At 69.5% G+C, this 57671-nt stretch carries 47 protein-coding genes and 4 pseudogenes; 24 read left to right on the top strand and 27 right to left on the bottom strand.

The window, feature by feature from the left end:
- Positions 1-15: 15 nt before the first annotated feature.
- From ACFVYL_RS14660 to ACFVYL_RS14640, 5 genes and pseudogenes are all read right to left on the bottom strand, one after another.
- On the bottom strand, positions 16-543 hold the full coding sequence (locus tag ACFVYL_RS14660; protein WP_389715521.1) for a hypothetical protein: 528 nt from the start codon (positions 541-543) through the stop codon (positions 16-18).
- A 184-nt stretch (positions 544-727) separates the two neighbouring features.
- Positions 728-1132 (bottom strand): hypothetical protein, encoded by a 405-nt coding sequence (locus ACFVYL_RS14655; RefSeq protein ID WP_389715519.1) that lies wholly within the window; start codon positions 1130-1132, stop codon positions 728-730.
- A gap of 101 nt (positions 1133-1233) precedes the next feature.
- Positions 1234-4632 carry a hypothetical protein gene (locus ACFVYL_RS14650; RefSeq protein WP_389715518.1) on the bottom strand — a complete coding sequence of 1133 codons (3399 nt, stop codon included), beginning with the start codon at positions 4630-4632 and terminating at the stop codon, positions 1234-1236.
- Positions 4633-5616: 984 nt separating this feature from the next.
- Positions 5617-5788: pseudogene (locus tag ACFVYL_RS14645) on the bottom strand (DDE endonuclease); the annotation flags it as partial.
- Positions 5789-5828: 40 nt separating this feature from the next.
- The gene (locus ACFVYL_RS14640; RefSeq protein ID WP_389715516.1) at positions 5829-6245 is read right to left on the bottom strand and encodes a hypothetical protein; all 417 of its coding nucleotides are present in this window, start codon (positions 6243-6245) and stop codon (positions 5829-5831) included.
- A gap of 253 nt (positions 6246-6498) precedes the next feature.
- On the opposite strand from ACFVYL_RS14640, the gene ACFVYL_RS14635 reads away from it, so the two are divergent.
- Positions 6499-7554 (top strand): type II toxin-antitoxin system Phd/YefM family antitoxin, encoded by a 1056-nt coding sequence (locus ACFVYL_RS14635; protein ID WP_389715515.1) that lies wholly within the window; start codon positions 6499-6501, stop codon positions 7552-7554.
- 314 nt (positions 7555-7868) lie between these two features.
- Here the strand turns inward: ACFVYL_RS14635 and ACFVYL_RS14630 are convergent.
- A pseudogene (locus tag ACFVYL_RS14630) lies at positions 7869-8120 on the bottom strand (transposase); the annotation flags it as partial.
- A gap of 122 nt (positions 8121-8242) precedes the next feature.
- Here ACFVYL_RS14630 and ACFVYL_RS14625 point away from each other — a divergent pair.
- Positions 8243-8425, top strand: a pseudogene (locus tag ACFVYL_RS14625) (SRPBCC family protein); the annotation flags it as partial.
- A 144-nt stretch (positions 8426-8569) separates the two neighbouring features.
- On the opposite strand, the gene ACFVYL_RS14620 reads toward ACFVYL_RS14625, so the two are convergent.
- Complete coding sequence (locus tag ACFVYL_RS14620) at positions 8570-8998, bottom strand: hypothetical protein (protein ID WP_389715514.1); 429 nt, start codon at positions 8996-8998, stop codon at positions 8570-8572.
- Between the two features lie 483 nt (positions 8999-9481).
- Here ACFVYL_RS14620 and ACFVYL_RS14615 point away from each other — a divergent pair, with 483 nt between their 5' ends.
- A complete protein-coding gene (locus tag ACFVYL_RS14615; RefSeq protein ID WP_389715513.1) occupies positions 9482-9757 on the top strand; it encodes a hypothetical protein in 276 nt (91 codons plus the stop codon).
- 167 nt (positions 9758-9924) lie between these two features.
- Here the strand turns inward: ACFVYL_RS14615 and ACFVYL_RS14610 are convergent, their stop codons facing one another.
- On the bottom strand, positions 9925-10041 hold the full coding sequence (locus ACFVYL_RS14610; RefSeq protein ID WP_389715512.1) for an HNH endonuclease: 117 nt from the start codon (positions 10039-10041) through the stop codon (positions 9925-9927).
- Between ACFVYL_RS14610 and ACFVYL_RS14605 the strand changes: the two genes are divergently transcribed.
- Entirely contained in the window at positions 10042-10317 is a 276-nt protein-coding gene (locus ACFVYL_RS14605; protein WP_389715511.1) for a hypothetical protein, read from the top strand.
- A gap of 593 nt (positions 10318-10910) precedes the next feature.
- On the opposite strand, the gene ACFVYL_RS14600 is transcribed toward ACFVYL_RS14605, so the two are convergent.
- Both ACFVYL_RS14600 and ACFVYL_RS14595 read right to left on the bottom strand, forming a co-directional pair.
- The gene (locus ACFVYL_RS14600) at positions 10911-12008 is read right to left on the bottom strand and encodes a glycosyltransferase family 2 protein (protein ID WP_389715510.1); all 1098 of its coding nucleotides are present in this window, start codon (positions 12006-12008) and stop codon (positions 10911-10913) included.
- Between the two features lie 7 nt (positions 12009-12015).
- Positions 12016-13131, bottom strand: coding sequence for a hypothetical protein (locus ACFVYL_RS14595; RefSeq protein ID WP_389715509.1), 1116 nt, complete (start codon positions 13129-13131; stop codon positions 12016-12018).
- A 624-nt stretch (positions 13132-13755) separates the two neighbouring features.
- Between ACFVYL_RS14595 and ACFVYL_RS14590 the strand changes: the two genes are divergently transcribed.
- Complete coding sequence (locus ACFVYL_RS14590) at positions 13756-16059, top strand: hypothetical protein (RefSeq protein WP_389715507.1); 2304 nt, start codon at positions 13756-13758, stop codon at positions 16057-16059.
- A gap of 530 nt (positions 16060-16589) precedes the next feature.
- Here ACFVYL_RS14590 and ACFVYL_RS14585 read toward each other — a convergent pair.
- Positions 16590-16994, bottom strand: a complete 405-nt coding sequence (locus ACFVYL_RS14585) for an arsenate reductase ArsC (RefSeq protein ID WP_389715506.1) — start codon at positions 16992-16994, stop codon at positions 16590-16592.
- 89 nt (positions 16995-17083) lie between these two features.
- On the opposite strand from ACFVYL_RS14585, the gene ACFVYL_RS14580 reads away from it, so the two are divergent.
- From ACFVYL_RS14580 to ACFVYL_RS14560, 5 genes are all read left to right on the top strand, one after another.
- Positions 17084-17389 (top strand): ArsR/SmtB family transcription factor, encoded by a 306-nt coding sequence (locus ACFVYL_RS14580; RefSeq protein ID WP_389715504.1) that lies wholly within the window; start codon positions 17084-17086, stop codon positions 17387-17389.
- A gap of 19 nt (positions 17390-17408) precedes the next feature.
- Positions 17409-18539: an ACR3 family arsenite efflux transporter gene (gene arsB, locus ACFVYL_RS14575; RefSeq protein ID WP_389715502.1), complete on the top strand. Its 1131-nt coding sequence runs from the start codon at positions 17409-17411 to the stop codon at positions 18537-18539.
- 186 nt (positions 18540-18725) lie between these two features.
- Positions 18726-19223, top strand: coding sequence for a winged helix-turn-helix transcriptional regulator (locus ACFVYL_RS14570; RefSeq protein WP_389715501.1), 498 nt, complete (start codon positions 18726-18728; stop codon positions 19221-19223).
- Between the two features lie 95 nt (positions 19224-19318).
- Positions 19319-20167, top strand: a complete 849-nt coding sequence (locus ACFVYL_RS14565; protein ID WP_389715499.1) for an alpha/beta fold hydrolase — start codon at positions 19319-19321, stop codon at positions 20165-20167.
- A gap of 16 nt (positions 20168-20183) precedes the next feature.
- A complete protein-coding gene (locus ACFVYL_RS14560) occupies positions 20184-20582 on the top strand; it encodes a nuclear transport factor 2 family protein (protein ID WP_389715497.1) in 399 nt (132 codons plus the stop codon).
- A 53-nt stretch (positions 20583-20635) separates the two neighbouring features.
- On the opposite strand, the gene ACFVYL_RS14555 is transcribed toward ACFVYL_RS14560, so the two are convergent.
- The 3 genes from ACFVYL_RS14555 to ACFVYL_RS14545 form a co-directional block, all read right to left on the bottom strand.
- Positions 20636-21604, bottom strand: coding sequence for a MerR family transcriptional regulator (locus ACFVYL_RS14555; RefSeq protein ID WP_389715496.1), 969 nt, complete (start codon positions 21602-21604; stop codon positions 20636-20638).
- A gap of 153 nt (positions 21605-21757) precedes the next feature.
- On the bottom strand, positions 21758-22702 hold the full coding sequence (locus ACFVYL_RS14550; protein ID WP_389715494.1) for a threonine/serine dehydratase: 945 nt from the start codon (positions 22700-22702) through the stop codon (positions 21758-21760).
- Positions 22703-22837: 135 nt separating this feature from the next.
- Positions 22838-23350: a DUF2199 domain-containing protein gene (locus tag ACFVYL_RS14545; RefSeq protein WP_389715493.1), complete on the bottom strand. Its 513-nt coding sequence runs from the start codon at positions 23348-23350 to the stop codon at positions 22838-22840.
- Positions 23351-23580: 230 nt separating this feature from the next.
- Between ACFVYL_RS14545 and ACFVYL_RS14540 the strand changes: the two are divergent.
- Positions 23581-24403, top strand: a pseudogene (locus ACFVYL_RS14540) (transposase); the annotation flags it as partial.
- 232 nt (positions 24404-24635) lie between these two features.
- On the top strand, positions 24636-25886 hold the full coding sequence (locus ACFVYL_RS14535) for a neprosin family prolyl endopeptidase (RefSeq protein WP_389715492.1): 1251 nt from the start codon (positions 24636-24638) through the stop codon (positions 25884-25886).
- A gap of 88 nt (positions 25887-25974) precedes the next feature.
- Here the strand turns inward: ACFVYL_RS14535 and ACFVYL_RS14530 are convergent, their stop codons facing one another.
- Positions 25975-29592, bottom strand: coding sequence for a hypothetical protein (locus ACFVYL_RS14530; protein ID WP_389715491.1), 3618 nt, complete (start codon positions 29590-29592; stop codon positions 25975-25977).
- Between the two features lie 138 nt (positions 29593-29730).
- On the opposite strand from ACFVYL_RS14530, the gene ACFVYL_RS14525 reads away from it, so the two are divergent.
- On the top strand, positions 29731-30006 hold the full coding sequence (locus ACFVYL_RS14525) for a hypothetical protein (RefSeq protein WP_389715490.1): 276 nt from the start codon (positions 29731-29733) through the stop codon (positions 30004-30006).
- 97 nt (positions 30007-30103) lie between these two features.
- On the opposite strand, the gene ACFVYL_RS14520 is transcribed toward ACFVYL_RS14525, so the two are convergent.
- The 4 genes from ACFVYL_RS14520 to ACFVYL_RS14505 all read right to left on the bottom strand — a co-directional run bounded on the left by ACFVYL_RS14520 (position 30104) and on the right by ACFVYL_RS14505 (position 32065).
- Positions 30104-30550: a DMT family transporter gene (locus ACFVYL_RS14520; RefSeq protein ID WP_389715489.1), complete on the bottom strand. Its 447-nt coding sequence runs from the start codon at positions 30548-30550 to the stop codon at positions 30104-30106.
- 80 nt (positions 30551-30630) lie between these two features.
- Complete coding sequence (locus ACFVYL_RS14515; protein WP_389715488.1) at positions 30631-30951, bottom strand: DMT family transporter; 321 nt, start codon at positions 30949-30951, stop codon at positions 30631-30633.
- A gap of 11 nt (positions 30952-30962) precedes the next feature.
- Positions 30963-31472, bottom strand: coding sequence for a deaminase (locus tag ACFVYL_RS14510; RefSeq protein ID WP_389715486.1), 510 nt, complete (start codon positions 31470-31472; stop codon positions 30963-30965).
- Positions 31469-32065, bottom strand: coding sequence for a DsbA family protein (locus tag ACFVYL_RS14505; RefSeq protein WP_389715485.1), 597 nt, complete (start codon positions 32063-32065; stop codon positions 31469-31471). The genes ACFVYL_RS14510 and ACFVYL_RS14505 overlap by 4 nt, the downstream gene beginning before the upstream one ends.
- A 115-nt stretch (positions 32066-32180) precedes the next feature.
- On the opposite strand from ACFVYL_RS14505, the gene ACFVYL_RS14500 reads away from it, so the two are divergent.
- Entirely contained in the window at positions 32181-32540 is a 360-nt protein-coding gene (locus tag ACFVYL_RS14500; protein WP_389715484.1) for a MerR family transcriptional regulator, read from the top strand.
- Positions 32541-32817: 277 nt separating this feature from the next.
- Positions 32818-33138: a hypothetical protein gene (locus tag ACFVYL_RS14495; protein WP_389715483.1), complete on the top strand. Its 321-nt coding sequence runs from the start codon at positions 32818-32820 to the stop codon at positions 33136-33138.
- Positions 33139-33336: 198 nt separating this feature from the next.
- Here the strand turns inward: ACFVYL_RS14495 and ACFVYL_RS14490 are convergent, their stop codons facing one another.
- A complete protein-coding gene (locus tag ACFVYL_RS14490) occupies positions 33337-33720 on the bottom strand; it encodes an ArsR/SmtB family transcription factor (RefSeq protein ID WP_389715482.1) in 384 nt (127 codons plus the stop codon).
- Between the two features lie 119 nt (positions 33721-33839).
- Between ACFVYL_RS14490 and arsM the strand changes: the two genes are divergently transcribed.
- From arsM to ACFVYL_RS14475, 3 genes are all read left to right on the top strand, one after another.
- A complete protein-coding gene (gene arsM, locus ACFVYL_RS14485) occupies positions 33840-34583 on the top strand; it encodes an arsenite methyltransferase (RefSeq protein WP_389715480.1) in 744 nt (247 codons plus the stop codon).
- 363 nt (positions 34584-34946) lie between these two features.
- Positions 34947-36326 (top strand): MATE family efflux transporter, encoded by a 1380-nt coding sequence (locus ACFVYL_RS14480; protein ID WP_389715478.1) that lies wholly within the window; start codon positions 34947-34949, stop codon positions 36324-36326.
- A 151-nt stretch (positions 36327-36477) separates the two neighbouring features.
- Positions 36478-37230 carry a phosphotransferase family protein gene (locus ACFVYL_RS14475; RefSeq protein ID WP_389715476.1) on the top strand — a complete coding sequence of 251 codons (753 nt, stop codon included), beginning with the start codon at positions 36478-36480 and terminating at the stop codon, positions 37228-37230.
- A gap of 344 nt (positions 37231-37574) precedes the next feature.
- Here ACFVYL_RS14475 and ACFVYL_RS14470 read toward each other — a convergent pair whose 3' ends face one another.
- Positions 37575-38042: a MarR family winged helix-turn-helix transcriptional regulator gene (locus ACFVYL_RS14470; RefSeq protein ID WP_389715475.1), complete on the bottom strand. Its 468-nt coding sequence runs from the start codon at positions 38040-38042 to the stop codon at positions 37575-37577.
- 102 nt (positions 38043-38144) lie between these two features.
- Here ACFVYL_RS14470 and ACFVYL_RS14465 point away from each other — a divergent pair, with 102 nt between their 5' ends.
- Complete coding sequence (locus tag ACFVYL_RS14465; RefSeq protein ID WP_389715473.1) at positions 38145-39359, top strand: amidohydrolase family protein; 1215 nt, start codon at positions 38145-38147, stop codon at positions 39357-39359.
- Between the two features lie 190 nt (positions 39360-39549).
- The gene (locus ACFVYL_RS14460) at positions 39550-39990 is read left to right on the top strand and encodes a VOC family protein (protein ID WP_389715472.1); all 441 of its coding nucleotides are present in this window, start codon (positions 39550-39552) and stop codon (positions 39988-39990) included.
- Between the two features lie 110 nt (positions 39991-40100).
- Here ACFVYL_RS14460 and ACFVYL_RS14455 read toward each other — a convergent pair whose 3' ends face one another.
- Positions 40101-40841 (bottom strand): trypsin-like serine peptidase, encoded by a 741-nt coding sequence (locus ACFVYL_RS14455; protein WP_389715471.1) that lies wholly within the window; start codon positions 40839-40841, stop codon positions 40101-40103.
- 379 nt (positions 40842-41220) lie between these two features.
- Between ACFVYL_RS14455 and ACFVYL_RS14450 the strand changes: the two genes are divergently transcribed.
- Positions 41221-46902 carry a WD40 repeat domain-containing protein gene (locus ACFVYL_RS14450; RefSeq protein ID WP_389715470.1) on the top strand — a complete coding sequence of 1894 codons (5682 nt, stop codon included), beginning with the start codon at positions 41221-41223 and terminating at the stop codon, positions 46900-46902.
- Between the two features lie 337 nt (positions 46903-47239).
- On the top strand, positions 47240-49555 hold the full coding sequence (locus ACFVYL_RS14445) for a glycosyl hydrolase family 18 protein (RefSeq protein WP_389715469.1): 2316 nt from the start codon (positions 47240-47242) through the stop codon (positions 49553-49555).
- 124 nt (positions 49556-49679) lie between these two features.
- On the opposite strand, the gene ACFVYL_RS14440 is transcribed toward ACFVYL_RS14445, so the two are convergent.
- The gene (locus ACFVYL_RS14440; protein WP_389715468.1) at positions 49680-50609 is read right to left on the bottom strand and encodes an endo-beta-N-acetylglucosaminidase H; all 930 of its coding nucleotides are present in this window, start codon (positions 50607-50609) and stop codon (positions 49680-49682) included.
- A gap of 213 nt (positions 50610-50822) precedes the next feature.
- On the opposite strand from ACFVYL_RS14440, the gene ACFVYL_RS14435 reads away from it, so the two are divergent.
- Positions 50823-51170 carry a tetratricopeptide repeat protein gene (locus tag ACFVYL_RS14435; protein ID WP_389715467.1) on the top strand — a complete coding sequence of 116 codons (348 nt, stop codon included), beginning with the start codon at positions 50823-50825 and terminating at the stop codon, positions 51168-51170.
- 52 nt (positions 51171-51222) lie between these two features.
- On the opposite strand, the gene crcB (ACFVYL_RS14430) is transcribed toward ACFVYL_RS14435, so the two are convergent.
- The 4 genes from crcB (ACFVYL_RS14430) to ACFVYL_RS14415 form a co-directional block, all read right to left on the bottom strand.
- Complete coding sequence (gene crcB, locus ACFVYL_RS14430; protein ID WP_389715466.1) at positions 51223-51597, bottom strand: fluoride efflux transporter CrcB; 375 nt, start codon at positions 51595-51597, stop codon at positions 51223-51225.
- Positions 51594-52088 (bottom strand): fluoride efflux transporter CrcB, encoded by a 495-nt coding sequence (gene crcB / locus ACFVYL_RS14425; protein ID WP_389715465.1) that lies wholly within the window; start codon positions 52086-52088, stop codon positions 51594-51596. The genes crcB (ACFVYL_RS14430) and crcB (ACFVYL_RS14425) overlap by 4 nt, the downstream gene beginning before the upstream one ends.
- A gap of 26 nt (positions 52089-52114) precedes the next feature.
- Entirely contained in the window at positions 52115-53269 is a 1155-nt protein-coding gene (locus ACFVYL_RS14420; RefSeq protein WP_389715871.1) for a M20 family metallopeptidase, read from the bottom strand.
- A 70-nt stretch (positions 53270-53339) separates the two neighbouring features.
- A complete protein-coding gene (locus tag ACFVYL_RS14415) occupies positions 53340-54083 on the bottom strand; it encodes a PAS domain-containing protein (RefSeq protein WP_389715464.1) in 744 nt (247 codons plus the stop codon).
- Between the two features lie 199 nt (positions 54084-54282).
- On the opposite strand from ACFVYL_RS14415, the gene ACFVYL_RS14410 reads away from it, so the two are divergent.
- On the top strand, positions 54283-57555 hold the full coding sequence (locus ACFVYL_RS14410; protein WP_389715463.1) for a cytochrome P450: 3273 nt from the start codon (positions 54283-54285) through the stop codon (positions 57553-57555).
- Positions 57556-57671: the final 116 nt, after the last annotated feature.

The following is a 57671-nucleotide window of genomic DNA, read 5'->3' as shown; positions in this document are numbered from 1 at the left end:
GATGTCGGGCGGGGGCTACTTGGACGTGCGGATCTCCAGGAGGACGTGCTCACGCCCGCCCGGGTCGACGGTCTCGCCGACCGGCTTGAAGGTGTTCTTGTCGACCGCGACCGTCGACTGCTTGCCTTCGGCGCTCAACTTGAGATCGGCGTCCATGGCACTGGTCTTCACGCCGTAGACGGCGGGGATCTCCATGGTGAGATAGCCGGACGTGCCGGTGGTGCGGAAGCAGATGCTGTCGTTCCGCCGCGAGTAGACCTCCATCAGGCCGCTGGCGGAGCCGCACTCGGCGAGGGTGATGTGTCCGTCGCCGCGCTTGAGGACGATGCCCTTGTCCTTCAGGATCCGGTCGGCGTCGGGGTAGTTGAAGTCCTCGACCGCGTAGCCGGGCTGGCTGTCGGCGGCCGCGGCCGCCTTGCTGCCGTCCGCCCGGGGCTGAGCCACGGCGTCGCCCGAGCCGGTCGAGGGGAACAGGGCGACGATCGCGACCGCCCCGGCTGCCGCAGCAGCGCCGATGACACAGATCCGCCGTATGGGATTCATCAAGTGATGTCCTTTTCACGAAATAGAAAGGGAATGAAAAGCAGAGAGGGGAAATTCATACGCATTCCCCACCGGAAGCGATGTCAACACAATCACCCCCCTCACGGAAAGTCCAGCCGGAGATGGCAGTGAAAGGCATGGATCCCGCATGATCGAATGTGGAACCCATCACGCGGGACGAGGGTCACCCAAGGAGATATTCCCTGACCAGGAAAGCAAGTACGGCGGCGATTCCCAGGGACACGAAGACCACCGCCATATAGAGGCCCGATGGCTGCTCCATCTCCTTGCCCGCAGCCTGAAGTTCTTCGTTCCTCTTGATCTGGGGACGGCCGAGGACGATGAGCACTGCCAGACCTGCCATGCACCAGGCGTACATCTCAAGGGACTCCGCCGCGCCGTAACCACGGGCCGCGGCGCTCCCCCAGATGCCGAGCGCTCCGATGCCGGCGGGAACGACGAAGAAGAGAGGAACCAGCGCCTTCTTCTTCGCTTTCCGGATATACGGCAGCATGGCGAGGCCGGGGAGAAATGAAAACGCAGCCGCGAGCACCATCCACTGGCCGACGGAAAGGCCGGAACCGAACATGAAGAACTCTTTCAGACGGGAAGGGCGAATGGACGGGTGACGGCCGGGTACCGCCACCCGTCTCTTTTATTTTTCTTCTGCTCTCGCGGGACGGAAGTCCGCTACCAGGTCAGCCATCCAATGGTCGTGGTGACGATCCCTCCGGCGGCGTCACTGATGGCCGAGCCCACGTTCTTCACGCCGTCCTTGGCCGCCTTGAAGCCGTAGCCGAGCTTGCTGGCGATCGCTCCCTTGCCCATGAAGATGCCGCCGAGCGCGAACATGCCCAGGGACTCCTTGAACTGCGCGCTCCACCAGCCGCGTCCTATGCGGTCGTCGAAGCCGTGCGCGAGGACGTTGAACCCCTGCGCCACCCACGACGCGCCTCCCAGAATGGCCCCGGCGGCGAACAGGAACGGCGCGGCCGGGGCGCCGATCCCGGTGGCGAGTGCGAGACCGCCCAGGCCCATGGCCCCCAAGCTCAGCGTTCCCAGGACGGTGCTGGCCTGTGAGGTCGCGTCCTGCCATTCCTGGGCGTTGTGCCCGAGCCAGGTCCCCGGCTGCTCGACCTTGCACTGGTCGTTGGCCGACGTGTCGGCAGGGTTCTTGCTGTTCGCCTTGGCTTCCTTGGCCTTACGGACGGCTTCCCTGGCCGCTGCGGCGGCCTCGGCCTTCCGTTTGGCGATGGCGATGCTGCGGGCCTCACCGGCGGCGACCGCCGCGGCCTTGGCGTCCTTGCCCGCCTGGACGGCGGCCGCCTTCGCCTTGGCCGCGGAGGCCTGCGCGGAGTTGGCCGAGGCGACCGCGCTGCCGGCGGAGTCGTAGGCCTGGTTGGCCGCGTAGTTCGCCGTGCGGGCAGCGGTGCGGGCGGTGGTGGCGGCCTTCTTCGCGCTCTGCGCGGAGGTCCGGGCCTTCTCCGCGGACGCGTCGGCCGCCGCTGCGTTCTTGCGTGCCTCGCCGGCCGACTCCGAGGCGTCGTCCGCGTAGTTCTTCGCCCTGATCGCCCAGTCGGACGCCTCCTTGGCCGCCTTCCTGGCCTCCGCAGCCGCCTTGGAGGCGTGCGCGGCGTCCTGGAGCGCCTCGGCGGCCACCTTCGCGGCATGCGCGATCGACGCGCGGATCGCCGAGATGTGGCTGGCGGCGTCGTGGTCGACCTGCGCGATGTGGTGGTGGTCGCGTGCGACGAAGAACCGCCGCATCCGCGCCGGGCCCTCCAGGACGACCTGGCAGGCGGACTTCAGGTTCGGGCCGCCGTCGTTCAGCAGCCGGAAGACCTCGACCTTGTCGTCCTCCTGAAGCGCCTCGCCGAGGCCCGAGGTCAGGAACTGGTCCAGTGCCTCGGCACTGCCGTCCGAGAGAGCGGCCTCTGCGGCCTCCTTGACGGCCTTGCCGGGCTCCAGCCCGAGGATCTTGAAGACCGCGACGCGGTTGTCGGTCAGGGAGGCCTTGATCCGGCCGGTCTCCAGGAACTTGGTGGCAGCGTCCGGATCATCGCTGTCGATCGCCTTCTGCGCGGCCTCGGCCACGGCCGCCGGGGCGACCTCGGCGAGAACGAGGACACTTTCGCGGTCGTCCTGCCGCTGGGCGGCGACCCGGTCGACGTCGATCCAGTTCAGGACGTCCGCATCGGTTCCGGCGAGTGCGAACTCGGCGGCTGCCCTGGTCCAGGTGCCATGGCTGTCCAGCAGTCTCGCGGTGGCCTTGCGACCCGCCACGGTGGCCTTGGCCCGGTCACCCGCTGCGAGGGCCTGCTCGGCCCCGGCGATGAGGTCCTTGGTCGTCTTGTCGGCCTGTTCGGCCAAGTCCCGCTGGCGCTCGATGCGTTCGAGGGTCTCGGCCTCCTGCTTCGCCTGTTCGCGGGCGAGTGCGATGCCTGCCTGCGTGTCTTCCTCGATCCGCTTCGTCTCGGCTTCGCGGGCCGCCTTCTCGACCTCCTGGGCCTCCTTGACCGCGTCCATGGCGGTGTTGGCGGCCTTGACGGCTTGTTCGGCGTACGCGGTGGAGCGCTTGGCGTACTCGACGGCCTTGCCCGCGTTCTTCGCCGCGTCCTCGGCAGCGTCGGCGGCCTTGTCCGCGTGGTCGGCCGCGGAGTTGGCGGCGCGATGCGCGGTCGCGGCCGCGGCGGACGCCCTGTTGGCCAGGGACTGCGAGGTGGCGGCGGCGCGGGTGGCACGCGCAGCCGCGGAGTTCGCTTCGCCCGCGGCCTGGCGTGCCTCACGGGCCTGGGAGGTGGCGACTCCGGCGGCGTCGGCGGCGTCGGCCGATGCGGTCGCGGCGGCAGCGGCGTTCCGGGCCGCGGAGGCGGCGGAACCGCCCGCCGCGGAAGCCTGCTTCGAGGCGGTCGATGCGGCGTCGGCGGCCTTGGCCGCGGTGCGCGCCTTCTTCGCGGCGTCCCTGGCGCCCTCGGCGGCCAGGCGCGCGGCGCGGGCCTGGGAGGCGTCCTTGGAAGCGGCGATGGCGGCGCCGTAGGCACGCGAGGCGGCCCGGCCGGCGGTGGCGGCCGCGGCGGCCGCGGCCTGCGCGGCGCGGGTGGCACGGGCGGAGGCGGCCTGCGCGGTCCGCGAGGCGTAGATCGCGGTCGTCGCCGCGGCGGCCGCACCGCGGGCGGCACCCGCGGCCTTGTTGGCGGCACTGGCCGCCTTGTCCACGTCCTGCTTGGCGGCCTTGGCCTCCTCGGCCGCCGTGAGGGCGGCCTGCTTGGCCTTCTCCGCGGCGGCCTTGGCCTGGTCGGATGCGGCGACGGCGCGCTCCGTGGTCGCCTTGGCCTGCCTGCCCTCGCGTTCGACGATGGCGACGAGCTGATCGATCGTCGCCTTCTCCTCGTCGCGGGCACGGGCGATGTGCTGGCCGGTGACGAGGAACCAGTGGATCGCCTCCGGAGTCCCGTCGGCGAGTGCCCGCTCGGCGTACTTCTTCACCTCGGGCGAGGCACCGTTGAGGAGGGTGAAGACCTCGACCTTCTCGTCCTCGGCGTGGGCCGTGTACTGAGTGTCGGTCAGAAACGCGTCCAGGGCCTTGCGGCTTCCCTCGGCCAACGCCTTGGACGCTTCGCGCTGGACGGCCTTGCCACCGCCGCTCATGACGGTGAACGTCTCGACGCGCAGGTCGGTCACCAGAGGCTTCTGCCAGCCGTCCGACAGATACGTGTCGATGGCCTTATCGCCACCCGACAGTGCCGTGGAGACGCTGTCGCTGACCGACTTCCCGGCGTAAGCGAGGGACTCGAACAGGGTGAACCTGTTGTCCTCGGCGCGGGCCCGGTCGAAGCCGGTCGCCAGGAAGGCGCTCACGGAACCGGTCGTCAGGGCGGCGGCAGCGGCCTCCTTCACCGCCTTGCCGCCGAGCTTGTACGCCCAGACGACCTTGCCCCGGTCGGTGTCGGGCAGACCCGCGTCATCGGGAATGTCGGGCAGACCGGCAGCGTGGGCGCGACCACTGCCGATGGTGGGGACAGCGGCAACGGCCGCTCCGGCGGCGATGCCCACGAGGAGCGCGCGTCGGCTTAGGAAGGTGGCAGTCAAGAAGACAACTCTTTCTCGAGAATTCAGAACCGGCGTTCTACCTGTTGATTGTTTTCATGCTGCCGACTCGCCTTTTCAATAGCCCCAGCGGCCAACAGGAAAACCCCCAGGAAATACCGGGCCAATGAACGCCGCACTCAAGCGAACCGGGCAGACGCCAGGATCACTACAGCTGAATCAACCCCCACTCGAAATGCAATAAATCGCCACGAAGAGCCACATCTCCCCAGTTGGGCAGCGGAAAGCTCCCCGTCTCAAAACCCCCTTGAGCGGCTAGTTCATTAGAACAGCACAACAATCCCCCAAAGTGGACATTTAGGGACCAAGTGCTCGATTACAAAATCGTAACGAGAGGGGCTCGCCACGGGGGCTTCGTGTAAACGAGAGGGGGTCGCGCATCTCCCCAGCCGCCAGGTCGCTTTACCTCCACATTGCCCAACTCTCGCCCGATGGGAGGGGCTTGCAAAAATGGGGCACCGCAGGCGAGCGAAAAATCTACTTCTTAAGGGTTCCTGCGTAAGCTGGGCCGGACTTTCGCCCCATGGAGGATTTCGTAGAAAGCTACGACGTTCGCGGCGGTTCATCCCAGGGCTGTGAGACTCGATGCGGCCGCGCGGGCGGTCCCTCACTTCCTCACGCGGCTGCGGCCGCCGCCCCTCAGAGCTGCGGGCCACGTCGCTTCTGACCTCGCCTGAGTCGTTCCGCGATGCCAGCGGGAGTCACTTCCGTTCGTACGGCAACGACCGCGATCAGCTCGGGAGTCACTGCTATCAGCCGCCGGCGGACGCGCTTCCCCCCTTCCTCGATAGCTCCGGGCCTGTGCCGTCGGCGAAGGCGCAGGTCCGGGTGGAGCGCCCTCGCGAAGCGAGGACGTACGACCTGGACGGGCGCCGAGCGACGGCCATCATCGGTCCGCGAGGAAGAGCGTCAGCGACATCCGAAGTCATCGCGAAACGGCATCCGTTCGCACCTCCACAGCCACTGCCAGGAGAAGCTCTTGCGCCCGTCGGCACGGGCGTCGGGGCAGGGCCGGTAGATCAGCCGGGAGCGTTCGCCGGGCTTGTAGCAGACCAGCGCGGCGACGGACAACCGGCGCCGGGAGCGGCCCCGGACCCGGATGACGGGGGGTGTGACCGCGGCGCGACCAGGTGCGGATGGGTGGGCGGCGCCAAGCACCCGGTGCCTACGCAGATCGTTCACGAGGTGTCCTTCTTCTTGGTGCGGCGAATGATTCGATTGATTACGGCCAGTCGTACGCAGTACGCCAAGGAGGCGACGGCCAGGGTGGGGAGGACCGCCAGGGTGGGGTTCACCCAGGCCGGGACCAGGTCGTAACCCGCGTGGCATCTTTCGTGCAGCGGGTACCACTGCCCGAATTCGCGGAAGTGTTCCCTGCGGTACGCCGAGTCGTAAGCCTGGCCTGCGCTGTGGCATTCCTCTTCCGTGTCCAGCCCACCGGCCAAGGCGCCGATGAGGTAGGTGATCCCAGTCCCCAGCAGAAGGAACACGGCAGTCACGGCGAACCAGACGGGACTGCGCCGCCAACTTCCGGCGAACAGTGGGTAACACCAGAGCCCAATGAGGACAGGCACAAGGATCAAGATGATGCTCATGGAGTAGCCCTGCCCACCCTCCCCTGCTCTACCTGGCGCCGACCGCCCGCTTCGCGGCCCGCCTGCGGTAAGCGGCAAGGTTCTCCTTCGTACTGGGCAGCCTTGCGGTTCTCCAAGCCGATGAGGGCGAGTTGGAGGGCCGCGAATCCCTGGCAGAACTCGGCGCACTTCTCCTCGCCACCGGCCTGGTGGCCACCTGCCGTCCCGCCCCCCCGGCCGGGCCGCCGCATCGCCGCCAGTAATGTCCCCTCGTATGGACAACGTTGAACTGAGCGACGCCATAACGGACTTCGCGAGTCTCGTCGGTCGCGTCGAGGAGACCGGGGAGCGGGTGTGTGTCACCGACGGCGGCGAGCCGACGAGTGTGCTCCTGCCCGCGGCGGAACTCGCCGAGCTGGAACACTTCGCCCAACGGGCCCCCGATGGCGCGCGGCACCGGCCCAGATCCGGTTCGGGGCAGGGGCACCCGTTCGGCCCGGACCCGCAGGGCCCGTACATCCGGTATGTGCACGCTGACGCGGGGCGGATGACCTTCGTGCGGGACCGGGTGGTTGTGGCCGAACTGCGGTCCGTGGCGGAGCTCGACTGGCTGGAGGACAGGGCGCGCACGGGCCGCCAGAGTTACATGCCGCCGAAGCAGGTGGCCGCGTTCGAGGAGTTCCTCGCCCGCCAGGGCCCGGTGGGCGACGGCGTGGCGTGGATCGCCGGCAGTTGGCGCAACCAAGAGCCCTTCACGAAACTCGTGTTCATCAAGGGACCGACCGCCGAGGACGTCGCGCTCTCCTACGGGGCCGACGCACAGGACATCGCCGACGGGCTGCTGCTCCACCAGGTCGAGGAGCGGGACGCACGGGAGGGCACCGACGACCTCACCCGCGTACTGGCCTTCGGGGAGGAGAATGGCTGGACGTGGCTGGGCTACCACGACTTCGACCATGCCTTCTCGCGCTCCCTCGACCCGCCTCCCGAGCAGCAGATCACGCTCAGCGCGACCATGGCCAAGGCCATCTACGACTTCAGCTACTTCGAGGACGGGGTGTACCAGAACCCCTTCCCTCTCGAGGACGGCGCCGAAGACCGGCGGGACATGTACGAGCTCATCTGGTACACCCCGGGGGAGGTACCGTTCGCCCCGGAAGCGCCGCTGTCCTTCCTCAACCTGCACCTGCGCATCGCGGAGAAGGCAGGCAACTGGACGGACAACATCGCGCTGTTCTTCGAAGGCCTGGAACGAGCCTTCGGCCTCGCCCTGCCCCGGGACGCGATCACCTCCGGTAACGTGCGCTGCGCCCGTCCTGCCCGTCGCTGAACCAGGGGCGGGCCCGGACAGCGGCGAGGAATTGGCTGCTGCCTGCGTTGAGTTTCCGCACGGCCGGCTCGACAGGCCGGGCTGGTCGACATGCCGGGCTGGTCCACAGCTACACCACGTGGTCGTGGGCACGTCAGCGGCACCAGACGTCATGCGGTGGTCACGACGGGCGCGTGCGATGTGCCAGGTGAGAGCCCGTCACGGGATGGACGCCTGCTGGCCAGTCAGGGCGCGCGGCGGCCACCACGGCGGCGACGGGGGATCGTGGGTCGCCTCGGCTCCAGGTCCTCCACGTCGTGTATGAGGTCGACGCCTTACTGGCCCTTACAGAGCCGTTGAACGTGGCGGTGGGTGATCAGACAGACGGCAAGGCCGAGGAATGCTTCGTGAATGTCGTCGCGTCGTTCCCAGCGGATCCGTAGGCAGCGGAAGCCGTGCAGCCAGGAGATCGTGCGCTCGACGACATAGCGGAAGATGCCCAGGCCGGTGCCGTGTGGCTGACCCCGCTCCGCGATGACCGGTCGGATCCCGCGTTGCCAGAGCAGGCGCCGGTACTTGTCGTGGTCTCTCACGACGGCGCTACCTGGACCCTCAAGACGCTCACCTCGCTCAAGAACACCGAGGTCACTATTGCTACTGGCACGCCCGTCGAGGTCACCCTGCCCAATGATCGGACGGGCACCGCCACGTCACGCTGCCCTCCGGGGAGACCGTCTACAACCCGGTTCGTGTGATCGCCAGCAACGCAGGCAGCGAAGTGATCTTCACCCTGCGCCGCCGACCGGAGATGAGCGACGCCGACTTCGAGCGTGACGCCAGCATGGTTGCTGCCGACCTGTCCCGCCTCAAGGAGCTGATGGAATCCGCCTGAGGTGCCCTTCTGCCGGGGTCACGGGGACGGAGAGAGCCGACAATGACCCGACCTTTATCCGACTTCGATGGCCAGTGATCCAGGTCCGATGGCACGGGACACCGGCGCTCGCCCCGCCCCTGTGCGCCCCGTTGCAGGGCCTGGTTACTTCTCGGCGGCGGCCTGCTCCTCTGCGGCCGTGACCGTGGCGGGCTTTCCGTCCTGGAGTTGCTGGAGCTGCTGGAGACGCTTCAGCGTCGCGCTGAGCATGGCCCGCGCCCCCGAGGGGTCACCACCGGTGTTGCCGTCGATCTGCACGCGGATGACGGTCTTTCCCGAGCGGCTGTATCCGTCGACGTGGTCCTGCACGGTGTACCGGGGAAGGGTCTCGCCGTCGCCCAGCACCGCTTTGGTGAGGTCCGCCTGGGTGAGGTCCTTCGTGATCGGCTTCGGAGCCGGAGAGGCGACCTGCTTGCTGCCGCCCTCGCCGTTGGAGGCGGAGTCCGGGGCGTCGCTGCTGGAGGAGCAGGCCGTGAGGGCGGCCAGCGCGACGAGTGCGACGGCAGGGGCAAGTGCGAGGCGTACATGCGACACGAGCAGAGCCCATCCGCCGTGATCATGAACCGGCAGTGCCTGCGCCCTTGAGAGCCAGTCCCCTGTGGGAGGGATGCCGACGGTGCCTGAGCGAAGCGAAGGCACCGTAACTACTTGATGGTCTTGCTTGATGTTTTTACTAAAGGCGCCTGATCTACCGGGACCCGGATCACCGGAAGCCGGTTTCACCGGCGCCGGGTTTTCAGGCCCCGGTGATGCTTCGAGGCCGGGCTGATAGGTCGGCCCCGCTCCGCACTCGTACCGCGCTGCTGCTCTGCCTCGCGTCGATGGCGCTCACAGCGGCGACCCGTGGTCAGTTGGGGGGCACCCGGGGACCGGGCAGAGGGGGGGCGCGGGGTCGGCCGGGCAGGGGGGATCACCTCCGGGGCGGGGCATCGCACACGTACCACGTTCCTAAGCACGCCCCGCGGGTACTCACTTGATCGCGAAAGCTCTGGCACAGCACGCAAGGGAAGGTCTGTCATGACCAAGCGTCAGCAGAAGATCAACAAGAAGCGCTCCCCGTACAGCCCGCAGAACCTCAAGCGCGTTGCTCGGCAAACAGGCGTCAGGCGAGTTTCCGCGGGAGCCTTCTCGGAGGCAACCGCTATGGGAAAGGAATACTTCTCAGCGGTGTTGCATTACGCAACGGTCTACGCGCAGCACGCAAGGCGCCGCACAGTGTTGGCCACTGACGTTCAGCACGCACAGGAAGCGCTGAGCGCCGGCCGCGATGACTCCGGGCCCGAGAAGGGATAGCGGGGCGGGCGTAGTTGAACCGCCGCTACCGCCGTGTTCGGCCCCCGGGCCAACCGGGCGTCGTGTTCGGCCCCCCGGGCCAACCGGGCGCCTATTAGGGCGAGTGCACACCTACACACACCTCTTTGCACTCGCAGGAGCACAGTCAGGAGCGGCACGGAGCGCTGTTAGAGCGGGGCACCAGTGGCCCCGAACCCCGTTGCGGTCCTGAACTGGTGGCAGTCGTGGCACAAGACCTGAATGTTGCTGTCTGTGTCCTCGCCTCCGAGGGAGATCGGGCGCACGTGGTCCAGGTCCACCCCGTCCGCGGGGAAGTCGCCCAAGCACCAGTCGCACCAGACCGAGTCTGCTCCGCCCTGCTCGCCGAGGCCGCCGCCCACCGCAAACTCGACACCACCGAATCGGTTAGCGACGTCCTGGTCTCGCGGCTGCGGCGGCTGGCCGACCTGCCCGCCGACACCTCCGCCATGCCCGAGCCGGGCACCGCCACCCCGCAGAGCGCCGGGCAGTCGAAGCGGCCTTCCAGCGGGCGCAATACCCGGCCCATGAAGGCAAGGTGATTACTGAACCTGCAAGTTGCAGCAGGTCAGCGGCCTGGGCACTCTCCGTGTGGCTGATCAACGACGAAGAGGGGGACAGATGTTTCGACGACGTGCTGACCGCGAGTTCCGTGACGCCCAGCTCGCCGGCCAGGCTCTGCTGGAGCTACAGGCGACTTGGGCGGTGCCCGTCTTCGTCAGCCAGGCCGCCGAGCCGGATCCAGGTTCCGCGGTTTCGCAAGCACTTCCGCCTGATCAAGAGCACCGATCGAGCATTTCCGGCCCGGCGGGCGCGTCGCCATTCCGGGCGGGGAAGAAGCGCGCCGTCGGCGCGGCAAATCCGGAGACCCCACCGCGTACGGCGAAGACCCGCGTCGCGGCACAAGCTTCGTCACGGACACCCCGGCCATGAGCAACGTCGTCGCGGCCACCACCGCGGCAAATGCCTGGAACCCGTCCCTGCGCGTCGCGAGCGCCGACGCCCCGCCGACCCCGAGCACGCCGGCCACCGGCATTCCTCCGTACACGGATCTTCCTCCACTCGCTCCGGGGACGGACCACCGCCCGACCGCCCCCGTCCCGCCCCCGCCCCGGCCCGGTCGGCAATGCAGAATTCACGTCGCGCACCAACGCTCCTCGCGGCGCCTGGCCATGTCCCACAGGGACCGCACATACACAGCGTGCTGGAACATGTCGTAGGCGAGTTCAATGGCGAGCGTGCCCGCGAGCAGTTGGCCACGCCACCCCGCACCCCGCGCCGTCACGACCTTCTCCGCGACGAATATCAGGCCGACCGCGAGCCAGAAGCGCGAGAAACGGGGCCTTCCCCGGGCGAGCATCCACGCGGTGAACACCAGATAGAGGGCGAGGAAAACCACCGAGAGGCCCATGAACGCCTGGCGGACGATATAGGGGGCCGTGACCCGGGTCCAGCCGTAGTCGCGTAAATTCTCCAGCGCTCCGCGCTGCCAGCGCAGCCGCTGGTGCCAGAGTTTCGGCAACGTCGTCATGACTTCGGTGACCACGCCGCAGCCGGGCGGCGAGATCGTACGAAAACCAAGCGTCCGCACCGCCTTGGTGATCTCGTCGTCCTCGGTGAGCGAGGCGAGGGAGTAATAGGACGTGCCGCCGCCGAGACGCCCGGCGCGCCGGGCCCGTTCGATCTCGCGCAGCGTGGCCACCCGGAAGAGCGTGGCCGTGCCCGTGAGCACGTCCGCGCGATAGCCGCGCCGCGCTATCTCGCGGGCGTAGCGGTGGAATTCGATGCGCTGGAGCGCGCCAAGGAGACCGCCACCGTCCTCCCCGTAGAAGATTCCGCCGACCGCGCCGACCGTGCGATCCATAGCGTCGATGGCGCTGGCGAGGAAGGTCGGCCACAGCGTGGTGTCGGCGTCCTGGACGAGCACCAGGTCTTCGTCGGCGAGCCCGGGCAGGGCCCGGCCGAGGGCTTGGTTGAGAGCGCCGGCCTTCTTGTGCCGGTTGCCCTCGGAGGCGATGACCTCCGCGCCTGCCCGGCGGGCGATGTCGGCGGTCGCGTCGGTGCAGTTGTCGGCGACCACGACGATCCGGTCCGGAGCTCGCCGCTGCCGGCGCAGCGCCGCGATGGACGCGGCGATGCGCTCGGCCTCGTTGTGCGCGGGGATCAGGGCCACGATCCGGGGCCGGCGCGTACTTGGGGAGCGGCGGCCGGCGAAGAGCCTGGTGCGTCGCATCGTTCGATCAGGCGCCGGAGTGCGGCCGGATCGTGACCGTGGCGTGCCCGGTGGCGAAGATCGGAGCGCCGATCTCGAAGGCGACGGTCACCGGCCCCGTGGGGGCGTCGTGGTCCACGCCCATGGCCGGGTAGACGGACGCCCACTTACCGGGGGCGAGCTCCAGCGGGAGCGCCTCGCAGGTCAGCGTGCGGTTGCCGTTGGTGAGGACGCCCGGCACCACGGTCTCCTCCGGGTCGTCGTCCTGGCGGGTCATGACGAGGCGCTCCTCCAGGAAGTAGAGGCCCTCGGGGGCGGTGAAGACGGCCGGGTGCGTGCCGATGCGGCGGCTGCCGCGGTTGGTGAGGGCGAGCACCACGGGATACTGCCAGATCTGCCCCTGGGCAACGGTCGCCTGGGCGGGCTTGCGCTGCTCGACGGTGAGCAGGGAGCTGCCGCCGCCGGAGCCCTCCAGCCGGACGTGGGCGAGGAGCATGCCGCTGTGGCCGTCGGAGTCGGCGCCCAGGTCGGGGTGGAGCCCGGACCGCCCGGGGTTGGCGAATCGCACGGTCACGTGCTGGTGTCCCTCCGGCACCCGGAAGGCGAGCCGCCGCTTGTGCCAGGCGGGGTCGTTGACGCGCTCGTCGCTGTGGGAAGCGGTGCCGCCCTTGCCGGAGTAGTACTGGATGTAGTCCTCGCGCAGCACGATGTGGCCGTCGGTCTCGACCTCGACCCGCAGATACGTGGGCCGCTCGATGCCGTGTCCGGGCCAAAGGTTGTAGCCGTGGTAGAAGGACAGCTCGTACGCCTGGCCGCCGGTGGCCTGGACGTCCTGCTCGATGAAGCCGAGCGTGCCAGGTCCGTTGATGTCGATGACGTTCTCGGTGCTGGCGAAGGAGTGCTGCGCGTCGTCCGGGAAGTGCCCGTCGGCGGCGCCGTTGATCAGGTCGACGGCGTCCTGGGCCTCGGCGGGGTGCTCCACCTTTCCGTGGCCGGTGTACCTGCCCCAGGTCCAGCCGCCCAGGCCGAGGAATTGATCACCGTTGAAGCGGCCGGCCGCCTTGATGCCGTGGTTCCCGGTCTGCCAGTCGCTCCCCTCCTTGAAGGTGTACTCGGAAAAGCTGCCGTTCTTGATGAGATTCATGACCGTCCTCGTTCGTCGGTGATCCGTGTTCATCGGTCCGCGCCGGACGTACGGGCTCATGGCGCCGTGACGGGCATCCCGCTCCCAGGTATTAATTGATCCCTGTATCAGCCAACTGGCAGCCCCTGCCATGGAATAGGGGTGAGGAGGCATCGTCAACACCCTGCGCGGGCCATATCGCTTCGTGTGCCCAACAGGGGTCTACCTCGTATTACCGCGAACACGCAAGTCAGTCCGTCTGCGCTGTGCACCGATTCGGCGTGAGGAGAGAAAACGGGCCGCCCGGAGAAAGTTGTTGCGTCGATTTCCCGTAACGTGGGAGGGGTGTCAAGACCGCCGGAAATCCGCTGCCTTGCAGGCCGGGGCGGTAGTGACGGGGCGATTTCCAGCCGTATGCCGCGTACCGCGCATTGTCCGAAGAGCGAGGTAATTCTCGCCGTCGGGGGTGGGTAGGCTCGCTCATGCCGCCGGATCGGCAATTGCGTCACTCCGCGACCAGGCATCCATTTCGCATGGGTCCGGCTGCCGAAGCGTCACGAATTCGCTCACACTTTCCACTACTTCCGAACGAGGTGGTGTGCCGCGTTGCGGCGGCATTCCCCGTGCGGACAGGAGAACTCAGCGATGACCACGAAAAGCAACGCCACCACCCAGGCAGCGACGTTCCCGGACGGCACGATCATCACCGCGGCGGGCAACGGCCAGGCGGGATTCGTCGCCGACGGCGGACCGGCGGTCGGCACCAAGCTGCACTACCCCTACGGCGTGGCGGTCGACGGCTCCGGCAACGTCTACATCGCCGACACCCACAACCACCGGGTCCGCAGGATCACCCCCGAGGGGGCCATCACCACCGTGGCCGGGAACGGCGACGCCGGCTTCGTCTCCGACGGCGGGCCCGCCGTGGCCACCCGCCTCAATTACCCCACCGATGTGGCGGTGGACGGCGCGGGCAACCTCTACATCGCCGACCGGCACAACCACCGCATCCGCAAGGTGACCCCCGACGGCAACATCACGACCGTGGCCGGGAACGGCAACGCCGGCTTCATCTCCGACGGTGGACCGGCCGTCGCCACCCCGCTCAACTACCCCTGGTCGGTGACGGTCGACGAGGCGGGCAACCTCTACATCGGCGACACCAACAACCACCGCGTCCGCAAGGTCGACACCCGCGGCACCATCACCACTGTCGCGGGCACGGGCCAGGCCGGATACGTCTCCGACGGCGGCCCCGCCGTCGCCACCAAGCTCCACTATCCATTCGGCGTTGCCCTGGACTCCGCGGGCACTCTCTACATCGCGGATCGCTACAACCACCGGGTCCGCAAGGTGACCCCCAACAACATCATCACCACCGTCGCCGGGAACGGCAACGCCGGCTACGTCGCCGACGGCGGCCCCGCGGTCGCCACCTCGCTCAACTACCCGGTCGGCGTGGCCCTGGACTCCGCGGGCAACCTCTACATCGGCGACACCAACAACCACCGCGTCCGCAAGGTGACTACGAACGGCATCGTCACGACCGTCGCGGGCACCGGCACCGCCGGATACGTCGCCGACGGCGGCCCCGCGGCGGGCACGCACCTCTACCACCCCCACGGGGTCGCGGTGGACCGCTCCGGCAGCCTGTTCATCGCGGACGGCTACAACCATCGCATCCGCCGGGTCTACGGCGTGGCCACCGTGGTGCCTGCGACACCTCCCGTGGCCGATCTCTACGGCAAGGTCCTGGCGCCCGCCTCGGTGCCGCGCGGCCAGGAGTTCGACCTCGGCGCCCAGGTCCGCAGCAGGGGCCCCGCCGTGGTCGACGGCGACCTCGTCACCGTGGTGCTGAACCTGCCGTACGGGCTGGTCGGCGCAGTCGGTCCGGACGCCGGTGAACGGCGGCTCGCCCGCACCTTCGCCGGATCCCAACTGGCCCCCTTCGGCGCCTCCCTGGACGGCGTCTTCCGGGTGGTGGCGCCCGCGGCCACGCAGCCGGGGACCTACGAGGCGAGGCTGGAGATCCAGTACGGCGGCGACCTCAACCTCAAGGACAACACCTTCACCCTGCCGATCACGGTCACCGTGCCCGCGCCGGTCGCCGACGAGACCGCGCTGACGGTCTTCCAGGAGGTCGTGCCGGAGAGCTCCCCCGGCCAGACCAGCCGCTGCAATCTGCGGTTCCTCGCCCCCACCGGTCAGCCGGTCAACCCCGGCGTGATCATCCAGCGCTACACTGCGCCCACCGGCTTCGTCTTCACCGGCCAGCCCGTCTTCGCGTACCACGGCACGGTGGAGGGCGTGGTCTCCGGCGCCCTCGACCACGAGGTGTACGACTCCGGCCGCACACTGATCATTCGCAGCAATCCGCATCTGAACACCACGGCCAGCGACACCGGCAGCCTGGTCTACACGCTCCCGATGCGCGCCACCCAGGACGCGACGGCCGGGCTCAAGAGCGACGGTTCGGCCAGCGTCGGCCGGCACGGGCCGATCCAGCTCGTCGGAAAGGTCATCGGGTCGAGCACCGGCCTGTCCGTCCGCGTGGACCAGTCCCGCCCGGAGAACGCCACCGTACGGCCGGGACAGCAGTGGGTGTACCCGGCGGTGTTCACCATCACCAACACCGGCACCCGCACGATCGGCACCCAGCGGCTGGTGCTCACCGCTCCCGAGGGCCTGCGCTTCACCCAGGACCAGTTGGCGATGTCCCGGGAGGGCGAGAGCCAGGAGATCGTCAGCCCGGCCGAGCGCTCCAACGGCAACCGCACCCTGACCTGCCGCGAGGTGGCGTTCGACCTCGCCCGTGGCAAGTGGGCGGTCGTCTACCCGGAGATGGAGGCCGACGAGGCCGCCGAGCCGGGCACCGTGCGGGTCGGCCTCGAACTCGGCAGCCCCGCGATCGCCTCGGGCCTCGCCACGCTCACCGTCGAGGACCGCTAGTCGCCTCCGGGCGGTTCGCGCAATGTCCACGTCGGGCCGATGAGTTGAAGGCCGCGCGGGCAGCCGACCGGAAGCTGACCCGGGTCCTGAACCAACGACCACGACGCTACGGCACTGGGCCAAGGGCTGTGGCTGCCCTTGGCCTCCGGTAGTGCCGCTTGCTTAGGTTCGCCGTTACCGGTAGTCCGTTTGCACCTGGCGGTAGAAGTCAGGGGGCTGCCGGTGGTGACCGCGTCGAGGAGGGCCTGAAGCTCGGGTGGCGGGTCTTGGTCGGTCCAGGCTCGCCACCAGCGGGGCGGAAGGGTGGCCGGGGTGAGCCAGGAGCAGACCGCGCGTAAGGCCCTGGGCCAGCAGGGCGGTTGAGGCTGGTGGGGTGTGTCGACATGAAGCGCGACGGCCTCGACGTAGCCCCTCAAGGTGGCCACGCGTCTTCGCGGGTCAGCCGCGCGGTGGCCGCATACGCAGTGCTCGAAGTGCGCCCTCGTCCGGCCCGTGCCCTCGTCCGGCACCGGAGGCGGCGGTGGCGCCTTCTACTGGGAGTCGATCTCGGCGATGAGGGCCTCGACCCGGGTTCTGATCTGGTCGCGGATCGGGCGGACCGCCTCTACTCCCTTGCCCGCAGGATCTTCCAGCACCCAGTCGAGGTAGTGCTTGCCGGGGAAGATCGGGCAGGCGTCGCCGCATCCCATGGTGATGACGTAGTCGGAGGCCTGGACGGCATCAACGGTGAGACTTCTCGGCTCAGCTGCGGAGATGTCGACGCCGACTTCCTTCATCGCCTCGACCGCGGCCGGGTTGACCTGATCGCCGGGGATCGACCCGGCGGAGCGGACCTCGATCCGGCCCCCGGCCAGGTGCGTGAGAAATCCGGCGGCCATCTGTGAGCGGCCGGCGTTGTGGACGCAGACGAATAGGACGGACGGCTTGTCGGCCATGGTGACCTTCTCTCTCGTCGCGTGGCGGATCCAGTCCTCACATCAGCCCTCGCTGGTATCAGCAGGCAGTGATGTGACACTATCAGCGCATGCTGACTTCAGTCGACCCTGATGTGGTCCGGGCGCTGGGTGACCCGCTCCGCCTGCAGATCGTGACTCTGCTCGCCCAGGAGACGCTCTGCACGACGCACCTGGTGGAAGAGACCGGCGCCAGGCAGACCAACCTCTCCAACCATCTGAAGGTGCTGCGCGAGGTGGGTCTGGTGGAGACCGAGCCGTGCGGCCGCTTCACCTACTACAAACTGCGCCCTGAGGTCCTGGCCTCGCTGTCCGGGCAGTTCGCGGAGCTTGCCGCCTCCGCTCGCACCGCGGCCAAGAACAAGAGGGCCTGCTGATGAGAGAGAAGGCCTGCCGATGAGCCGCACGGACACCACCCCGCAGCGCGACCAGCAAGCGCCGTCGGGGGACGGCATCGTCGCCAAGCTCTCCACCCTGGACCGCTACCTGGCCGTGTGGATCCTGCTGGCCATGGCCGTCGGCCTGGGCCTTGGCAGGCTGATCCCGGGCATGAATGACGCGCTGACGAAGATCGAGATCGGCGGGATCTCCCTGCCGATCGCCGTCGGCCTGCTCGTGATGATGTACCCGGTGCTGGCCAAGGTGCGTTACGACAAGCTCGACACGGTCACCGGCGACCGCAAGCTGATGGTGTCGTCGCTGGTCATCAACTGGCTCGTCGGCCCGGCCGTGATGTTCGCGCTCGCATGGATCTTCCTGGCGGATCTGCCGGAGTACCGCACCGGGTTGATCATCGTCGGGCTCGCCCGCTGCATCGCGATGGTCATCATCTGGAACGACCTGGCCTGCGGCGACCGCGAAGCCGCAGCCGTCCTGGTCGCGCTGAACTCAGTGTTCCAGGTCATCGCCTTCGGCCTCCTGGGCTGGCTCTACCTCGACCTGCTGCCGGGCTGGCTCGGCCTGGGCAGCGGCGAGCACCTCGACATCCCCATGTGGAAGATCGCGCTGAACGTCGTCATCTTCCTCGGCATTCCGCTGCTGGCCGGGTTCCTCACCCGCCACATCGGCGAGAAGAAGATGGGCCGCTCCGGCTACGAGACCACGTTCCTGCCGACGATCGGCCCGTGGGCGCTGTACGGCCTGCTGTTCACGATCGTCATCCTCTTCGCCCTGCAGGGCAAGACCATCACCTCGCAGCCGCTGGACGTCGCGCGCATCGCGCTGCCGCTCCTGGTGTACTTCGCCCTCATGTTCTTCGGCACGTTCCTGCTGGGCAAGGGCATGGGTCTGCCCTACGACCGCACCGCGACCCTCGCGTTCACGGCCGCGGGCAACAACTTCGAGCTGGCCATTGCCGTCGCCATCGCCACCTTCGGCGTCACCAGCGGCCAGGCCCTGTCCGGCGTCGTCGGCCCGCTGATCGAGGTGCCGGTGCTGATCGGCCTGGTGTACGTGGCCCTGGCCTGGCGCAGGAAGTACGCCGTTGACGCGGTGGGCACGGCCTCTTGGTCCACTCGGCAGAGGTGATGGGGATCGGCGGCGGGCAGTCCAAGCGCCGGACTTCCGGCTCGGACACCGGGCCCACGGACCAATCCGTTCGGCCTCGCCGCGAGCCGCTGGGTGACGGCCGATGCCAGGCAGGGTCGTAGGTAGTAACTTTGTGGTACTAGTTTTAATTTGATACCACATTGGGGCCATCGCAGAGGAGAAGCCGTGTCCGACCACGGGAGCCGCGTCAACTTCCAGCACGGGCAGGAGTTCCTGGCCGCGATCTCCGAACGCTGGAACTACCAGATCCTGAGGGAGGTGTTCTTCGGCGTCGGCCGCTTCGGTGAACTCAAGCGGAATCTGGGAATCTCGGCGAGCATCCTCACCGCACGGCTCAACAGTCTGACCGAGCTGGGCCTGCTCACCAAGCGCGCCTACCGATCCGACAAGCCGTGGTACGAGTACACGCTCACCGACAGCGCCCGCGAACTCGTCGTCCCCGCCATCGCGGCCGTCACACGTTGGGCCGAAACGCACGCGACCGATACCGATGTCACGCACCACCCACTGATGCACACGACATGCGGCAACCCCACCAATCCGTACCTCGCGTGCAGCAGCTGCCATCAGCCGGTGGACGCCTCGACCCTGCACCCGACGACCGCCGGGGAGAGCGGTGCCGGCCGGCAGGGCGGGTCGGCTCCCGCGGCGCCGGGCGACTGAGCACCCCGATCCGGAACTGGGTAGTAGCGTTCTGAAACTAGTAGCTCTACAGTACTACTTACTGAACGTCTCTCAGATTGCGGAGAGGACCGATCATGACCACGAATTGGCTCGAAGGGGTTACCGAGAAGCTGATCCCCACCTCACTGGGCCTGATCAACGTGCGCGTCGGCGGCCGTGGTGACGGCCCCGCCCTGGTGTGCTGGCCGAGCCTGATGATGGACGGCACCATGTGGCAGTACCAGTACGAGCACTTCGCCCCCACGCACCGCGTCGTGCTCATCGACAGCCCCGGACACGGCAGGTCCGACGCGCTACGCAAGATCATCGATCTCAAGGACTGCTCCGACACGCTCGTCGAGATCCTCGACGCGCTCGAGATCGACAAGTGCGTCCTGGTGGGCAACAGTTGGGGCGGCATGCTCGCCGGCGTCTTCCCGGCCTACTACCCGCAGCGGACCGCGGCGGCGGTCGGTATCAACTGCACCGCCTCGCTGCCCACGACGTTCGAGAGCATCTGGGCCGGCGCGCTGTCCGCCTTCCTCTCGCTGCACGCGAAGATGCCACCCCTGGCCGCCAAAGCGGCCAAGGCGGCGTTCGCCGGCCCCACCGCCGAGGCCACCAACCCGGAGTTCGTGGAATTCACCAAGTCCGTTCTGCGGGACGACCCGAAGTCGGTGGCGTGGGCACTGCGCAGCATCCTCATAGGACGCAAGGACGAGCACCGCCGCCTGAACACCATCAAGAACGTGCCCGTCCTGATCATCGCCGGTGAGGAGGACAGCCAGTTCCCGGTGCACGTGGTGCGGAAGATGGCGGACGCCATCGAGGGGAGCACCTTCCGTGTGCTCCAGCACACCGCGCACCTCGCCGCTCGCGAGAACCCCGAAGGTGTCAACGCCGAGATCGGCGCCTTCCTGGCCTCCCTGCCCGCAGCGGCCTGACGGGGAGACCTACGCCATGACAGACACCGCACACGCGACGGCCGTACCCGACTGGGTCCTGAAGTTCATGGACGCCATTGACACCCTGGAGTTCGGTGAGGGTTTCGCGCCGCTGACCGAGGACACCGACATGTTCTTCGGCACCGAGCACATCCACGGCGTCGAGGCCATCAAGGCGTTCTTCGTCAGGATCGACGAGCCACTGAACATCACCCACGAGGTCCTGGAGTACTGGACCGCGGGCGACGGCGTCCGCCTGCTGCGCGGCGAGGCCACCATGTCCAAGAAGAGCGCGCCGCACCAGGAGGTGCGCGCCCCCTTCATGCACATCTTCTCTCTCGACCAAGAAGATCCGGTCCGCGTCCGCACACTCCGCATCACCGCGGGCCCGCTTCGGACCGACGCCGTGATGTGACCCCATTCCGGGGCCCGACGCGAGTGCCCGGGCCCCGGAACGTAGACCGTGTTTCAGGAAGCGGGTGACTCGTGGGGGGCGAGTCCTTCGAGTCCTTCGGCCAATTCCATGCAGCGCAGGCGGGCCGGGGAGAAGTCGTAGGGCATCTTTCCGGTGGCTTCGAATGCGCTCATGGACTCTTGCCCCCTGCCAGAGCTCTGGCCAGCCTCGTCCTCGTCTTCACCCTCACCAGCGGCAGCGGCAGCGGCAGCGGCAGCGGCAGCGGCTGGAGGGTGCAAAGCGTCCCAGGAGTCGAAGAGCGCGTCGTCGCTCTGAGCCAGGCCGGAATCCTCAATGACGGCTTGCAGCACCTTTTCGAAGGCGTGCCGTTCGCCGGCCACCTGGGTCACGCGGGGGTCATCGACCGCGATCGTGTCATCGAGTGCCTCCTCGGCGGCATCAACACGGTCGGATTCCTCCCGCAGATCCGGGTGGGTGGCCAGGGCGATGAAACGGGTGGCCTGGACGGCCGCACCGAGCGGGCCGAAGATCCGCTCGGTGACCAGCAGACCGTCCAGGTCCGCCTGGCGCAGGGAGCCCTCGGGCAGGCTCTTGAGGCGGCTGGTGACGAAGTCGGAGAGCAGGCCCATCCTGCTGCCTTCGGTGCGCATGCGCTGCACGGCAGTCCGCTGCCGCCGCAGTTCTGCTTCCTGGGCGACGAGGGTTTCCTCCAGCCGTTCCAGGATGCCCGCGATGCCGTGGTCGCTGTCACTGTCGCTGTCGCTGTCGGCACGGGCACAAGGCGTGTCGGCGAAGGCGACACGGATGTCGTCCAGGGCGATTCCGGCGTCGGCCATCTTGCGGATCCACAGGAGCCGGATCATGTCTTCGTAGCCGTAGCGGCGGCGGTCGTCACTGCCCCGCTCGGGTTCGGGAAGCAGGCCGATCTCGTGGTAGTGACGGATCGCCCGCGGTGTGGTGCCGACGAAGGCCGCCGCATCACCGATCTTGACCTGGCGCGGCGGGATGAAGGACGAATACATGAGCGGGGCCTTCCTCAGTGGGGCGGGACGTGAGCCCACCGGACCACATACCGCTAGGGAAGGTGCAACTCCATGCACTCCGCCCGGCATCCATGCCAGGAGATGCACGCCCTGCTCCGTAACGATCGGTCCGCACGCCCTCTGCCAGCGCATCTACCCCGCGTACGCCATCACGTCATCCACCGAGGCATTACCTCCGCAGATCACCAGGCCGAGCCGTGTCTCGTCACCGGTCTTGGCGAGGACGCGGCGGGCGGCCGGAAGGAGACACCCGGCGGCGGGCTCGGCCCACACCTTGGCATGTTCGGCCAGCTCCCGAACACCGGCAAAGGCCTCTGCCTCGGGCACGACCAGTACCTCGTCGACCAGGTCGCGCACCATGGTGTAGGTCAGTGGTGACACCGTGGGCGCACCGAGCGTGGTGATCCGCGAGTCAACGTTCACCTGTACCGGCCCGCCGTGGGTCAGCGCCTGCGACATCGCGTCGGCGCCGGTGGTCTCCACACCCCACACCCGCACACCCGGGCGCCGCGCCCGCAGTGCCGCCGCCACACCGGCGATCAGCCCGCCCCCGCCGATGGAAACCAACACATCCGTCAACTCGCCCGCATCTACGGCAAGTTCAAGCCCCACGGTGCCCTGCCCCGCGATCACCACCGGATCGGCGAACGGATGCAGGAGCGTGAGCCCATCGGCCTCCAGCTGTTCCATGAGAGCGAACGCCTCGGCCATGGTGGGGGTCAACCGGACGTCGGCGCCGGCAGCACGGGCGTACGCCACGGAACGGGCCGGTGCGGCCTGCGGCATGACCACCGTGGCTCGCACGCCCAGCGCGGCCGACATCTCCGCCACGGCGACACCGTGATTGCCGCCGGACACCGCCACCACGCCGGCCGCACGCTCTTCGTCGGTCAGGGTGAGCAGCTTCGCGACGGCACCCCGCGCCTTGAACGACCCACTGCGCTGCAGCAGTTCGAGCTTGACCGTGACCGGCACGCCGAGCAGCGCGCTCAACCCCGGACTGGACACCGTGGGGGTACGCACCACGTGACCGGTAATCTTGGCCGCTGCGGCCTCCAGCTCCTCGACACCGATCATGGCGCCCCCTCCACATTGCGTCGTACGCGGTCTTCGTCTGCACGATACGTGGGTGTGCTCCGGGGCTTTCGCACCAGACCCTAGACTTGTGATTTATCTTTGGGCGTCACGCAGAGCCAGGTGTCCGAGCATTGGTCAATTCGCTGAGTGGAAAACGGCTTCGGCGATCTCGCGCACGCGGTCCATGGTGATGCCGGTGTGTTGTTCGACGGCAAGGGGGTGGCCGGTGGCCTCCAGTTCGACGGACGGGCGCTGGCCGACCTGCCTGGTGTGGACGTGAGTCTTCAGGTTGATGGTGCTGAGCGAGTAGAGACCGAGTTCGGTGCTCAGCCATCCGAAGTACGGCTCTTCGGCTTCGCGTTGCGGACTATCCCAGAGGTCTGCGGCACGGGAGAAGTTGTCCCGGCTGAGGGAGACCCAGACCGACCACGAGAACACCTCATCGCTGCCGATGACCGGTATCTCGATCAGGCCCTTGACGAAGTAGTACTGTGCCTGGATGACGCACTGATCGGACGAGAGCAGGCAATCCGGTGCGTCCGCGAAGCTCTCGTCCCACACGTAGGGGGCCGTGGTCGCGTAGTGCAACGGCAGTTCCGCATGATGCTCGCCGCAGCACGAGCAGGTAAATCCGCGATCGCTGGTCATGGGCAGGAGCCTAATGACCGATGCCAGCGCTGCTCACGTCAGCATCCGGTTGCAGGGGCCGGGCCTGTCAGAAGAGAGCCTGGGTTGCCCAGGGAAGGACGTCCGGGAACTTCGCACGGGGTCGTACTTCAGGTCGGCCCTTGCTCTTCGCCGGCGATGCAGGCGTTCTTCGCGCGATCGTGTGCCGTGGCGAAAGGGGGATTTGATCAGCGCGAAGGCTGTGAACATGGTTGCCCCGGCCCGGGCCTGGACGGGATGCGTTGGCCCACGTGTCCCGGTTCCGGGGCGACTTCTCTGCGTGCCTGACCACCCGGCGTGATGAACTGTTCAAGCTTGCCGAGGCGGTGCTGTGTGCGGACGGCCCGGTGAAGTCGCCAGTCGATCTGACGTTGACGCCTGAGCACCGGCGGGGGCACGGCGGGATGTACGACGGCCTGAACAACGGTCACATCGACGTCGAGCAGCTGCGAACTGTGATGGCTGGCCTGTCGCTGCCACGGTTACCTGGTGGGCGGCTGGTCCTGGCCGTCGACGTCCCGCCGTGGCTCCGCTCCGACGCACCGTGCTCGGCGGAACGGCTGTTCTGCCACGTCTACGGCCGGGCGAAGTCCTCGTCTCAGTTCATCCCGGGCTGGCCGTACTCCTTCGTCGCCGTCCTGGAGCCCGGGCGCACCTCCTGGACCACGGTCGTGGACGTGGTCCGCCTGGGACCGGCTGATGATGCCACCGCAGTGACTGTCGCCCAACTCCGCGTGGTGGTCACGCGGTTGTTCATGGCCAGTCAATGGTTGCGCGGCGATCCGGGGTCGTCATCGTGGGCGATGCCGGCTACGACGTCACCCGCTTCGCCTGGGTCTTGCGGGACCTGCCGGTCGAGCTGATGGGCAGGGTCTGCTCGGACCGGGTGATGCGACTGCCGAAACCACCCCGCGTCTACGGCCCGCAGGGCGGGCGTCCAAGCACAGGCCGGAGTTCCGCTTCAACAAGCCGGAGACCTGGCCCGAGCCTTCTGTCGCCCAGGTGACAGCCCCTGGCGACGCCAGGCTCTTCGCGGCCCTATCCCTACGCGGTTCCTCCTCCCCCACAAGGGTGAAGAAGGGTCATACCCTCACATCCAGACGTAGCCGAAGGTGTAATCGAAGTGGCCCCTCGTCGTCGACGCTGCCCCGGACACGCAACGGCTGGTGTCCGGACAGTAAGCCGTAAAACACCGATCCGTCGGCTCGACGTCCGCGGCTGCCGCTGACCGTGCGTATGCGGATATCCGACCAAGGGAGCACCCCCCATGACTGCTCAACTCTCCCCGCAGCCCCTGGACGCATTTCTGAGGTCCGTCGCCTCGACCACGTACGAGGAAGCACGCCGACTGCCCGGCGCCGCCGTCGCGAGCTCACGAGACTTCGACGAGCTTCAGGCGTACGTCATGGATCTGTACGAGGGCGTCAGCGCCGTCGAGAGCTACGTCGAAACCGATGGCCAGGTCGTCGACTGCGTCCCCGAGGACGCACACCCCGCAGCGCGCCGCTGGGGCGGCCTCGCCGTCGCTCCCGACCAAGGGCCCCCTCAACTGGCCGAATCCGACGAGCCGATGACGCCGGATCCGAGGTCGCGGGAAGCCATGAGCCCGCCGCCTCAGAACGTGCTCGCCGCACGGACCGCCCCCGCGGGCACCACACCCCTGTACCGCACCACTCTCTCGGGACTGTGCCGGTTCCGGACCCTCGCGGCCTCCTCAGCGAAGGAACGACCGCTCGACCTCGCGGCATCCGCGGACGCCGCGGCACCGGCAGCCGCGCTCGGCAAGCGATATGCGACCGGCGAGCAGAACATCCCCTGCCTCGGCGGGGCAAGCCGCATCAACGTGTGGAACCCGTTCGCCGCGGCGTCGAACCAGTCGACCTTCAGCCAGCAGTGGTACTACGCGGGACTGGAAGGCCCCATCCTGCAAACCGTGGAATGCGGCTGGCATGTCGACATCACGAAGTACGGCAACGCCACGCCCCACTTCTTCGTCTTCGCCACCCGGCGGAACTACGAACCCGACCACTCCTTCTACAACGAAGCAGGCCAGGCGTTCCAGCCGGTCGCCAACCCGTATGTGCGTCCGGGCGCCCCCTTGGCGGTGTCCCAGAGCAACGGCACGCAGGTCGAGTACAAGATGGGCTTCTACTTCACCAACAACGCCTGGTGGCTCTACTTCGACGACCACCCGATCGGCTGCTACCCGGCGGCATGGTTCAACGGCGGACCGATGGCCACCAGCGCCGTCCGCGCCAAGTTCGGCGGCGAGGTCGGAACTCTGATCACTCAGTGGCCCCCGATGGGCTCCGGACGACACGCGTCGGCAGGCTTCGGACAGGCGGCGTACCAGCGCCTCGCGGCGGTGAACCCCGTGAGCGGCGGTGCGGTGCACGCGACCCTGTCGGACGCGGGGTCGGTGAGCGGCCCCTGCTATTCACTCCAGATCACCAACAACTCAGGGCCCGACTGGGGAAGTTACCTGTTCTTCGGGGGGCCGGGCGGGAACTCCTGCTGAATACCGCCGCTGCGCTGCACAAGGGTGGATCAGGGGGTGGCAAGGCTCAACGTCTTCACGACCGACGTCGACCGACTCCTCGGCGTAGTCATGAGCGGCACGGGGAACGCCCTGTCGCGTCGTCCTTCACGTAGGTGGTGCGCTCTTGTGGGGTGAGGCCGCGGTTGACGGCGTGGCAGATCTTGCGGAGGGCGGCGTCCGGTTGGAGAGGGGCCGCGTCCCACAGTCGTACGGCGCCCTCGTCGCTGCCACCCGCTATGTGCTTCCCATCGGGGCTGAAGGCAAGAGCCGCCCTGCTGGCAGTACGTTGGGGGAGCGCGTAGCGGAGCTTGCCGGTCGCGGTGTCGTAGACACGGATCTCGCCGTCGGTACGGCCGTTGAGCACAAGGCCGTGCCCGTCGGGGCTGAAGGCCAGGGCCCCGACCTTGTCGGCGCGCTGCGGCATGACAGTTCGCAGGGTGCCGCTTTCAACGTCCCACACCCGTACGCGGCCCTTGAGGTCGCCGGCGGCCACGGTCTTCCCGTCGGGGCTGAAGGCTGCCACGGGAGTCAGTGCCGAGAACGCCTGGAACCCCCTGAACAGGCGGGTCCTGCCTGAGGCAAGGTTCCAGGACTGCACCACTCCTGTCGCGTCACCGGCAGTCAGCAGGTCTCCGTGAGACGTGAAGGCGATGGCCAGTACATGGCCGACGGGCTTGGTGAATGCGGCGCGTACCTTGCCGGTGGCCACATCCCACAAGCGCACCACCGCCCTTTCTGACCGTTCGTCGGTACCGAGGCCGGCCAGGCTGCGCCCGTCGGGGCTGAAGGCCACGGAGCGCACCTTGGGGAACCCCCGCAGGGCCGTTGCCCGCGGGGTGCCGGTTGCCGTGTTCCACAGCCGCACTTCCCCGCCGTGCGGACCGGAGTTGCTGCCCGTGGCCAGTAAGCGTCCGTCGGGGCTGAAGGCCATGGCCGCGGGCTCGTCGGAGCGCGGGATCGTGGGTGCCCGTGCCGCTTCCGCGGTCATGTCCCACAAGCGCACATCACCGTCTACCGCGCTGCTGGCCAGGGAACGGCCGTCAGAGCTGAAGGTCAGGTCGCCTATGAGGGCGGAGTGGCCGGCGAGCATGGTGCGGGCCTTGCCCGTGGCCGTATCCCAAAGCCTGATGCGCAGATCACTGCCGCTGGTGGCGAGCGTGCGGCTGTCCGGGCTGAACTTCAGGAAGATCACTTCGGCGGCCGGCACAAAGTACATCGCCCGGAGGCGGCGCTTGCCGAGATCCCAGAGGCGCACCCTTCCGTTCGCAGCGGCGGTGGCGAGCGCGCGGCCGTCGGCCGCGATGGCCACTGACGCCACCCGACCGCCCGGAACCGGCAGTGGAGTACGGGACTTGAGCGAGACCGTGTCCCACAGCTGTACGGTTCCTTGGCCTTTTCCGTTCATACCGCCTATCGCCAGAGTGCGCCCGTCAGGGGTGAACGCCAGGGCGTGCACACGGCTCACCGCTCCGTTGAAGGTCGCCCGAAGGCGGCCAGTGGCGGCATCCCACAGCCGTACTGGTCTGTCCTCGTCGTTGACAGCTGCCACCGTGCGAGCGTCAGGACTCACCGCCTTCCACATGTGCGCGGTGCCGCGCAACGTCGTGTGGTGCGCGCCAGTGACCGCGTCCCACCACCACAGTTTGCTGTCGTCATCGCCGCTGACCAGCAGACGTCCGCGGCGGTCGAACGCCAACGACGGAAGGCCTCTGACGATGCCGGTGAACGATCGTCTCGTGGTTCCGCTTGTCACGTCCCGCAGCTCCACGCGCGTCCTGCCGTCACGCAAGCCGCCGATGGCCAGCGTGCGTCCGTCGGGGCTGTACGCCGCCTGCACCACTTGGGTGAACTGACCATGCCCGAGACGGCGGTTGAGCGGTCGGCCGGCGGCGGTAAGGAGGCTGGTGGCGGCCTCCTGGGTGGCGCTGGTGTCGTAGGCGTGGACGGCCAGGAGGGAGGCGAGGTCGGGCTGGGTGTCGAGCAGGGCCGCGGACTGGGCGGCGAGCTGCCGGGATACGGCGGTCTGCCGCGCGGCCACCGCGCGTGCGCGCTGCTGGTCGCTGGTGCGGCTCTGCTGCCAGGCAAGCAGGCCGGCGGTCAGGGCCAGGGTGAGCAGCACGGACACGGCGATGGAGAACCGGCGCAGCCGTCGGGTCGTGCGGGTGGCTGCTCGCTGTTCTTGGTCGCGGACGGCGGTGCTGGTGTTCAGGAAGGTGCGTTCCAGGTCGGTGAGGTGGGTGTGGCTGTCAGGGTGGGGGAAGTGTTCTTCGGCGCTCGCCAGGCGGGTTCCCCGGTACAACGCGCCGGGATCTCGGTCGAGTTCGGCCCACGCAGTGGCGGCTTCGGTGAGGCGCCGGTGGGTGCGCAGACGTTCTCGGTCCTCCTCGATCCAGGCGCTCAGCCGAGGCCAGGCGGTGATCAGCGCCTCGTGGGCCAGGTCGACGGTGGTGCCCTCAAGGGTGAGTAGGCGGGCGCAGGCCAGCAGGTCAAGGACGGTACGGGTATCGGGGCGCTGGTCCTCCTCCAGTTCGCTCACGTCAATGGGACGGCGGGTGTCCGGTGTGCCCTCGCCCGGGGTGATCAGGCGCAGCAGGATGCGTCGGGCCGTGCCGGCCTGGGCCTCGGAGAGCCGGGTATGGACGTCTTCGGCGGTGTGGGCGATGGCTCCGTGCAGGCCCCCGGCGGTGTCGTAGGCCTCGTGGGTGAGGGTGCGGCCGCGACGGTGGCGCCAGGTTTCCAGCAGGGCGTGGGAGAGCAGCGGGAGGCTGCCGGGTTCGGTGGCGGCCTGGTCGACCAGATGGGCGGCCAGTGTGCGTTCCACGGTCAGCCCGGCCGCGGTGGCGGGTTTGACGATGGCCTCGCGCAGCTCGCCCGGGGTCATCGGACCGACGGGCAGGCTCGACTCCCTGATGGTCCTGGCGAGTTCGGGGTGTTCGAGGCAGCGGGTGTAGAAGTCGGCGCGTACGCCCAGCAGCACGCGCAGCCGGCTCCCGGGGTGGCGGGCGGCCAGCAGGCGGGTGATGAACTCGCCTCGTTCGGTGGGGTCGTGGCACAGGGTGAATGCCTCCTCGAACTGGTCCACGACCAGCCACGTGTCCCCCTCTGCCGCGGCAGGGGTCAGGGCATCGGCGTGGATGCGCAAGGGATGGGCGCCGGGGGTGAGGATGCGGATCGCCGCCGGGCGCAACCCGGTGTCCTCGATGTGGCGCAGGCGAGTGATGAGCCCGGCCCGCAGGAGGGAGGACTTGCCGCTGCCGGACGGGCCGAAGACCACGGTGACCGGGTGCTGTTGGGCCAGCTGTGTCAGGTGGTCGGTCAAGTGGTCCCGGCCGAAGAACAGATGCGCGTCGCCGGGCTCGAAACGGGCCAGGCCCCGGTACGGGGCCTCAGCGGTGTCCTCGCCGGCGGCCGCGGTCTCGCTCTCCTCACGGGCGGCGGCATGCCAGCGCCGCTCCCAGCCCTGTTCGTCACCTCCGCAGGCTTTGGCGTAGGCGAGCGTCAGGGCCAGGGAGGGGAGCTTCTCCCCCGCGGCGGCCCGGGACAGCGCGGTGATCGAGTAACCGGTGCGCTCGGCCAGCGACCGATAGGCAACACCGCCGGCCTCGTCGCGCAGTGTGCGCAACTCGACCGCGAACCGCGCCACGGGCCCCGCCGCCGGATCGACCGGCTTCTCCCTGCGCCCCATCCTGAATTCCCCCGAACTCCGGACGATCACCGCAGCGTCACGTTACGGGCCCGGTAAAAGCCGGACAAGTTGCCCGTCGGCCATACCTGGCGGCCCTCATCTCTCCGGGACTGGATGGTTTACCTGCGCTGACCTGGGGTGTTGAAAAACACCGCGGTGGTCGTGGACTCCCGGTTGAGCGGACTCGGCAGCAACCCGCGTGCCGCGGAGCGTGAGGACTGGCGCCTGGGATCCCTCTACGCCCGGTGCACGGCGCCGGTGGAATCGGCGCGCGAAGGGATTCGCCAGAAGCGTCGCGAAGCGTTCCTCAAGAGCCACGCCGCGGAGGTCGGACGACTCCAGGACACGCTCGCCAAGCGCTTGCACCAGGTGGAAGACAGCTACAGCGTCCGCTGGAGCTCCCCGACGCTGTGAGGCAGCCGTCCTGGTGAGGCGGGGTGGCCGACGTGGACGTGAGGGCGGGCCCGGCGTCGCCGGGCCCGCCCTCACGTGTGGAGCTGTGTGGTGGTCATTACTGGTGGGCAGGCTGCTCGGTCTGCGTCTGCTCGGGGCCGTCCGAGAGCTTGAGCCAGACGACGCCGCCGATGATCAGGGTGAGCCAGAGGGCCTTGACCGGAGTGAGGGTCTCGTCGAAGAAGAGCGGGCCGAGCAGTGCGGCTCCGACGGCGCCGATGCCAGCCCAGACGGCGTATCCGATGCCGACGTCGATCGTGCGCAGGGCCAGGCTCAACGCGAAGAGCGTCAGCAGGAAGAAGACGACCGCGATCAGCGACCAGGAGAGCACCGTGAAGCCTTTGCTACCTCCCACGGCCAGGGCGTAGGCGATCTCGAAGGCTCCGGCGAGGAGAAGGGTCAGCCATGCACGCGCTCGGTCGCCGCGGGCGGTGGCGTTCTCGGGTGCGGTGACGTTCTCGGGGGTGGTGGTGTTCTCGGGGGTGGTGACAGTGGTGGTGGACATGTGAGTTCCTTCCTCAGGGGCGATCTCGGCGAGGCCGGGGCAGGGTCGGGGTTCGGGTTCGGAGTCGGTGCCCCGAGGCGTCAGGCTGCTCCGCTGAGCTGGAGGCCGACGACTCCGACGATGACGGCGGCGATGCCCAGGAACTTGCGCCAGTCCAGACGCTGGCCGAAGACAAGAGCGCCGAGCACGACGATTCCGACGCCGGCGGTGGCGGTCCAGATCGCGTAGCCGACGCCGACCTCGAAGGTCAGCAGCGCCTGGCTGAGGAGGTAGGTGGCGATGCCGCCGCTGACCAGGGTGGCCGCGGTCCAGCCAGGCCGGGTGAAGCCCTGCGCCCTGCCGGCGGTAATGGCGACGGTGATCTCGAAGACGACGGCGAGAGCGAGGTAGAGCCAGTGCATGACGGGTGTCCTTACGTGGGGGTGGATGAGGAGCGGATGGTGAAGTCCTGGCGCCGCAGGTCGCGATAGCGGATGAAGGGGGCCAGGCCCCGCTCCACGGCAAGGTGCCGGGCCGCGGCGGCCAGCGGCAGCCGGTCGGTCGCGGCGGCCTCGTACCCGGCCCGGTAGTCGAAGCCCCACGCGGCGGCGGTGTGGCGATCGACGGCGAAGCGGACGACTGCGATGCCATGTGCGGCGGCGACGCGGTAGCACAGGGCACACGGCTCTCCCGTCGCCAGCAGGGTGGCTCCCTGCAGAGCGGAGCGGCCGCGGGTCTCAACAGCCCGGCGCAAGGCGACGACCTCTGCGTGGGCCGTGGGGTCGCCGGTCTCGCGGACGAGGTTCACGCCGGGTTCGCAGGCCCAGCCGTCGTCGGCGACGAGCAGCGCGGCGAAGGGAACTCCGCCGGACTCGACCTGGCGGACACCGGCCTCCACCGCGTCGGCCATCAGAGCCGTGAGCCGGGTCGTGTCCGCGGTCATGCTGCGGCCGCTTCGTACAGGGCTCGGCGGATCACGCCTTCGGTGGCGACGCCCTCGATACGCCGGGTGCCGATGACGACCGTGGGTACGACGGTGATGTTCATCCGCGCCGACTCGGCCACCGCCTGCCGGTGACGCTCGGCGTACTCCTCCTCGTCGAGAGCCGCGGCGTAGGCAGCAGGGTCGAGTCCGGCCTCCTCGGCCAGGCGGGCCAGTACCACGCGGTCCCCGATGTCGAGGTCTTCGCGGAAGAACGCCGTCATCACGCGCCGGTGGTAGGCATCGGCCCGGCCCTGCTCCGCGGCGTACTGGGCGCCCCGGAAGGCCAGCTCGGTGCGGGGCTGCGGCGAGAGGGTCGGCAACCGCATCGGCACCTGGTGGTGGCTTGCCATCGGGTACACGGCGCGCTGCCAGATCTCGGGCAGGTACGGGTCCTCCGGACGCAGGGTGGGCGCCGGACGGCGTCGCAGCTCGTGAGCGTGGTGGACGACCTCGACATCGGGCCGGTCCGTGATCGCGCGCTCGATCAGCTCGTCGGCGATCAGGCAGAACGGGCAGACGTAGTCCGACCACAGATGGATCTGAGCGGTCACGGCGACCTCCGGTTCCCCGAGGCACCCCCGGTGGGTGCGGCCCCTGAAGTTTCGGTCTTCACACCGGTGTCAACTTCAAGCAAGATCGTCGGGCGACACACTCACAGGAGGTCTCATGCGTATCGGCGAGTTGGCGGCTGCCACCGGCGTCAGCACCCGTTCCCTGCGGTACTACGAGGAGCACGGGCTCATCCGCTCCGAGCGCACCCCTGGCGGGTGGCGCGACTTCGACAGCTCCATGGTCGAGCGGATCGTGATGATCCAGCACCTGTTCGCCGCGGGCCTGGGCAGCGCCACCATTGACGAGGTGCTCCCCTGCATGGAGGCCCCGCTCGAGGAGCGCAACGGCGTCATGGAGCAGCTGTTCGCCCAGGAGGCCGCACGCCTGGAGGCCAAGCGCCGCGACATCGACCGCGAACTCGACACCCTGCAGGCGCTGCGCACCGAAACGGCCCTGCCCGGCCAAGCCCCGTGATCATCCCAGGGGCCAGGGCAGCGCGTGCCAGGGGAACCCGTGCGCCACAGACAGGGCCGGCGGCCGCCCCGCACGCTTCGTCGTAGAACTCACACCCCATCGCCTCGTTCTGCAACTCCGCAACTCCGCAACTCCGCGCGCGCAAAGCCGTGCCTGCAGCGCAGGAGTACTTCCTTCGAGCGATATCGCGGCAACAGCTCTGTTCCAGCAGCTCTGGAAGCGGGACCTTCGGACGAGGGCCTGGATCAGGCGGCCCCGAGGGAAGGACACCACCTTGATGAAGCTCACGTACGCCACCCGCGCCGTACTGACCGCAGGCGCCGCGCTCATTCTGGCCACCGGGCCCGCCTTCAGTGCGCAGGCCGCTTCGGGCACCTTCGTGTTCGACCGGATCGACGGCACTCACGGCGCGATCACGAATCCGACCAACGGCCGCTGCTACGACTTCGACATGCCCGCCTTCGGAGCCGACAACAGGACCGACACCGACGCCGTGGTGTTCGACACCTACGGGTGCTCCGGCGTGCAGCAACCGCTGCCGAAGCACACAGGCGAGACGTGGGGAAGCTATCGGGGGGAGAGCGTGAGGTTCGGCTAGGGCACTTCTGACGGATCTCCGCGGGAGGAGGAGCGGCGTGGACAGCCGTACAGGGCGAGCGGACCGATTCTCCGACAACCGGGCCATCACCGGCTCCGCACTGGCAGCAGTCGACTCGCTCACGAGGCGGCTCCGGTCGGCACATCGCCGGACTCACGGCGACCGGACTCGCGGCGACCGGACTCAAAGGGAAGCGGACTAACGGGGACCGGAAGCGCGGGGAGCCGAATCTGGGCGGGTGAGCACGGCGGCGAGTCTGTCCGTCGTCGCGGGCAGCAGCCGGTAGTACACCCACGTCCCGCGGCGCTCGGAATCGATCAGTCCGGCCTGCTTCAGGAGCTTGAGGTGGTGGGAGACCGTCGGCTGGGAAAGGTCGAAGGCCGGAGTCAGGTCGCACACGCAGATCTCCCCGTCCTCTCGGGAGGCGATCATCGACAGGAGCCGGAGGCGGACGGGGTCCCCCAGGGCCTTGAACACCTTCGCCAGGTCAGCGGCCTGACCCTCGTCCATCGGCGCGGTCAGCAGCGTCGGGCAGCAGCCGTCTTCGTCCTGCCCGAGCACCACAAGCTTCTGTTTCGACATACTTCTATATTGACGTTTTTCGATCCTGGGTGCAAGGTTGCACAAGGTTGTATCGAGAACCATCGATACAGCTTGATCCGGGGCCTGCCGGGTCCCGTCACCTCTGAGGAGTGAACGTCATGAGCGAGCAGCCCACCGACCTGCGCGAGACCGTCCGCCGACGCTATGCCGCGGCCGCCGTCCAGGTCACCGAAGGCGGCACCGCCTGTTGCGGACCGGCCGCGATCGAGATCGACGAGAACTTCGGCGGAACCCTCTATGCCGCCGACGAGCGCGACCAGCTGCCCGCCGAGGCCGTCGCCGCCTCGCTCGGCTGCGGCAACCCCACCGCCGTCGCCGACCTCCACGAGGGCGAGCGGGTCCTGGACCTCGGCTCCGGCGGCGGCATCGACGTCCTCCTCTCCGCCCGCCGCGTCGGCCCGACCGGCAAGGCATACGGTCTGGACATGACGGAGGAGATGCTCGCCCTCGCCCTGGCCAACCAGAAGAAGGCCGGGGCCACCAACGTCGAGTTCCTCAAGGGCACCATCGAGGCCGTCCCGCTGCCCGCGAACACCGTCGACGTCGTCATCTCCAACTGCGTCATCAACCTGTCCACCGACAAGCCCGCCGTCTTCGCCGAGATGCACCGCGTCCTGGCGCCCGGCGGCCGCATCGGCATCTCCGACATCGTCGCCGAGGACACCCTCACCCCGGCCCATCGGGCCGAACGCGGCGACTACGTCGGGTGCATCGCCGGAGCCCTCTCCTTCGCCGAATACCGCGCGGGTCTCGAAAACGCAGGATTCACCGACGTCGAGATCACTCCCACCCACACGGTCGCCGACGGCATGCACTCAGCGATCATCCGCGCCACCCGTTGAACAAGGCGCGCCCGAGGAGTCAGTCGGCGGGGTTCACGAACAGGTCGGAACGCGCCACCAGGCCAACGGACACAGGGGCGTTCCGGCCATCGAGGCACTAAACAACTCCTCGGGACGCTGAACAAGCTGAACAACTAATGCGATTTAGTCAATAGCCCAGCCGACGGGCCCTATTGGGGACATTCGCCTATCGCCTTCTCCGCCGAGCCCCATGCTTGACCGTACGCCGAAAGGTCCTCTAGCTTGACGGTCGCTTCATGCGGAACGTCATTCGATTTCACAAAGAGTCTCTCGTGGCATTGGCGGACGAGCGAATTGCCGTAGTGACGGGGGCCGCCGACAAAGAAGACCGAGGGCACCTCCATGGACTCGCTCACGAACACGTCCGTCACCGAGCCCGTCACCACGGAGCCGCAACCGGCCCGGCACACGCTGCGGATCGGCCGCCTCGCCGTCCCCATGGTCCTGGGGGAAATCGTCGGCTACCTGACCATGCTGATCCTGGTGGCGATGGTCGGTCGCATGGGCGACAACGCGCTGTACGTGCGCTCGCTCTTCCTGCCCCTCGGCATGGTGTTCAGCGCCATCAACGCCGCCCTCGCCGTCAGTACCCAGGTCGCCTGCGCGATGAGCAAAGGCAAGGGCGCCTCCGACGACGTCTTCCCGCTCACCGTGAGCATGACGAAGGTCTGGGTGGTGGTCGGAACCTCGCTGACCCTGCTGCTCTTCTTCGGCGCACCCGCCTTCGCCGCGCTCTTCGACGTGTCGGACTCCGCACACCACGAGTTCATCTGGTTCCTGAGGTGGATGTCCGTGGTCAGCCTGCTGGGCTTCGGACCCGCTCTCTGCGCGTCCGCCCTCCGTGGCTTCGGGTTCGCCCGGCAGGGTCTCGTCCTCACCCTGGTGAGCTCGGTCGTCGAGATAGCGCTCGTGGCCTGGCTCGGCTTCGGCGCGGGGCTCGGGATGATCAGCCTGCCCATCGCCGCCGCCGTCTGCGCCGTGGCAGGTACGACCGCGGGTCTGTGGCTGCTGCGCCGTGCGGGACTGTGGCGGCGCGGACAGCGTGCCCCGTGGCAGCCGGCGACGCTCGGCCACATCAGGTCCGTCGGCCTGCCCGTGGGCGCCACCCTCGGCATCATCTCCCTCTACAGCCTGGCCCTGGTCTGGGTGCTCGGCCCCTTCGGCGAGGCGACGGTGGCGGGCTTCTCCACGGCCTCGTCGGTGCAGAGCCTGATCATCATGCCCGCCCTCGTACTCGGCTCGGCCACGGCGATCGTCATCAACCAGCAGCGGGGCGCCGGTGCGTACGGCAGCGTGGCGCCGACCTACCGCAGCGGCATCCTGCTGTCCTTCGCCGTCTTCTCCGTCATCGCCCTCGCGACCTTCTTCGGCCGGGAACCCATCGCCCGGCTGATGACCGGCGACGCCGAGGCGACCGCGGTGGCCGCCCGTTACCTGGCCATCGTGGGCCTCACCTATGTGGTCGAGGGGCCGGTCCTGGTGGCGCTGACCCTGCTCGAGCACGTCGGAGGCGGCGGCCGCGCCGTGGTCCTGAACATCGTCTACTTCGGCGGGAACATCGCGGTCGGCCGCTGGGCGGTCAGCGCGGCCGACAGCCCCGACGGCCTCTACTGGACCGTGGCCGTCTCCAATCTGGTCAGCGCCGTGGCCCTCTTTGCGGGGGCCGCCTATGTACGCAAGCTCGTCGCCGAGGCCAGGAGATCCGAGGCGAGGGCATGCTAGGGATCCGAGTCGAGCGCATGCCCGAGGTGGATCCGGGCCACGTCCAAGCAGGTGGTGAACAGCGGGCGCCGGAGCTGGAGTTGGAGCCGCCGCGTAATCGCAGGTCATAAACCCCTGCGACATCGGCGGTCATCCCGGGATACTGATCGCCATGGATGAGGTCAGGGTCGTCGTCGCTCATCACGAGCGCGCGACGCTGCGGGTCGGCGACATGTTTCTGAAGATTGACGCCGATCAGACGCGCACCGGCATCGAGGCCGAGGCGATGGCCCTGGCGCCGGTCCCGACCCCGAAGGTGCTCTGGCACAAGCCGCCCGTGCTCGCGATCGCCGCGGTCCCGGGGACGGCGCTCGGCCGTCTCGGCGAGCCGTCGACCGCGTCGCCTGCGGCGTGGGTCGCGGCGGGTGCCGCTGTGCGGACGCTGCACGACGGTCCGTTGCCGCCCCGGCCCGGCCGGGCCGGCCGGGACCTCGACGAGTTGGCTGCGGAACTCGACGGCGAGTGCGAGTGGCTCGTGACGAACGGCGTGTTGCCCGCCGACCTGGTCACCCGCAACCGCCAGGTCGCCGAGGCCGCGTTCCGGCCGTGGACTCCGGTGTTCACGCACGGCGACCTGCAGATCGCTCACGTGTTCGTCGACGGCGACGAGATCACGGGCATCATCGACTGGTCCGAGGCGGGCCAGGGTGATGCCCTGTACGACCTCGCCACCTTGACGCTCGGACACGAGGAGCACCTCGGCGACGTCGTCACCGGCTACGGCACCGACGTCGACATCGACCTCGACGTGATCCGCGCGTGGTGGTCGTTGCGAAGCCTGCTGGGTGTTCGCTGGCTCGTCGAGCACGGCTTCGACCCGGCCGCGCCGGGCTGTGAGGTCGACGTGCTGAGATCCCGGATGTGAGGAGCGAGTTCACCGATTGCTGCGGGCTGCGGGGCTTGCCCACTACAAGTGACGTACCAGCAACTTTATGAACCCTGGTTGCACGACAGCGTCCTGGACCGGCGCCCGTGACGGTGACTGTCGCCGCCGACGTCGGTTCGGTGGCCGGTCGGCTTGCACGCGTGGTCGGAGCGCTCTTCGCGCAACCGGCAGCTCACCGAAGCGCTGCACCTATGGGGTTCTTACCAGCTCAGCACAGGAAGGATCGCCCCGGAGCCCGGTGCGCCTCCCCTCCGGGATGTGTCCCCTCAGCAGGTCTGCATACCCGGCGCCTGGCCACACTGCGGTGTCGGGGCGCTGATCGTTCAGTCGCGGCTTGTGGCCTGCTTCTTGGACCAGGCGGTGGCGTCCGCGCCGTATCGGACCAGGAGGCGTGCGAACTGGATCCGCTCCTCCGGCGACCAGGCTGCGGTGATCTCCTGGAACGCTTTTCGCTGTTCAGCGGCGAAGCGGTCGCGTTCGGCCGCACCGTGCTCGGTGAGTTCGAGGACGGTACGGCGCCCGTCGGACTGGGACGCCGCCCGGCGCAGCAGCCCGTCCTCGATGCAGGCGGCGACGGTCCGGCTGGCCACCGGCTGAGCGACGCCCATCTCCGCGGCGAGGCCCCCGACGGTCGTCTCGCCCGGCGCGTCGGCGATCACGTTGAGCACGAGGTTGCGGGAGAGGTCCTTGCCGGATGCCGGTGCGCGTCGTCGCAGACGTGACAACGCCGGGCCGATCTGGTCCAGCGCCACGTCGTCAGAAGGCTGTTCGGAGAGGGACGCGCTGCTCATACGACCGAGTCTAGGCCCTTCCGCGCATTTGCATACCTCTAGGCAAGTACATAGCATTGAGTATGTAAATCTTGAACGAGTGGAGAAATGAGGCGGACCGCCATGGCACTCACCGCGATCACCAACGCGCAGGTCTTCGACGGAGAGAAGACGGTAGGCGTACAGACCGTCGTCATCGACGGCGGGAAGATCGCCCGCATCGGTGGCGAGGCTCCCCAGGGCAGCGAGATCGTCGACGGCAGCGGCGCCACACTGCTGCCGGGACTCATCGACGCCCACGTCCACTCCGCCCCCGGCTCCCTGGCGCTCGCCCTGCGGTTCGGGGTGACGACCGAACTGGAGATGCAGGGGATGAACACCCGGGAGAACCGGGGGTCCATCACCGACGACGACACCCTGGCCGACGTACGCTCCTCCGGCTTCGCCATCACACCGCCCGGCGGTCACCCGAGCGAGCTGATGCCCGAAGGCTTCCGGCCCCAGTGGGACCTCCCCCCGGTGATGCCCCTGATGCCGTTCTCCACCACTCCCGAGGAAGCGGCCGCCTTCGTGCCCCAACTCCTCGCCCGCGGCTCCGACTTCATCAAGTTCATGATCGACGACGGCAGCGTGGAGGGGCATCCCGGGCTGCCCTCGCTCGACCAGGCCACCGTGAACGCCGGTGTCGCCGAGGCCAAGAAGTACGGCGCCCTCACCGTGGCCCACGCGCTGACCGCGGAGGCCACCAGAATGGCCGCCGAAGCCGGCATCGACGGCCTCACCCACGTGTTCATGGACCAGCCGCACACCGCGGAGATCATCAGCGTCATCAAGGACGCGGGCATGTTCGTCATTCCCTGCATCAGTCTCAACGCCTCGATGATGGGGATCACCGGCAGCGCACTCGCCGACGACCCCCGGGTCGCCGCCCGCCTCGACCCCGAGTGGGACCAGACCCTGCGCTCCAGCTACAACCGCTACCCGCAGGGCAAGCTCGACGACGTGTACGCCACCGTGCGTGCCCTGGACGCCGCCGGCGTCGACGTGCTGGCCGGCACCGACGCCTCCATGGCCGAGACCTTCTTCGGGGGCCTGGCACACGGAGCGAGCCTCCACCACGAACTGCAGTACCTCGTGGCCGCCGGCCTCACACCCGCACGGGCCCTGCGCGCGGCCACGGCGACCACGGCCCGCCGCTTCCGCCTCAGCGACCGAGGCCGTGTCGCCGAGGGACTCCGCGCCGACCTCCTGCTGGTCGACGGCGATCCGCTCAACGACATCACCGACACCCTCAACACCCGTGCCATCTGGCGCCGCGGCACCCGCCTGGCAGCCTGACCGCCGTACTCCCCCTCGGTGGTGGCACCCCACCCGCGGGTCTGCTGCGGCGGTCCTGCGGCGCGGCTTAGATTCTTCTGGGTTCGGCGGTACGCGGATGTCGAGCGGATGTCGAGAACGCGTCATCGGCTCCGTCCCAGGGGCATCAGCGGCCACGACCGGCCGCATCCAGGAAGAAGGAGAAGCCATCATGGCGATTCAGCGGATGGACAACGTCGGCATCGTCGTCGAGGACATGGACGCCGCCGTCGCGTTCTTCGTGGAACTCGGCATGGAGCTGGAGGGCAGGACGGAGGTCGCGGGCCTCGTCGCCGACCAGTGCACCGGACTCGACGGCGTCCGCTGCGACATCGCGATGCTCCGGACCCCGGACGGACACAGCCGGCTCGAACTCTCGAAGTACCGCAGCCCCGCGGCGATCAGCGTCGAGCCTCGCAACAAGCCGCACAACATTCTGGGCACGCACCGCGTCATGTTCGCCGTCGACGACCTCGAAGACACCGTTGCCCGCCTGCGCCCGCACGGCGCCGAGCTCGTCGGTGAGCTCGCCCGGTTCGAGGACAGCTATCTGCTCTGTTACGTCCGCGGCCCGGAGGGCATCATCGTCGGACTGGCCGAGCAAGTGCGCTGAAAGGCTGGGCGCCGAGGCGCGGGGGCGTGCGGCCGGAGCGGGACACTGACCTCCCTGAGCGGTCCGTCCCGTGGCCCCGACTGGTTGACCAGGGAGGTCCCCCGGCGGCGTCAGCCGTGCGCGGCCTTGCCGTAGAGGGCGGCCGTCTCGATGCCGAGGATCACGCTGTACGACACGTCGGGGGTGTCGCCGCCACCGTGGTAGCCACCGAGGACGCCGATCAAGTGGCCCTCGGCGGTGACCCACGGGCTGCCGCTGGTGCCGCTGCTGAAGCCGGGGCAGCCGATGCGCTGCTGGCCCGCGCGGAAGCGGTTCGTGGTGTTGGTGCAGGTGCGCGGGGCGTCCTCGTCGGAGGGGTAGCCGGTGACGGTGACGCGATGGTCGGGGTCCGCCGTGGTGTCCAGGGTGTTGGCCCCGGTCACGTCCTCGACCAGGCGGCCGTCCAGGGGTTCGAGGACGGCGAAGGCGAGGTCGTGGTCCTCGTCCCCGTCCCGGGCCCAGTGGTCGTCGGCGTAGACGCGGTCGATCGTCCACAGGCCATAGGGGGCCTTGCCGTCGTGGTAGCCGGGGGCGAAGGTGACGCCCTTGCCGTCGCTGAGGCAGTGGCCCGCGGTGGCGATGAGATTGCGGCCCTTGCTGTGCACCACCGACGCGGTGCAGAAGTGGTCGTCGTCCAGGCCGCCTTGAAAGAGGGCGCCGACCCGCGCCGTGTCCGGCGGCCCGGGCCGCGCGGTCGCGGTGACGGCGCGGGGCAGCGCGTTGCCGTCCGCGAGCGCGAGGCACGAGAACAGGGCGCCCACAGCGAACAGCGCCCGTAGGGGCCCGCGCCTCAACCGTACGCGCCTCGCCATCCGTCGCTCCCTCCGCTCGATTTCCGGGAAGCATGCCCGGGGAATCCGAGGATTCTCTGTGACGCCCCGCACAAAAGGTCCTGATGGACAGTGAATACCCGCAGGCGAGCGCGTGAACGGCCGGAGGTCGCGGTGCCGCCCGCCACCGGATCGTGAGGCGCGCGGTGGGGTGTGGGGTGCGCACGCAGCGAACCCCGGACCACCCCCGAAGCACCCGGCCCGGCCACACAGCCACACAAAGGTGTGCCCAGTAGGCGCACAAAGGTTCGCCCGTTCACTCGTCGCGACGCTTCCCCTCTTCGAACGCACGAGGAGAAACTGACCGGTGGCACCGTCGACGGCGCCCGGTCGGCGCACGGCTTCCTGAGGGAGACGCACCGTGAGGACCATCGAACACGTCGTGTCCAGGCACCACCCCGCGTTCGACGTCCCGGCCCTGCACCTGGGTCTCGGCCGCGACGACCACGTCTATCTGGTGATCGGCGGGCACACGGACGGGCAGGCGCTACGGCTCGCGTCGGACGGCTCGGCGCAGCGGTTCGGGCGGGTCGGGTACGCGGTGTTGGCGATCACGGCCGACGCGCAGGGCGTGATCGCGACCGCGGAGGCCCACTATCCGCACCGGATCGACTTCTGGGACAAGGAGTTCAACCGGCTCGGCAGCATCGACGACTTCACCGCCAACAGCACGGACGGCTACTTCGCGCCCTCGGCCGTCGAGGCGGCCCGGTCCGGCTGGTTCTACGCCATCGACCAGCACCGCAGGCAAGTGCTCCGGCTGAAGCCCGGCACCGTGGACAAGCGCATCACCCTCACCGGGCTCGACGAGAACGCCACTTCCAAGAAGGGCCCGGCGGGGTTGCGGGTGGCCGAGGAACTCGGGCTTCTCTACACCGCCTGGCCCACGGCGGCCGGGGCCGGACTCGTCTGTGTCTCGACGCTCGACGGGGCGTTGGTGCGGAACATTCCGGTGCGGCCCGCGGGCTTCACCTTCGGCGGTTACGACGTCGACGACAACGGCCGGCTCCACGTCTCCACCGGTCTGGCGAAGGAACCGGACCGACGGCAGGTGAGCGTCTACGGCCCGCAGGGCCAGTTCGAGCGCAGCGTCACCCTGGACCTTCCCAAGGACCCGTACGTGGTGCAGTACCTCAGGGTGCGCGGCGAGCGCTACTACGTGAAGCGGAACGACCCCAAGTACCTGTTCGAGGTGTACGACCTCGCCGGCGCGCTCGTGCGCCGGGTCGGCGCCGACATCGAGCGGCTGTCCGTGTCGTACGAGGCGGACGAGTGGACGGCGGGCCGGAAGATGCCGCTGACGATCACCCACGACCGGGGCCGGTGGCCGGGCGACCCGCGCCTTCGGGTGTGGCTGCGGCCGCTCGGCGTACCGGAGTTCACCGAACTCCCGCTGGCTGCCGGGGCGGTCACCCCGCCCACCGACGCCCGGGGCCTGTACCACCTGCGGGTGTCACCCGACGTCGCCGGGCGGCTCAGCGACTACGTCGTGGACGGCATCGTCGAGATCCGCACACCCGAGAGCACCAAGGGCTCGCTGTCCCTGATGACCTGCCGGGCCGGCACCGGCACGGGCGGCGTCGAGACGTTCACCGCACTGAACCGCTTCTCCTACGGCCGCGGCGAGCCCATCACTGTGCGCGTCGTGTCCCGCGTGGCCGAGGGCACCCCACTGCCGGGCAGCGCACATGTGCGGGTCCTGAAGGGCGGGACGGAGGTGTACGCCGAGGACGTCACCCTGACGGACGGCAAGGGCCGCCTCGAACTCACCGCGCAGTACACCGCCACGCTGGCGCCCGGACGCTACGTCATCGACGCCCGGCAACTGCCCGGCTTCACCGTCGCCCCGCTCCACCTCGACCTCGGACCCGGCCTCGTGCGACGGCCGGACTTCCACCTCACCTGGTACAGCGACATCTACGCCAACAACCACGCCAGCATCCCCTCCGACCCCCGGGACGTCGTCAAGGACCCGTCGACGCAGCGTCTGCCAGTCTTCGCGGACCTCCCGGACACCGTCGAGGCCCACGTCGCCAGGGCCAAGAAGCTCGGGCTCAACCTCTTCGTCGACCGCCTCGGCTACGTGTGGCCCGAGAGGTTCAAGGACGCCGCCGCCGACTCCGGCATCGTCGACCGGCTGAAGCTGTCACGGATCGCCGTCCACTGGGACAAGGCCGTCTTCGAGGATCCCGCCCGCCGCACCATCGCCGGATACGGCGCCCTCGGCATGGAGGAACAGGCGGTCCTCTACGCCAACGACACCTTCCTGCCCCTCAGCTGGCCGGGCAACCACGACGCCCGCGACCAGGCGGCGCTCGAACGCGACCTGCTGAAGGTCACCGACAGCCTGCACACCTACGCGGCGTTCCGCGGCTGGACCTGGGGCGCGAACTGGTGGGTGGGCGCGATCGGCGCAGGCGCGGCGCAGAGCGAGGGCGAGCGCAAGGAGTACAACGACGCACTGCAACTGGTCGAGCAGCCCGGAGGCTGGGCGCCGGTCCTCGACACCGTCACCGACCGCTCGATCGCCCTCAAGACCAACGCCGGAGCCCGGTTCCGCGACGTCCTGAACCACCATTTCCCCGGCAAGGTCAGCGCGCTGACCGGTCCCTACCGCGCCGCGCAGACCCTGCCCCCGGCCATGTTCGCCCCCGCGGACGAGGTCGACCTGCACTACCAGGGCGAGCAGCTCCAACTCCTCGGCGCCACCGCCCACATGGTCGACTACTACCGGCGCCCGGGCAGACCGGCCTGGGGCCACCCGGAACTCTTCAACGACGACGGCACCGGCGGCATGATCCTGCCAACGCTGCTGCAACAGGTGATGCGGGGCGCGAACGGCACCGGCATGACCGGCGACCAGGGCGCCTACCACCTGGAGGGCATCACCGTCCTCGACGAACGCGGCGGCGGCAGCGGCGGCAGGCCCGGCGAACCCCGCTCCGGCGGCGCGGGCCGCACCTCGATGCTGCGCGCCGCGTTCGACCTGTGCGCCCGCCTGGGGCCCACGACCGCGGGCGCCCGCAACGCCGACCGCGTCGCGATCGTCGTCTCCACCCGCATGCAGCGCCTGGAGACCTGGCAGGGCCTCAGCAGCAGGTACTTCATGCGGCTCTACGAGGCCTACACCGCCTGCCTGTACGCCCACCGCCCGGCCACCTTCGTCTTCACCGAGGACGTCAGCGCCGACGTCCTGCGTGGCTACGACGCCGTCCTGCTCATCGGCCAGCGCATCGACCTGGACCCGCGTCTGCAGACGGCGCTCACCGAGGTGAGCCAGGGGCCGGACGCCGTCCCCGTCTACGCCGACGACAGCTGCGTCCAGCGGTACAAGGACGCCTACCGCGCCCTCGGCACCGCGTTCACCCACGTCGAGAACGACGAGACGCCACAGAGCGACGACGCGTCCTACTACCGCCTGCGCCGCATCTTCCTCGACCAGGCGGCCAAGGTCACCGCCGCCCTGAAGGACGTCGTCGCCCCGGTCGCCGAGTGCGACAACCCCGAGGTGTGGCTCAGCGAGCGCAAGGCCGGGAACATCACGTACATCTGGGCGGTCAACAACACGCTCCTGGACTGGGAGCCGGGCCTTGTCTGGCGGGTGGGCCTGCGGTGCAGCCACCGCGTTCCCGTGACGGCGAAGCTGAAGGTGACGCTTCCCGCGCTGCACCAGGTCGTCGACGTGCTCACCGGGGAGCGGGTCAGCCTGCTGGGCGGGGAGTTCACCGCGGATCTGCGCACCGTCCCCGCCCGGCTCTACGCCGTCGTCCCGCTGACGCACGACCCGCTGCCGCCCCCGGCCGAGTACGCCTTCGGCCCGCACGTGCGCGACATCGCGGTCTCCGCCGACGGCCGCACCGCCGCCCTCAGCGCCTTCAACTGGGATCAGAACCTCTACGGTCTCGATCTCGCCACCGGCACCACACGCTGGCGCCGCCGCCTCGGCCACCACTTCGCCTACGCCCCGAGCGCCCCCGGCGACGGCTTCACCGCACAGGGCTTCGACCTGCACAGCGGCGAGGGCTACCACCTGTACCTGCTGGACGCCGACGGCTCGCCCCGGCGCCGGTTCGCCCTGTTCGGCCTGCCCAAGAAGGCCACCGACTGGACGAAGGGCGAGTGGGGCCACGACTACGGCCTGAACAACTTCGCGGCCGCGCCCGACGGTTCCTGGGTCGCCACCTCCGGCGACCTGGGCCTCGCGCTGTGGGACAACGACGACGGCGAGGCGCGCGAGAGGTGGGCGCACGAGTGGTGGAAGACCGGCGAGCGGACCCCGCTGCGCCTCCTCGCCCTCGACGACGACACCCTCATCACCTTCGCCGCGCGCACGATCACCGCAATCGCCGCCGCGGACGGCAGCACCCTGTGGTCGATCACCACCGGCGCGGGAAGCTTCGGCGGCGGCGTCGTCAGCGGGGACCGGCGCACCGCCGTGATCTGGTCGGACGCGGACGGCGGCCGCGTGTACGTGATCCGCGGCGGCTCCCTCGTCAACACCCTCCCCACCGCCGCGGGCGAGGTCTCCGTCAGCGCCGACGGCTCGTTCCTCGCCGTCACCTCCCGCAACCAGCTCAAGGCGTACGACGCCGATCGCGGGCTGCTGTGGACCTACACCGGGGACGATCTCGTGCGCCGCCCCCGGGTCTCCCCCGACGGCAGCCGCGTCGCCGTCGGCAGCGAACTCGGCACCCTCGCCGTACTGCGGCGCGACGGCGCCCTGCTGGCCACCAAGGACCTCAGGGCGCTGCCGGTTCCGGCCTGGCTGCCCGCCGGCGGTCTCCTCGCCGCGACCTGGACGGGTACGGTGCTCCGCTACACCGCGGGCCTCGACGAACGCTGGCGGACCCGGCTCTCCCCGTCCGAGACCGACATCCGCCCCAAGCTCCTCGCGCCCGACCCGGTTCCGGTGGTCCGCCGCGCGGGCTGGGGCAACACCACGGCGCCCAAGGACCTGACACCCAACCTGATCACGACCGCCCCCGCCCTCCTGGACGTACGCCTCGTCAACCCGACCCGGTACATCGACCTCGGCAAGCAGAACGCGGTCGCCCTGCTCAGCGACGGGCGCGCCGACCCGCCCGCCGACCCGTGGGTGCCTCCGTCGGTCATCGGAGCCATCGGCGTCGTCCCCGGCCAGGAGCTGCTGTTCAACGTCGACACCTTCCGCACGCAGGTGCGGCTGACGGGAGTGACCTTCGTCGAGGACCCGGCCCACCCCGAGTCATGGCTGCGCGACGTCCAACTGCAGTGGTGGGACACCAAGGCCGGGCTCTGGAAGGACGGCCCGAAACTCCTCTCCGACGCGGGCGCCGTGCACAGCCACACGTTCGAGGCCCTGTCCTCCTCCCGCTTCCGGCTGCGCACCACCGGCGGCGGCATCTGGCCGGTGGGCAACATCCGCCTCGGCGAACTCGTCTTCCACGGCACCGTGGTGGGCAACTCCCACCGGGACGTGCTGGCGGGGAACGCGCTCGCTGTCCTCTTCGACGACCGGGAGGACGACGTGCGCGACATCGTGGAGGACAGTGCGGCCGCCGAGATCCAGATCGGTGGCGCCGCCGTCGGGACCAGGTGCCTGCGCCTGAAGAAGGCGGTGGAGCGCTACCCCACGTCGAGGGCCCCCTTCGGACACGCCATGCACGACTGGGACTTCAGGATCGTGGAGAACCCGAGCGCCCCGGGCCAGTACCGCTACCTCCAGTTCGCCTGGAAGGCCCTCAGCCCGAGGACCACGGGGATCAGCGTCCGGTTCGGACCCGCGAAGTCCGCCCCGGTCTTCTCGGTGTCCGTCGGCGACTCGCACTGGCCACCGCAGACGTCCATGGTCGAGAAGCGGATCGAGGGCCCCGTCCCCGCCGACTGGAAGGCCGAACGCTTCGACCTGTGGAAGATCACCGCCGGAGCGGTCAAGGTCGTCGACCACCTCGCCGTGCGCAGCAACGGCGACGGTGCCCTGTTCGACCAGATCCTCCTCGCCCGCACCGAGGCGGACCTGCCGGACCTGCCGTCGCGTACTCGATCAGCCACCGAGTCAAGGTGAAGCAAAATCTCGCCGCATTGGTCCAGGCCTTTACGGGCGCGGGAGCGTGGCAGAGGGGTCCGGAACCACGCATTGGTACGGCCGGCAGGCCTTTCCGCCCGCGTTGACATGCCCACGGAGGGTGGTTCTCTAAGAGGTCTGTACCGCAGGATGCGCGTCCGACCTCCGCCCCACCGGACCCGTTCCCGCATCCGCCCCTGCCCGCGTGCGCCATGGCACGACGTAGGCAGCGGCGGACACCCGGACGCGAACCGAAGGAGAGCCTCCCGACAAGCCCCGGCACCCGGCCTCGGCAGGCCCGGCACGGACGGACGCCTCACCTCCCCCAAGGAGAGCCGTGTCCCCACTCAGATCCCCAGCCGGAACCCACAGGGTCCTGGCCCGCCCCCGACGCCTCATCGCCGTCCTCGCCGTGCTCGCACTGGCGCTGGCCGGACTCACCTCGTTCGCGGCCCCCGCCATCGCGGCCGCCAAGCTCACCGCCACCTTCGTCAGCGAGGGCAGCGGCTCGTCCTGGACCGGCAAGTTCGTCGTGAAGAACAGCGGCGACACCGCCGTCGACACCTGGTCCCTGGAGTTCGACCTGCCCGACGGCGTCACCGTCAGCGACCACACCCACGGCACCGCGGAGGTCAAGGGCAAGCACGTGGTCGTGACGCCCGCGTACTACAACGCCCGCGTCCCGGCGGGCCGTGACACCGAGCCGTACAGCTACAGCTTCCGCGGCAGCGGCCAGCTCAAGGCGCCCACCGGCTGCCTCATCAACGGCGACAAGTGCGACGGCACCGCGGCCATCCCGCCGAAGGCTCCCACCGGGCTGAGCGTCGCCGACGCCACCGCCCGTACGGTCAGCCTGAAGTGGACGGCGGCCGCGCAGGGCGACTTCCCCGTCGCCTCGTACGAGGTCCTTCGCGGTACCACCGTCGTCGCGGCCAGCGCCACCACCCAGGCCACCGTGCGCGGTCTGGAACCCGCGACCGCCTACCAGTTCAGCGTCCGGGCCAAGGACTCGCGCGGCAACGTCGGCGAGGTGAGCGCTCCCGTCAGCGCGACCACCGTGGACCCCGCGACCGACACCGTGCCGCCCACCGCGCCCCGCAACCTGCGCGCAGGCGAGGTCACTTCGAGCACCGTGAAGCTCGCCTGGGACGCGGCCACCGACAACCAGCGCGTCGCCGCATACGACGTCTACCGCGGCACGACCCTCGTGGAGAGCCTGCCCGCCGACACGCTCACCAGCACCGTGACGGGACTGACGCCCGACACGCCGTACTCCTTCACCGTCAGGGCGCGGGACGCCGCCGACAACGCGTCGCCCGCGAGCAACACCCTGTCGGTCACCACCAAGGAGCCCGTCGGTCAGGGCGGCTACGCGAAGGTCGGCTACTTCGTGCAGTGGGGCATCTACGGCAGGCAGTACTTCGTGCGCGACCTGGAGACTTCCGGCGCGGCGGCCAAGCTCGACGTCGTCAACTACGCCTTCGCCAACATCGACCCCAAGAACCTCACCTGCCTCAACGGCGTCACCAAGGGCACCACGCAGAACCCCCAGGATCCCAACCAGGGCGACGGGGCCGGGGACGCGGAGGCCGACTACGGCCGGGCCTTCCCGGCCGGGCAGTCCGTGGACGGCGTCGCCGACGACGGCTGGGGCAAGCTGCGCGGCAACTTCAACCAGCTGAAGAAGCTCAAGGCCAAGCACCCGAACCTCAAGGTGGTCGTCTCGCTCGGCGGCTGGACCTACTCCAAGTACTTCTCCGACGTCGCCAGGACGGACGACTCGCGGAAGAAGTTCGTGAAGTCCTGCGTCGACATGTACATCAAGGGCAATCTGCCCGCGTACAACGGAGCGGGCGGTGACGGCGTCGCCGCCGGCATCTTCGACGGCTTCGACCTGGACTGGGAGTGGCCGGGCTCGCCGGACGGTCACCCCGGCAACCACTGGAGCACGGACGACAAGGCCAACAACACGGCCCTGATCGCCGAGTTCCGCAAGCAGCTCGACGCGCTCGGCGGCAGCCACCGGCTGCTCACCGCCTTCACCCCGGCCGACGCCAAGAAGATCAACGACGGCTGGGACCTCAAGGAGGTCTTCACGTACCTGGACTTCGGCAACGTCCAGGGCTACGACTTCCACGGTGCGGGCAGCGACAACTCCTGGGAACCGAACCGCACGGGTCACCAGGCCAACCTGTACAAGGACGCGCAGAGTCCCTACCCCACCGACTTCAGCATCGACGACGCCGTGAAGGTGTACACCGATCAGGGCGTCAAGCCGCGCAAGCTGACCATCGGCTTCCCGTTCTACGGGCGCGGCTGGCAGCAGGTCGCCGACGGCGGCGCGCACGGCGAGTGGCAGAGCGCCAACGGCGCCGCGCCCGGCCAGTTCCAGGAGGAGGCGGGCACCCGCGGCTACGACAACCTCGTCGCCGCCTTCCCGAACCTGACCGTCTACCACGACGAGCAGTCCGTCTCCACGTACGGCTACACCGGGGCGAACGGCCAGTGGTGGTCCTTCGACGACGTCTGGTCCATCGAGAAGAAGACCCAGTACATCAAGTCCAAGGGTCTGCTCGGCGGCATGATCTGGGAGATGTCCGGAGACACCTCGAACAACGTCCTGTTCAACGCGCTGGACCGCGGACTGAGGTAGCTCCCACGAGTCGGGCCGCCCCGGAAACCCCCTCCGAGGCGGCCCTCCCCCTGTGACGTCACACCGCCACGACGTGCGGACCGTGCGCCGACATCGTTGTCAGAACGCGGCACGCACCGTCGTCCTACGGCGTGTAGACGGCGTTGCTGCCGTACAGCTCCCTGGTGAACGCGGAGACGTCGGCGCTGCGGTCGGTGCCGTCGAGGTTGTACGTCAGATAGACGCCGTACCCCTCGCTGACGGTGCGGCGGGCGAGGCCGGCGACCGTGCTCTGCGAGGTCCCGCCGATCTCGACGGCCGCCGGCGACAGCTTCGACTTGGGCAGGGCGATGCCGGGGACCTGCCAGGAGCCGTAGTACGGGTTCCAGGCGTAGTCGAACTTGGACGAGACGTCGACGCCGCCGTAGGAGAGGCGCGACGCGGCCGGGCCGATGTTGTAGAGGCTGATGATCTTGTTCGGCATGTTCGCGCGCAGCGCCGTCACCAGGTTCACGAACGAGCTGGCGTTGGGCTGACCGGTGCCGTTGTTGCCGTACTCGGCGTACTCGTCGTCGAAGTCGATGCCGTCGAGGTTGTACTTGGCCACGGTGTCCGACATCTGCTTGGCGAACGCCGAAGCAGCCTGCTTGGACGGGAAGTTGGCGAAGCCCGCGCCCTGGTGGTTGCCGAGCACCGAGAGGACGACCTTGATGCCCTTCTGCTGCAGCGGCCGTATCTCCGTGGCGGCGTTGTCGAGGACGCGCTGCACGTTCTCGTTGAAGTGCAGGTACGCCGCCTTCTTGCCGGTGTCGTAGTTGATGTTCGCCGCGAAGATCACGGCGACGTCGAAGACGTTGCCGCCGCCGTTGGCGAGGGTGTACTTGCCGACGTTGCGCATGCTGTTGTTGTTCACCTCGACGTATGCCACCGAGGTCGGTCCCTGTTTCGTGGGTGCGGGGGCGGGCGCGGGGGCCGCCGCCGCGCCGGTCGCGGCGGTCGTGCCGAAGGCGAGGGCCGCGACGGCCGAGAGCGCGAGCGCTGCCGTCCGCGCTCTGCGCCGTACCAGAGTGAACATCGTTGATCGGTCTCCCATCGTGTGGGTCGGCGCCCGACCTGTTCGAAAGCGCCGAGTGAGCCCTCAGAGTTTTCCGCTCAAGTGACCGAATCCGGAGAATCACGCGGGAGATCTTCACGATTCCCACGCATCTTGCGGCCTCACACGCGCCGCGCGACCATCATGGAATTTTCAACTACATGGCGTCGTTGCAGGCCTCGAAGGAGGCAGACAGTGGACATGACCTATGACGACCACGGGACGGCGGCCGAGCGCTGGGAGCGTGCGCGGCTGTTCTTCGACGCCAAGGAGTACGTGACGGCGGCGCGGATCCTGGACGCCCTCGCCGACGAGGTGCCCGAGCAGGTCGCCCCGCGTCTGCTCCTTGCGCGCGCCTACTACCACTCGGCCCAACTGCTGCGCGCCGAGGCCGCGTTGCGCGAGGTCCTCGAAATCGACCCGGTCGAGAGCTACGCGCGGCTCATGCTGGGGCGCACCCTGCAGCGGCAGGGCCGCGCGGACGACGCGAGACCGCACCTGCGCATGGCCGCCGCACTGAGCGGGGACTTCGCCCAGGTGTGAGGCCGGTCGGGGCGGCCCTGCGGGGATCGCGCGTGTCCCCTCAGGGCTCGCCTCACGGCCAGAGGGCCTCGGCCACGGCCGCCCCCGCGAACGCCGCGCCCAGGCCCGCGACGACGCTTCCCAGTGCGTTGGCCACCGAGTAGAACCCGGCACCGCGCTCGGCGAGCCGCAGGGTTTCGTACGAGAAGGTCGAGTAGGTCGTCAGTGCCCCGCACAGGCCGGTGCCGAGGAACAGTTGAGTGTGCGAGGTCGCCGCGCCCGCCACGACCGCGCCGGTGACCACCCCGAGGACCAGGCAGCCCACCACGTTGACGGTGAAGGTGCCCCAGGGGAAGTCGGTCTGGTGCCGGAGCTGCACGGCACGGTCGGTGAGGTAGCGCAGCGGGGCGCCGATCATGCCGCCGGCGACGACGAGCAGCCAGTTCACGTGCGCCTCCACGCCATCACGCGGCGCGTCGTCCACGCCGCGCACCACACCGCCGCGATGGCCGCGAGCAGGGTCAGGCCCAGATAGGCCAGGCCGGTGCGGGCCCGGCCGTCCCGTACCAGGCGCTCGATGTCCACCGCGTACGTCGAGAAGGTGGTGAAGCCGCCGAGAACTCCCGTGCCGAGGAAGGGCCGCACCAGCGGGTGCGCCGTCCGCACCTCGCTCACGAGCACCATGAGGACGCCGATCGCCGCGCACCCCACGGCGTTCACCACGAGTGTCGTCCAGGGGAACCCGCCGGTCGCACCCGGCCAGATCGTCGACGCCGCGTACCGGGCCACGGCGCCGACGCCGCCGCCGACGGAGACCGCCGCGAGGATCTGCCACTGGCCCCGGCGGCCCCGCGCAAGGTCGCGGCGCTGCGCGGCCACGGACAGATCGATGTCGGGGTCCGTGGGTTCGTCCACCGCCCCGGGCCGTTGAGCTCCCATGGGCCTACGCTAACCGTCGCCGCCGGTCACCGCGCCGTCGGCTCCTCTCGCCGGCGCCTGTCGTCGGCCCCTTGGGACAAGTGCTCGCCGTTCCGGATCGCGCGCACGAGACCGGCGACGAGGTCCGCCCGTCCGGCCATGGCGTCGACCACCACGTACTCGTGATCCGCGTGCGCGCCGCCGCCGACCGCGCCGAGGCCGTCCAGGGTCGGCACCCCGAGCGCGGCCGTGAAGTTGCCGTCGCTTCCGCCACCGACCGCCCTGCCCACCACTCCGGGCACCAGTCGCTGTGCCACCGCGAACAGCCCGGCGGCCGCCGACTCGGGCATCGGAGGGCGGCCGACCGAGCCCCGGACCGTCACCTGGGCCTGCGCGAGGTGCGGGGTCAGCGCCGCGAAGGCGGTCTCGATCCGGTCCTTCTCCTCGGCGGTCTCGACCCGTACGTCGACGACGACGGTCGCCTCGGCGGGAACGACGTTGTCGAGCGTGCCCGCAGAGGCGACGGTCGGCGTGACGGTCGTGCCGATCTCGGGACGGCCGAGCGCGGCGATGTCCAGGACCTGGTGTGCCGCTTCGACCAAGGCGTTGACGCCCGCCTCGGGTTCGAGGCCCGCGTGCGAGGCGCGGCCCTTGACGGAGACCTCGAACGTGCCGCACCCCTTGCGGCCGGTCTTGAGCCCGCCGCCGTCGGCGGCGCCCTCGAACACCAGGACGGCGCCGCAGGCAAGGGCACGCTCCTCGATGAGCGCACGGGAGGAGTGGGAGCCGACCTCTTCGTCGGCGGTCACCAGGATCTCCACGCCGGACAGGTCCTCCAGCGCCGCCAGTCCGTGAATGGCCTGGACGAGACCGCCCAGCATGTCGAAGACCCCGGGGCCGGTCGCGTGCCCGCCCTCGACCTCGAACGGACGGCGTCCGAGCGTGCCGAGCGGAAAGACCGTGTCGTGGTGGCCGAGGATCAGCACCCGGGGGTCGCCACCGGCCGACCAGTGGACGTGCGGACCGGCTTCGCTCCCGACGAGCAGGGCCTGCCCGCCCAGACGGTTCTCGATGACGGCGGCGACAGCCTGGGCCGAAGCCGTCAGGGCGGCGACGTCGCGCGAGGGCGACTCGACCTCGACGAGCGTCCTGAGGTCCTCGATCATCGCGTCGACACTCACATCGGCGGTCTTTCGCATCATCACGGCGCAAGGGTACTTGGCGCGCCGGTCAAGGATCGTGCCCGGTCAGGAGCCGTCTACGACGGACCCGTTACGACGGACCCGTGCGGCGCGCGGTGGGGGCCGAGACCTTCGGCGGCCACGCGACCGGGTCCAGGAGTCCGAGTACGTAGGCCCGCGCCACGAGGGCCGTCCGGTTCGGTGCCTGGAGACGGCGGCAGAGCCTCGTCAGGTGGTAGTTGACGCCGTCGGCGCCGATGCCGACGGTGCGCGCCACGACCGATGTCGTGGCGCCGCCTGCCACCAGGCGCAGGATGCGGGCCTCCTGCGCGCTCAGAGCGGGGTGGGCGAGCTCCGCCCCGGACCCCTCCGCGTCGGCCGGGGCGGAGCTCGCGGCCCGCTCCGCCCGCTCCTCCGCCACGCGCAGCGTGACCAGCAGGGGCGGGGTCTCCTCCAGCGGGTCGGTGACCGGTTCGACGGTCACCTGACCGTGCCGTGCCGTGCCGCCCGCCGTCCAGGTCGCCTCGACGGGGTAGCGGGATCTGCGGCCGGAGCGCATGGCCTCGTCGAGCTTGCGGAGCTGTCGGCTGTTGGTGGGGGTGAGCAGTTCGAGCAGCAGCCGGTTCGCCACGCGGCCCGGCTGCAAACCCAGGGCCGCGGCGAACGCGGGGTTGGCGACGGAGACGAGGCCGTCCGCGCCGGCGATGGCGGTCGGGGTGGGGGAACGGTCGAGCAGGCTCAGGAAACGCCCGCGCCAGACGGCCGCGTCGGCGACCTTCGCCGTGCTCTTCGCCCCGTCGCCGGGGCCGCTGTCGGGTCCGCCCGGATCACTCACGTACATCACTCCCCGCCCGTCCCGCGCCACCGCCACCAGACACTTCGGCGCTCCGTGCGCAAGCGCCAGGGTCGAAAAGACCCCTACAAGATTATGTAGTTCTCGCCGAGGACCGCGGGCCCGGGCGGGCCACGGTAGGGACGGCGCCCCACTCCTGGGCGCTCAACTCCCCTGCGTCCACGGGAAGAGGCACTGGCCGATGAGCGAAGAACACCCCGTCGAGGTCTGCGGTCTCCGGGACCACCCGGACCTCGTACTGCCCACCGTCGATGTGACGGCGGCCGGACCGACCGCCACCCCCATCCAGCAGTCCGTGGAGCTCGCACGGCGGCACGGCCCCATCTACGTCCGCAGGTACCACGGTCGCGAGACCGTCTGGGTCAGCTCCCTTGAGCTGGTCGAGGAGCTCGCCGACGAGACCAGGTTCTCCAAGGGCATCGGTCCCGCCCTGGAGAACGTCCGCGGCATCGCGGGTGACGGCCTGTTCACGGCGTACGACGACGAGCCCAACTGGGCCAAGGCGCACGACATCCTGCTCCCCGCCTTCGCCATGAACTCGATGCGTACGTACCACCCGCACATGCTGCGCGTGGCCCGGCGCCTCATCGCCTCCTGGGACGGCCGGTTCACGCCGGGCGCGGCCGAGTCCGCGCCGGTGGACGTGTCGCAGGACATGACCAGGATGACGCTGGACACCATCGGCCTGGCCGGGTTCGGCTACGACTTCGAGTCCTTCGGCCGCGCCGAACCCCACCCCTTCGTACGGGCGCTCGTCCGGGGCCTGGCGCACAGCCAGGCGAAACTGGCCCGGGACCCCGCCGGAGCGTACGGCGCGCAGGACGCGGCCTTCGAGGCCGACGCGGCCTTCCTCGCCGAGGTCGTCGACGAGGTGATCGAGACCCGCAAGACGTCGGGCGACACCGGCACCGACGATCTGCTCGGCCTGATGCTCAACTCCCCGCACCCCGAAAGCGGCGAGACCCTGGACGAGGCGAACATCCGCAACCAGGTCATCACCTTCCTCATCGCCGGGCACGAGACGACCTCGGGCACGCTGTCCTTCGCCCTGCACCATCTGGTGCGCAACCCCGCGGTCCTGCACCTCGCGCAGGCCGAGGTCGACGCGCTGTGGGGTGACGAGCCGGACCCCGAGCCGACGTACGAGGACGTGGGCAGGCTGCGTTACGTACGCCAGGTGCTGGGCGAAGCGCTGCGGCTGTGGCCGACCGCCCCCGCCTTCCAGCGCCGGGCCCGCGCCGACACGACCCTCGGCGGGCGCCACCCGGTCAAGGCGGGCCAGAACGTGGTGGTGCTCACGCCGATGCTGCACCGCGACCCGGTCTGGGGCGACAACGTCGAGGAGTTCGACCCCGAGCGCTTCGCCCCGCAGACCGAGGCGGCCCGCTCCCCGCACGCCTACAAGCCCTTCGGCACCGGTGAACGCGCCTGTATCGGGCGGCAGTTCGCGCTGCACGAGGCCACCATGCTGCTCGGCATGCTGGTGCACCGCTACCGTTTCATCGACCGAGCCGGCTACCGCCTGAAGGTCAAGGAGACCCTCACCCTCAAGCCCGACGGCTTCACCATGACGCTGGCCCCGCGCACCGCAGAGGACCGCGTGCGCAGCCGGGCCGCGGTCGCCGAACTGTCCGCGCTCGGCGGCCTTTCCGGCTCCGACGGCGCGGCGGGTGAAGCCGCCACGGGGACGTCGGACGGGCTGCCCACCCGGGCGGCGGCGGGCACCGCACTGACGCTGTTGCACGGTTCCAACTTCGGGACGTGCCGCGAGTACGCCGCCCAACTCGGCGAGTTCGCCGCGGGGCTGGGCTTCGACGTGCGCGTCGCCCCGCTCGACGAGGCGGCCGGCTCACTGCCCGCCGACTCCCCCGTCGTGATCGTCGCCGCGTCCTACAACGGCCGGCCCACCGACGACGCGGGCGCGTTCGTCTCCTGGCTGGGCCAGGCCGCGCCGGGCGCGGCCGACGGCGTGCGGTACGCGGTCCTCGGCGTCGGCGACCGCAACTGGTCGGCGACCTACCAGCGGGTGCCCACCCTCATCGACGAAGGGCTCGCCGGAGCGGGCGCCACCCGCCTCCTGGAGCGCGCCGAGGCCGACGCCTCCGGGGACCTCACCGGCGCGGTGGACCGCTTCACCTCGGCACTGCGCCGGGCCCTGCTGCGGCAGTACGGCGACCCGGAGAGCGTCGGGGAGACCGGCGGCGCGCCCGAGGCCAGGGGCTACGACGTCGTGGAGGTCAGCGGCGGACCCCTGGACGCGCTGGACGCCCGGCACGGCACGCTGGCGATGACCGTCACGGAGACCGCCGATCTCGCCGACCTCACCCATCCGCTGGGCCGACCGAAGCGGTTCCTGCGCGTAGCACTGCCGGACGGCGTGTCCTACCGCACCGCCGACCACCTCTCCGTCCTGCCGGTCAACGACCCGGAGTCGGTCGAGCGCGCGGCAGCGGTCCTCGATGTCGCCCTGGACACGGTCCTCAGCATCCGGGCCCACCGGCCGGGCCGGACCACCCTGCCGCTGGACCGTCCCGTCGCCGTCCGCGAACTCCTCGGCCGGTACGTCGAGTTGGGTGACTCCCCGACCACCGCGCAGGCCACCCTGCTCGCTGAGCACAACCCGTGCCCGCCGGAACGGGCCGCGCTGGAACAACTGGCGGGAGACCAGGCGGCACTGACGGAGCGAAGGGGCAGCCTTCTCGATCTGATCGAGGACCACCCTGCCCTGCGCGGCCGACTCGCCTGGCCCGTGCTGCTCGAACTGTTCGCGCCGGTCCGCCCGCGCCACTACTCGATCTCCTCGTCGCCCGCGGTCTCGCCGGACCACGCCGACCTGATGGTCTCGCTCCTCTCGGCGCCGGACCGCTCGGGCCGCGGTACCTTCCGCGGCGCCGGATCGTCGTACCTGCACCGTCTGCGGCCCGGCGACACCCTCCACGCGCGCGTGCAGCCCTGCCGGGACGACTTCCGCATCGCGGCCGAGTCGAAGACCCCGCTCATCATGGTCGGCGCGGGCACGGGTCTCGCGCCGTTCCGCGGGGCGATCGCCGACCGCCTGCGGCTGCTGCGCGGCGGCGGGCGGCTCGCCCCTGCGCTCTGCTACTTCGGCTGCGACCACCCCGACGTCGACTACCTGCACCGCGCGGAGCTGACGGACGCCGAGCGCGCGGGCGCGGTGTCGATGCGCCCGACGTACTCCGGCGCGCCCGAGAGCGGGCTCCGCTTCGTGCAGCACCGGATCGAGGCGGAGGCCGAGGAGGTCTGGGGCCTGCTGGAGGCGGGGGCGCGGGTCTACGTCTGCGGCGACGGCGCACGGATGGCCCCGGGCGTCCGTGAGGCGTTCCAGCGGCTGTGCGCGAAGCACACGGGCGGCGGGAGCGCGGCGGCCGAGGCGTGGTGGCGGGAGCTGGTCACCGCGGGCCGCTATGTCGAGGACGTGTATGTGGGCGGCTGATGTGTGAGCGGCCGAGGCCCGGCCGTGGTACGGGGTGGAGCCCCCCCCACACGCAACCCCCCCCAGGGGTGAAAAATAATAAAAAAGAACCCCAACTGAACAAAAACACCCCGCAC

The organism is Streptomyces sp. NPDC058308 (assembly GCF_042880275.1).
GTDB lineage: Bacteria > Actinomycetota > Actinomycetes > Streptomycetales > Streptomycetaceae > Streptomyces.
This window is presented reverse-complemented; position numbering and strand designations above follow the sequence as displayed.

Bases quoted from the DNA above. Each gene is read 5' to 3' on its own strand.
- ACFVYL_RS14555 (WP_389715496.1), bottom strand. From the start codon at position 21,604: ATGTATTCGTCCTTCATCCCGCCGCGCCAGGTCAAGATCGGTGATGCG.
- ACFVYL_RS14655 (WP_389715519.1), bottom strand. From the start codon at position 1,132: ATGTTCGGTTCCGGCCTTTCCGTCGGCCAGTGGATGGTGCTCGCGGCT.
- ACFVYL_RS14515 (WP_389715488.1), bottom strand. From the start codon at position 30,951: ATGCACTGGCTCTACCTCGCTCTCGCCGTCGTCTTCGAGATCACCGTC.
- ACFVYL_RS14660 (WP_389715521.1), bottom strand. From the start codon at position 543: ATGAATCCCATACGGCGGATCTGTGTCATCGGCGCTGCTGCGGCAGCC.
- ACFVYL_RS14465 (WP_389715473.1), top strand. From the start codon at position 38,145: ATGGCACTCACCGCGATCACCAACGCGCAGGTCTTCGACGGAGAGAAG.
- ACFVYL_RS14480 (WP_389715478.1), top strand. From the start codon at position 34,947: ATGGACTCGCTCACGAACACGTCCGTCACCGAGCCCGTCACCACGGAG.
- ACFVYL_RS14530 (WP_389715491.1), bottom strand. From the start codon at position 29,592: ATGGGGCGCAGGGAGAAGCCGGTCGATCCGGCGGCGGGGCCCGTGGCG.
- ACFVYL_RS14640 (WP_389715516.1), bottom strand. From the start codon at position 6,245: ATGAGCATCATCTTGATCCTTGTGCCTGTCCTCATTGGGCTCTGGTGT.
- arsM (WP_389715480.1), top strand. From the start codon at position 33,840: ATGAGCGAGCAGCCCACCGACCTGCGCGAGACCGTCCGCCGACGCTAT.
- ACFVYL_RS14510 (WP_389715486.1), bottom strand. From the start codon at position 31,472: ATGACCGCGGACACGACCCGGCTCACGGCTCTGATGGCCGACGCGGTG.
- ACFVYL_RS14410 (WP_389715463.1), top strand. From the start codon at position 54,283: ATGAGCGAAGAACACCCCGTCGAGGTCTGCGGTCTCCGGGACCACCCG.
- crcB (WP_389715465.1), bottom strand. From the start codon at position 52,088: ATGGGAGCTCAACGGCCCGGGGCGGTGGACGAACCCACGGACCCCGAC.
- ACFVYL_RS14500 (WP_389715484.1), top strand. From the start codon at position 32,181: ATGCGTATCGGCGAGTTGGCGGCTGCCACCGGCGTCAGCACCCGTTCC.
- ACFVYL_RS14420 (WP_389715871.1), bottom strand. From the start codon at position 53,269: ATGATGCGAAAGACCGCCGATGTGAGTGTCGACGCGATGATCGAGGAC.
- ACFVYL_RS14470 (WP_389715475.1), bottom strand. From the start codon at position 38,042: ATGAGCAGCGCGTCCCTCTCCGAACAGCCTTCTGACGACGTGGCGCTG.
- ACFVYL_RS14635 (WP_389715515.1), top strand. From the start codon at position 6,499: ATGGACAACGTTGAACTGAGCGACGCCATAACGGACTTCGCGAGTCTC.
- ACFVYL_RS14475 (WP_389715476.1), top strand. From the start codon at position 36,478: ATGGATGAGGTCAGGGTCGTCGTCGCTCATCACGAGCGCGCGACGCTG.
- ACFVYL_RS14615 (WP_389715513.1), top strand. From the start codon at position 9,482: ATGACCAAGCGTCAGCAGAAGATCAACAAGAAGCGCTCCCCGTACAGC.
- ACFVYL_RS14455 (WP_389715471.1), bottom strand. From the start codon at position 40,841: ATGGCGAGGCGCGTACGGTTGAGGCGCGGGCCCCTACGGGCGCTGTTC.
- ACFVYL_RS14590 (WP_389715507.1), top strand. From the start codon at position 13,756: ATGACCACGAAAAGCAACGCCACCACCCAGGCAGCGACGTTCCCGGAC.
- ACFVYL_RS14580 (WP_389715504.1), top strand. From the start codon at position 17,084: ATGCTGACTTCAGTCGACCCTGATGTGGTCCGGGCGCTGGGTGACCCG.
- ACFVYL_RS14440 (WP_389715468.1), bottom strand. From the start codon at position 50,609: ATGTTCACTCTGGTACGGCGCAGAGCGCGGACGGCAGCGCTCGCGCTC.
- ACFVYL_RS14535 (WP_389715492.1), top strand. From the start codon at position 24,636: ATGACTGCTCAACTCTCCCCGCAGCCCCTGGACGCATTTCTGAGGTCC.
- ACFVYL_RS14545 (WP_389715493.1), bottom strand. From the start codon at position 23,350: ATGACCAGCGATCGCGGATTTACCTGCTCGTGCTGCGGCGAGCATCAT.
- ACFVYL_RS14550 (WP_389715494.1), bottom strand. From the start codon at position 22,702: ATGATCGGTGTCGAGGAGCTGGAGGCCGCAGCGGCCAAGATTACCGGT.
- ACFVYL_RS14560 (WP_389715497.1), top strand. From the start codon at position 20,184: ATGACAGACACCGCACACGCGACGGCCGTACCCGACTGGGTCCTGAAG.
- ACFVYL_RS14600 (WP_389715510.1), bottom strand. From the start codon at position 12,008: ATGCGACGCACCAGGCTCTTCGCCGGCCGCCGCTCCCCAAGTACGCGC.
- ACFVYL_RS14460 (WP_389715472.1), top strand. From the start codon at position 39,550: ATGGCGATTCAGCGGATGGACAACGTCGGCATCGTCGTCGAGGACATG.
- ACFVYL_RS14495 (WP_389715483.1), top strand. From the start codon at position 32,818: ATGAAGCTCACGTACGCCACCCGCGCCGTACTGACCGCAGGCGCCGCG.
- ACFVYL_RS14595 (WP_389715509.1), bottom strand. From the start codon at position 13,131: ATGAATCTCATCAAGAACGGCAGCTTTTCCGAGTACACCTTCAAGGAG.
- arsB (WP_389715502.1), top strand. From the start codon at position 17,409: ATGAGCCGCACGGACACCACCCCGCAGCGCGACCAGCAAGCGCCGTCG.
- ACFVYL_RS14520 (WP_389715489.1), bottom strand. From the start codon at position 30,550: ATGTCCACCACCACTGTCACCACCCCCGAGAACACCACCACCCCCGAG.
- ACFVYL_RS14585 (WP_389715506.1), bottom strand. From the start codon at position 16,994: ATGGCCGACAAGCCGTCCGTCCTATTCGTCTGCGTCCACAACGCCGGC.
- ACFVYL_RS14565 (WP_389715499.1), top strand. From the start codon at position 19,319: ATGACCACGAATTGGCTCGAAGGGGTTACCGAGAAGCTGATCCCCACC.
- ACFVYL_RS14490 (WP_389715482.1), bottom strand. From the start codon at position 33,720: ATGTCGAAACAGAAGCTTGTGGTGCTCGGGCAGGACGAAGACGGCTGC.